This window comes from Lactococcus termiticola (assembly GCF_003116835.1).
GTDB lineage: Bacteria > Bacillota > Bacilli > Lactobacillales > Streptococcaceae > Lactococcus > Lactococcus termiticola.
Map to the genome: position 1 here is coordinate 1 of NZ_BFFO01000001.1, position 56977 is coordinate 56977.

Sequence of the window (56977 nt, forward strand, 5' to 3'; positions counted from 1 at the left end):
GGTGTTTTGGTATATTGAGAGCTTCTATAATCAAAATCGGATTCATCAAGGGCTCAATTATTTAACGCCCAATGAATTTGAACATAAACAACAAAAATTAGCCGCATAGGCAGAAAGGTAATTTACCTATTTTGGTGTCTAGTTTCTTGACTTAATGTCATACAGAATTTCATTTTTGTAACTGAATGAATAAAGGAGTGTATAGGCCTGATCCAGTATCTTTTTTTCTAAAGTAACAGGAGTATTGTAGTTATCATTTGCAGCATATACTCCTCCAAACTCATTATCCCAAAAATTATCTTTCAGAATTTTTTCTGTTGTTTCAATAATTTCTTTGCTACTATGCATTTTTTGTCTCCTTTAGTTTTATAGTAATAAGCACAGCTATGATTAATCCTATTGCTGATCCCACAGCTAAACCGTTAAAGCCAATAGATTGAAAAATTAATCCACCAATTGCTGATCCAAAAGTCAGCCCCAAGTATAAAGCAGAACTGTTAAACGCCATAACAGTTGACCTATTATCAGGAACAATACCAACGATGTATGTTGTCAAAGCAGTGACTCCAAATCCTTGAGCAACTGCTAAGACAATCAAACAAATAATGAGAAGCGTTAAGCTATTTTCGGAAAAACCCATTAAAATTATGAATAATATAGATATTATTCCGTTTACGATTACGCTTGTTTTATGCCCAATTTTATTCATCAAATTTCCGCCAAAAAAACTAGCTACGAAATTTGAAAGACCATAAGTTACAAAAATATAACCTATGGCTACTAAATTTAAATGAAACTTTTCATTTACAAAAGAGCCAAGAAAGGTATATATGCTATAAAAACCAAACATCCAAAATAGAGTAATAAGCAAGGCTGGGATTGCATTTTTAGTTTTAGCAACTGTTATGAAATTTGCAACATATCCTTTGTTCGTAGCTCCAGAGGGTTTTGTGCTGGGTAAAATAGTTAGCAGAATGATGAAAGCTAAAACAGCAATTCCTGCTGAAGCAAAGAAAGCCATATGCCAGTCACTAAGCTGAGAAAGAAATGTTCCTAAAGGAACTCCAACAGCAATGGATAAAGAAAGCGCCGACATAACAATACCCATCACTTTATTTAATTGTTTTCCTTCAAAGTATCCTCCAATAAAAGCCCAAACGTTGGGAAGAAATAATGCTGCACCAATTCCAGCAACCGCACGGAAAATATAAAAAGCAACCAATGAATTTGCAAAAGCACATAGCAAAGTCCCTATTAAGAATATACTAAGACCAGAGAGGAGTAATTTTCGGCGATTATACCGATCTCCTAAAGGTCCAAATATAGGAGCACCAAAAGCATAGCAAAGCGCATAAATTGTTACTCCTAAAGCCGTTTGACTGATTGAGCTCCCAAACTCACGTGCAATTTCAGGAAGTAGTGGAGAGATGATGAAGGAATCAGCTCCTGAAGTAAAGACAGCGATGAATAATCCAGCTATAATGATTGTTTTTTTAAATGTCATCATCGGCACCTCTTAGTTTTTCAATTATATTTTCCGCAGCACGTTCGGCACCATTTACCCATGGAGCGATTTTCGAATATACTTTTAATGCTTCTTTTTTATAGTTTTCATTGTCAATAAATGGTGCAATCTCTTTCTTTAACTCAGCAATGTTGAGACCAATGTTGGTTTTGAATCCCAATGCTTTTAATTTTTCTAACTCTTCCCATTCATGATATTCTTTTTTTGAACTCAAAACGAATATTGCGGGCACTTTTAAGGCGCATAATTCTGTTACACTAATCCATCCAGGATGTGATAACATTAAATTACTTCGCGTCAATAAGCCATACCAATCAGGTAAATAATCAAGGCAAACCATTCCTTCTGGAACTTCGAATTTTTCTCGTGCCAACAAAACCATTTTTATTGCTGAATTGCATTTATGCAATTCTTTAAAGAGTTCAACATATGCGTCTTGCATTGCATATTTATTTTCTACAAACATAGACGTGCCACCTATTGCTGCAACGATGAGAAAATCAGATTTTTTTATTCCTTCTTTTTCTAAAAAGGAGGTCATATCCATGATTTCATTTGTTGGGCGAATCATCGGACCAATAAATTTTGCTTTTCCAGTTGATAAAAAATTAGAAAAGACGGGTGAATTATCTATGCCTTCAACGTAAGGACAGTCTGTTAAGATTTCATCTGCTTCCGTAATAGCCCAATTATAAATAATATTATTTATATATTTTATTGACTCCAATTCCTTTGATTCAAACTCAAAACCTGCTTCTACAAATTGATCTTCAGTCATAGAAGCGAATGGCATATTAAATCTCTCTGTTACAAATACTGATGGAATTTTTCGTATTTTAGCTGCAAATATTCCACTAGCATCTAAATCTGAAACAACAAGATTGATTTTATTGTTTTCAAATTCCTTGAGCAAAAGCAGTACTTTATTACTATTGAAAAATGACTTCCCGAGAAAATTAGGAATTGTTGACTCCCATGTAAGTTTCCCTCCTAACGCTGAATGCTTAGAGTAATCATCCACTTTATTCGGTTTAAGATTTATTACTGTAGCTCCAATGCCCTCAAATAATTGTTGGAAGGTATCTTGCACTGATTCTAAATATACGTAAATATTGATATTTGGATTTTTAGCATATATCGCTTGTGCCACAGCAAACATTCGCATACTATGCCCTGTCCCTGTCCCTGTCGGGACTAATGCAATATTATTTTTCATTTATAACACACTTTCTATTATCTTATCTTTTAATACAATGGAGTCCTCTGGAATAATAGTTCCATCCCGAATCCTCGCTCCTAAAAGAATTAAAGAATTTTTACCGACTTTTACATTATTTCCAATATGAATACTGTCAACAATTGTAGGAAGTGATAGTTTTTTATAATCATGACTAATTGAAACCAAAGTTACCTTGTCTGCGATTAAAGAATTGTTTCCAATATTAATTCCTCCCGAACTCTCAAAAACACAATTATTCCCAATATATGACATGTCGCCAAGCTTTATTCCTGCATTCGGGAAAGCTGAGGATCTTTTGCCTTGGAGTATGGTATCGTTTCCTATTTGACTATCATCAAATTTTTGAGTTGTCAAATTCAGATACTTTTTTGTATAATCAGGACGATGGTTTGAATAATCTGCTTTGACTTTTGAAAGAAACTCTTGAAATACTGGGAATTTATCTATAATTGAATTTCTTACTTTCAAAATTTTTGCTGGATTTCCAATGACTATTGTATAGTCTGCAACATTATCTCTTACAAAACTTCCAGCACCTATAATGCAACCTTCTCCAATCTTAATGCCTTGCTGAATCGTTGCTTTTGCACCCACCCAAGAAAATTTATTGATACGTACAGGATGATCCCTAGTTCCTAGAATTTTTACTCCAGTAGCAATTTCTACTGATTGATTAATCTGAGCATTTTGAATTTGGCATTTAAACCCTATAAATACATTTTCAAGTATGATAGAATTCGTTATAACTGAACCATATCTAATCCAAACCCCATTGTCAGCTATTGCTGTTTCTGATATTTCTACTCCACTTTCGACGAAATTTAATGTTGATGTGTTAAAAGTCATATTTCCACCTCTTTTTACCTTAATTGTAAATGGATAATTTTTTCTTATCAAGTGAAGTAAAGCATACCAGTAACAAGGTTTATACTGCTTTTATCCTCTCTATATTTTTAGATACATGGTATAATATTTGTATCATGAAAAACGAATATATTTCGAGTGCCACGACTCACTTTGAAGTTTGCCCACTTGACACAACGATAAAAATTTTGTCTGGGCGTTGGAAATCAATAATCATTTGCAGATTAATGCAAGAAAATTTGCATTTTAATGAGCTCAGTCGACGTATTCCTGATTGTACGAGAAGAATGCTTGCATTGCAATTGAAAGAGTTAATTGAGGCTGGTATAGTGTATAAAAATAAAACTTCTGAGCTGACAACTTTTAATATTGAATATTCTCTTACTGATATTGGAAACAGTCTACTTCCAGTTATTTCAGAAATGAATGAATGGGGAAGCAAATATTTACTAGCAAACGAAGAGTTGACAGAATCAGAATAACTTGCCCAAACTCATCAAATGGATTGATTTTGGATTTGGACGACTGATTATCTCAGAAAACAGATTTTGCTCCAACAAATCTTGTCAAAGCGTAAATAAAAAAGCCGTCAAATCTGACGACTTTCCCATGTTTTTCAACTCATTTTATCGATTTACCACCACAAAGTTGACAAAGACATTATCATTTATTTCCTCAAAAATAGAATTGAGATATCCCCATCTCAATTCTTGTTCTATACGTTCTAAAAGTCCAACTTTTAAGGGTTGGTTCATTTCGTGAATTTTTTTGTGAACTTTTTGTTTGTTTTTTGATTTTATTGTTTTCTAGCCCACAGTTGAGCTATTCATGCCTTATTTGCTGATATTATATCAAAAAAAACTGGTCAGCAAAATGCTCAACCAGAAATTTATCTTTTTTATTTAATAATGTTCGTCTTTACTTCCAGCCCAACTCAGGTGCAATCTCTTTCACTACTCCTTCGAGAAGGTGGAGATTATAGTCTACACCAAGACTGTTAGGAATGGCAAGAAGAAGCGTATCTGCTTCTTGGATTGCCGTGTCTTCCTTCAGCTCTTTGACGAGTGTCTCCACATCGCCTACATAGTCACGACCAAAGATGGTTGGATTGCTGTAGTTTTCAAAGTAGCCGACAGAATCCTCACCATTGCGGCGGCCGCCGAAATGGTAGAGATCCTTGTCATTTCGGATTGGAATGATTGAGCGCGTCACCAAGGTTCTTGGCTCAAAGTCATGACCAGCCTCGGCCCAAGCCTGCTTATATAGACGGAGCTGCTTAGCCTGCTGAACATGGAAAGGGTCTTCACTTTCATGGTCAACCAGAGTCGAGCTCATCAAGTTCATACCGTGCTCAGCCGCCCAAAGCGCCGTCTTCTGAGAGCCAGCACCCCACCAGATTCGCTGGCGGAACTTAGGAACATAAGGTTCTAGTCTCAAGAGACCTGGCTTTTGTGGAAACATTGGACGAGGATTAGGCTCAGCAAAAGGCTTACCACGGAGAAGATCAAGAAACTCTAAGCCACGCTCACGCGCGATGTTTTCCATCTCCTTCTCAGTATAATCATAGCCAAAGTGTTGCCAACCATCAATCACTTGTTCAGGTGAACCACGGCCGATACCGAGCTGTATTCGACCACCAGCCATGATGTCAGCAACAGAGGCATTTTCAGCCATCATCGCTGGATTTTCATAGCGGAGATCGACCAGGCCGGTCCCGATTTCCAATGTCTTGGTCCTTGCCCCAATCGCCGAGAGCAGGGGATAAGGACTTGCAATCTGCTGGGCAAAGTGATGGACCCGGAACCAGGCCCCATCGAGGCCGATTTGCTCAGCTCCGACAGCCAGCTCCAGCGACTGCTGGTAGGCCTCTGTTGCCGATGAAACCGGCCCAGGACCGTCATGCCAAAATCCAAAACTCAAGAATCCAATTTTTTTCATGAAAGACTCCTTTATGTTTGTTTACGTTTGTAAACTTATTTTAACCCATCTTTCTATTGAAGTCAAAAAATCAGCTTGCAAAGACAATCCGGTTGATAGTGTTCGTAATGCAGGTCTGGAGGACAATGCGTTCTCCGCCACCAGCACCAGTGATTTGGTCCCAGTAGTCGACCTTATCATTGACACCAATGGCGTGGTCGTCTACATCCACTGTCCCGTTCACGGTATAGTTACGGGATTGTCCGTTGCTATCGACCACCGTGATAACCTGGCCCGCCGAAAGACTCAGCACCGGTGCAAAGGCACCGTACTCGTGGCCGATAAAGTGGGTTGAGAGGCCGTCAGCAACGTTACCGCTAGCTTCTCCCCCCCAGGTTGAGGCCTGGCCAGGATTGCTGTCGATGGCTGCCTGACCGCCAGCACGGCCTCCCATGGCGTAATGGTAGCTAGCACCTAGGAAGCTGATGGTCTGGCTGACGACTGCTGGGGCGGGAGCTGGAGCGACTTCTGGAGCAGGAGTAGGGGCAGGACTGGGAGCTTCTACGATGGCTTCGGCTTCAGCGGCGGGCTCTGGGGCTGGTTCTGGCTCTGGAGCCGGAGCGACCTCTTCTACAGGCTCTGGTGCAGGCTCTTCTACTACAGCTTCGGGAGCAGGAGCTTCTACTGCTGGCTCAGAGGGGGCTGGGGCAGATTCCTCGGTCTTTTGCGAGCTTGATTTTGGCGGGGCTTGGCTGGATTGCTGCTCGGTCTTGACTTCTGGTTGAGAAGCGACCTGATCATTTCTCGTAAAGGCAAAGGCGAGGAAGCCTGAGGAGAGGACGGCGAGCGTGCTCAGTGTAACTAGGATTTTTTTGTTGATCATAGGACTTCCTTTCTTTATTTTCTGAATCATCTATCCTAATTCCATTATAGACGCTGTTTTCGATATTGTGAAACCATATACATGAAATAAAGATTTGAATTAAATTAGAAAACTCTAATTTATGAAATATGTTAAAATAGGGACATGGATAAAATCATTAAATCAATTTCAGAAAACGGCCACTTCCGTGCCTTCGCCCTCGATAGCACCGAGACCGTCCGTAAAGCACAAGAACGTCATGACAGCATGCCGACTTCGACCGTCGCCATGGGCCGAACCCTGATTGCCGGCCAGATTTTGGCGGCCAATGAAAAGGGCGACGCAAAGATTACCGTCAAAGTCTTGGGCGACGGGGCCATGGGAGCCATCATCGCTGTAGCCACACCAGACGGTAAGGTCAAGGGCTACGTGCAAAACACAGATTTAGACTACAAAAAAGCCTCTACGGGAGAGGTCTTGGTGGCACCTTTTGTCGGCAATGGCTTCTTTGTCGTCATCAAGGACATGGGCCTGAAACAGCCTTATACCGGCCAGGTTGACCTGATTACCGGCGAGATTGCTGAAGACCTGGCCTGGTATTTCCTCAGCTCTGAGCAGACGCCTGCCTCTGTCGGGATGAGTGTCCTGCTCGATGAAGGCAAGGACAGCGTCAAGATTGCCGGTGGCTTCATGCTCCAGGCCCTGCCTGGTGCGACCGATGCAGAAATCAGTCAGATGGAGGCCAATATCAAGGCCATGCCTGCAATTTCTCAGCTTTTGGAGAAAGAAAAACCTCTGGAGAGTATCTTGGCCAGCATCTACGGCGAAATTCCCTATAAAATTTTAGATGAGTCTGGCCTCAGCTTTGACTGCGATTGCTCAAAGGCAAGATTTGCTGAGGGCATCAAGTCTATCGGTGCCGCTGAAATTACGGCCATGATCGAAGAAGACCATGGGGCTGAGGTGGTCTGCCAGTTCTGTAATCGGAAGTATCATTACTCTGAAGAGGACTTAAACGACCTCATTTTAGATGGAAAATAAGTTCATTTCCTTAGAAAACAAAAAATAGCCAAATCGGCTATTTTTTTCATAATTAAGCATTTTCAACCGCAGTCTTGATGAAGTCTGTATAGAGCTCTTCAGGACGGTTCGGACGAGATTGGAGTTCTGGGTGGTACTGGCAGGCCACAAAGAATTTGTGATCTGTCAACTCAACGATTTCAACCAGGCGGTTGTCTGGTGAAACACCTGAGAAAGTGAAGCCTGCAGCTTCAAAGTCTTCACGGTATTTATTGTTAAATTCATAACGGTGACGGTGGCGTTTTTGGACCACTTCTGCATTGCCATAAGCCTTCGCTGCCCGTGATTCTGGCTTAAGCTTAGCTGGATAGAGACCGAGGCGGAGGGTGCCGCCCATGTCTTCGACATCAATCTGGTCACGCATGATGTCGATGACGGGGTAGGCTGTCTCAGGGTTCAGTTCTGCTGAGTTGGCGCCGTCCATGCCGAGGACATTACGGGCAAATTCGACACAGGTCAGCTGCATGCCAAGACAGATTCCCAGCATTGGGACGTCATTTTCACGGGCGTATTGGATGGCTGCGATTTTTCCTTCTGTCCCGCGCTGCCCAAAGCCACCAGGGACGATGATTCCGGCTGCATCGCCAAGGCGCTCAGCAACGTTTTCAACGGTAACGTCGTTTGAGTTGACCCAATCCAGATCAATCTCAGCGTCCGAAGCATAACCAGCGTGCTTGAGGGCTTCAACAACTGAAAGATAGGCATCAGGCAGTTCGACATATTTACCGACCAGGGCAATCTTAACCTTCTTCTTAAGGTTCATGACATGATCAACCATGGCTGACCAGTCAGTCATGTCGGCTGGAGCGGCATCAAGCTTGAGATGGTCGCAGACAATCTGGTCCATGCCTTGAGCCTGAAGATTGAGCGGGATTTGATAGAGGTGATCGACGTCGAGCGATTCGATGACAGCTTCTGCTGGCACATCACAGGTGCTGGCAATTTTATTTCGGATGTTCTGGGTAATCGGTACTTCCGTCCGCAAGACCAGCATATTAGCCTGGATACCGTATTCACGCAAAGTCTTAGTCGCATTTTGTGCAATCTTAGTCTTAAGTTCTCCAGCTGCCTTCAAGTGAAGGATTGGAACAGTGTGGATATACATGACATTTTCTGAACCCACTTCAGACTTCATCTGACGAAGGGCTTCAATAAATGGCAATGACTCCATGTCGCCGACCGTCCCACCGACCTCAGTAATGATAACATCCGCATCTGTCGTCGTTGCTGCCCGCTTGATTTTTTCCTTGAGCATGTCGGTCACGTGAGGAACCATTTGAACGGTTGCCCCAAGATACTCACCACGGCGTTCCTTGCGAAGAATTTCTGAATAGACCTTCCCAGAAGTGACATTAGAAAACTTATTGAGGTTGATATCGATGAAACGCTCGTAGTGACCGAGGTCAAGGTCGGTTTCGGCCCCGTCATCTGTAACAAAGACTTCGCCGTGCTGGTAAGGACTCATCGTGCCTGGGTCGATGTTCAGGTATGGGTCAAATTTTTGGACCGTGATCTTAAGACCGCGGTTTTTGAGCAGACGTCCAAGTGACGCTGCGACGATCCCTTTACCCATTGAAGATGTTCCACCACCAGTGACGAAAATGTATTTAGTTGCCATCAATTCTCCTTTTTTCTTTGCAATGTTCTGGGAAAATAAAAATAAGCTCCCTCGATAGGGAGCTCCTGTTACCGCAAAAGCGGTGCCCGAACATTATTATATCAAATTTTTGAATTCTGTCAAATGGGGATGGAACTACTATGCCACTTCGGGAAATCGGGCTGATAGCTTCGTTAATTAGAATCCATGTTTTTTTGATAAAGACGATTTTTCCCATCTTTCTGCTGGAGAAAATTTAAATAGACATATTTCCCCTTGAAGTCTGCATTTTCATAAACAAACTGTGCCTCTAAGCTATCCACAAATTGAAAATCGGGACCATCTATAGATTGCATCCCCAAGTCAATACTGGCAGGATAACCATATTTTTCAAAGACTGTATCTAGCGTGACACCACCTGCACCCGTCTTGCTATCACCTACTTTAAGACGTTTATAATCACCTGCTGTCAAAGGATTTTTAAGACCAGCAATATCCGTATTTTTATTGCCTAGATTATACTCCTCGGCAAACTTCAAACGATAAGAACCATCTGTCTGCTTTGCAAAAGTCAGTTCAACCTGTCTTATATTTTGTGAGTTATTCTCATCTCGGACAGTATACGTGATGTCTTTATTTCCTGAATCAACTGGAGTTACCTGCTGAGGCTGGCCATATTTTCGGATAATCTCATCATAGCTTGTGCCACCAGCTGATGTATCAGAATTTCCTATTTTTAGTGCCTCAAAGTCACGAATGGTCCAATTAAAGGCCGGTCCTTTGGAGACTTGATAACGAGGATGACCTGCTAGAAGTGCTGTTTTTCGACCTCCAGGTATTAGAAAAATGATCAAAAGTACCGCTACAAGACCAACAGCTGTAATTCCTAAAACAACATATTTAGCTTTAGAAGTCTTTGCTTCACTCTGAATAATCCCTGATTCAGCAAATTCTGTATTTTTGGACATTTTGTAATCTTTCACTTATAAACCGCCCGCTCACCACCAATCAGCTTGGGCCGGCTCTTCAAAGCCGTCACATGAGCCCCGCCGAGCTCATGAATCAGAGGTCGCAGCGGGATTTGGACATGCTTGACATGCTGGCCAATGGCCGTGTCGCCGATGTCTAGGCCAGCGACAGCAGTAATCTGCTCGACTTCTACAGGCTCATTAAAGAGCTTGTAGGCCGCAACTTGTCCCGCACCTCCTGCATGAAGTTGAGGGATGACTGAAACCTCTTCATAGGCAAACTTTTTAGCTGCTTCCCGCTCAAGGAGGAGGGCCCGGTTGATGTGTTCACAGCCCTGGACGGCCAAGTAGATGTCTCGTTTTTTCAAGGTCTCATAAATCACGCCCACGACAGCCTCGCCGATTTCAGCTGAGCTAGCCTTGCCAATCAGTCCGCCGTTGACCTCAGAGCTCGATAGACCGAGAACAAAGAGCTGGCCTGCTTTGATACCAGAGCGGTCGATGATGTCTTCAATTATAATTTTTGTATCGTCTTTAATTTTTTGCAAGTCCATGAAGGAGACCTGTTCTTTCTAAAATATTGGCAAGGATGAGACCAACGAGATAGCCGACCGTCGTCTGAATCATATTGGGGATATTGGTCAGCGGATTAATCGCCGCCGCAAAGCCAAAGAGGACCCAGCTCGCCAGGAAATAACCCCCCACCATAATGACGCCGGAAATCAGCCAGTTAAGCCAGCGTGAGCGGGTCAGTGCCCCCGTATAACCCTGGAGGCCATGGATGACCAGCGAGAAAAACATCCACTGGGGAAAGCCACTGGTCAGGTCAGTCAGAAAGGCCGCCAGGCCACCAACAATGGCTCCCTCCTTCTTACCAAAGCTAAGAGCTACGGTGAAAATCCCTGCATCAAGCAGGGTCACATAGCCATTGACCGCAGGGATTGGGATCTGTACAAAGCGACCGACAACAAAGGTCACAGCAGCTAAAAGGCCAAGGATGGCAATCTGCCGGGTAGTGTATTTCATTTTTTATTTTCCTCTAGCGGCGAGGACCTGCTCAAAGTCGACGCCGTATTTCTTATCTGCTTCTTCTGGTGTTGCTTCGATGCTGGCCAGTACAAAGTCCACAGCAGACTCAGCCGAGGCCTCAAGGCTTTTGCCATTGACCAGCTCTGCCGTCAGGACTGAGCCAAAGATATCGCCCGTCCCGTGATAGTGGCCGGGGATTTCCTTGGCAAAATAGGTCTGGAGGTCGCCCTCGCCTTCGCTGGTCGCCACACCAATCTTGCCGGCTTCATACTGGACACCAGTCAGGACGATTTGCTTGGCCCCTTGACGGCGAAGTTTGCCAATAAGCTCTTGGACAAATTCTTCAGTCTGCAGACCTTCTGGATAAGGCGTGTCAGTTAAGAAGCAGGCCTCTGTGATATTGGGCATCAGGACATCAGCAAAATCAATGACCTCCTTCATCTTTTCAACAAAGGCCTGGTCAAAGACAGAGTAGAGCTCGCCATTATCTGCCATAACAGGGTCAATGACGACGAGATTATTTGCTTTCTTATAAATGCTGGCAATCTCACGCAACAGGTCAATCTGCTCAGCCGAGGCCATAAAGCCTGAATAAATGGCATTAAAATCAAGCTCCAGCGGTTCCCATGCCTTGAGGATGTTTTTCATTTCATCCGTCAAATCCAGATAGGTAAAGCCTGTGAAACCGCCCGTGTGAGTGGACAAGAGGGCTGTCGGCAAGAGGCGGGTTTCCACGCCATAGGCCGACATGATAGGCAGAGCAACAGTGAGTGAGCAGCGACCGACGCATGAAATGTCGTGGACGGCGAGTACGTTTTTATTTGTCATAAATGACCTCCCTTAAATAAAGCCCTTCTGCTGCTGCAGTCGGGCCAGCTAAATCCCTGTTTTTACTTTCTAAAATCTTGTCAATTTGTTCAACCGGCATCCGGCCATTCCCGATTTTTAAGACCGTGCCAACCATGTTTCTGACCTGCTTGTAGAGAAAGCCATTGCCCCGAAAAATGAACTTGTAGCTGTCCTCTCCCGTCTTGATGAGCTCAGCCCTCGTAATGGTCCGGACCTTGTCGTCAACCGATGAACCCGAAGCCGTAAAACCTGTAAAGTCATGGGTCCCAATGAGCCTGGCCATGGCCTCCTGCATCGGCTTTTCATCCAGCCGATAGCGGAAAAAGGCTTGATAATGACGTTTGAAAGGGCTCCGTACCCGACCGTTTTCCAGCAGGTACTCGTAGATTTTCTCGTGGGGCTCGAATCGAGCATGCCAGTCGTCAGCGACCTGCTCGACGCTATGGACAGCGATGTCCTCCGGCGTCTGCGTGTCCAGTGCAAAGCGGAGTCGCTCCAGGTCACGTGCCACGCCCTTGAGGTCAAAGTGGATGACCTGGGCCAGGGCATGAACCCCACTATCCGTGCGACCAGAACCCTGGAGGATGACCGGCTCATGCGAGTTCAGCCGGGTCAGCACCTTTTCAATTTCAGCTTGGACGGTCCGCTGGTTTTCCTGGCTCTGAAAGCCCGCAAAATCCTTGCCGTCATACGCGATGATTGCCTTGTATCTCATGGCTTTAATTATACCACATTGGAAGGGCTTTAATTTATGTCAGATTCTTTCTTTGTAGTTAATTTTTTGGAATGTTTTAGAGGGAGAAGCTTTGCTTGAGGGCTTTCTCTATGGGACTGTTATAGCCAGAAAAAATTGATGCCCCTGACTTTTTCATAGAGGCTGTGATTTTAGGAAAGTAAAAGCCCAAATCTAAGATTTGGGACTTCTATATCTGGTGATTATCTTGCAATTAAATAGCCTTGAAGCGTTTTAATGCCAAAATAATCAGTGGAACTAAAATAAGAATGATGATAATCCCTGGTAAGGCGGTGACAAAGGAAGCTGTCAACCAGATTTGCATAGAATAGTGTCCTACTGCAAAAAACAGTGCATTAACTAGCCCTGAAACTACACGGCCAACAATCATTGCAATAATCAATGAAACATAAAGTTTTACCGTAGCATTTTTAATGTTCAAGTACTTCATGCAAAGTGACGCAACCAGTCCATAAGCCGCAAGTTCAAAAAGCATTGCAGGCAGGAAGAGGACAGGAGGCATTCCTGTCAAAAGGCTTGATAGAAGCGGGGTCAAAACACCCGCTAAAAAGCCATAGAGAGGACTAACAATTAGTCCACACATCAAAACGGGGATGTGCATAGGTAGAAAGGCCTGCCCACCGTCTGGCAGTGCATGAAAGGCAATAGGCAAAACAATCCCTATTGCAATAAAAATTGCTGTTATGGTTATTTTTTTTGTATTAGTCATAAAGACTCCTTTTTTGATGCATCGAGTATAAAATCAGACATTGATTTTGTCTTAAATTTTTCAAAATAGCTTGCTTCCATCGGTAGCCACTCATCTACAAACCTTGGATAAAGCCTTGCATTGCGTTGCATCAAACGTCGTTTCTGCTCAGTCGAAGAGCAGGAAAGAAAGATTTTTAGGTCAGAATAATTGCCAAAATAAGGATGCATACTGTAGACCCCTTCAACGATAATCAGCTTCGACTGCCTCAGGCCTCGAGGCTCACTCAGTTGCTCTGAGACACAGTCATAAGGACGATAGCTAAAGCTTGTTCCAAGATGATTAACAACCTCTTCCTTAAAACGTTCGTAATCAATGTTACCGCCAACTTCTGACAATCTCTCAGCTGTTCGTTGTTCAGGGCGGAGAAAGAAATCATCCATATGAATAACTTCAGCCCCATACTTTGACTTCAGCAGGTCAGCAAGACTTGTCTTCCCAGAAGCCGCACCGCCTTCAATCGTGAGAATAGTGGGCTTTGAAGCTACCGATAGAAGCGCTTCAATTTTTTGAAAAATTTCGTTCATTAGAAAAGATGCAAGTAATATTTAACAAAGAGTGCTGCAAGAATCGCTCCAACAAATGGTGCAGTCCCAGGAACCAGCAGTCCATATTGCCAGTCATTATTTGCTTTATTTTTAATAGGCAAGATTTGATAGGCGAGACGAGGACCGAGGTCACGAGCCTGGTTCATGGCGAAACCAGTTGTACCACCAAGCCCCATACCGATTGCCCAGACAAGGAGACCAACGCCGAGTGGCAACCAAGCATCTCCTCCATGCTTAGAAATTGCAAGAATAGAGGTCAGGAAAATCATCGTCAAGAAACATTCGACAAACCAGTTACGAGGAAGGTTACGCATGTTAGGGTTGGTTGAGAAGATATTACGGACAGCAATAGGGTCAACTTCTTGCTCAGAAGCCTTGAAGTGATCGGCATGCATGAACCAAACGATGATCGCACCAACAAATGCACCCAGCATTTCAGCAATCACGTAAGGAACGAATGAAGACCATGGAATGAGTCCAAGAATAGATTGAGCCAAGGCCATGGCAGGGTTGATACAAACACCACCGAAAATCCAGAGGACAATGGAGATACCAAAGGCCCAAGTGGAGATAGCAAAGAGGTGGCCAGAATGACGGTATTTAGTGTTGACGAGAACTTCGTCAGAGTGAACACCGACACCGAAGAGGATCATCAGCATCGTACCTAAGAATTCGTTGATTAAGTGTGTTAAAAGCAAAGTATAATAGCTCCTTATATAATATATTTTTTGTTTTTCGTTAATGTACGGTAACCGCAAGTCCGTCAGGAATCACAGTAACCTTTGCATCTTCACCCTCGATTTCAATCGCACGCTTGTAGGCAGAATCAAAATCGTGGAAGCTTTCCATGTGGAAGTCTTCAATCAGCTTGTCATCAGCTTCTGAGACATAGAGCACATGGTGATGCATCAGAATCCTAGCAAAAATTTGTGCTGTCCACTGGTCTGCAATGGTCTCTAGGCGAGGTGTATTTGCTGCTTGTTCATAGAAGTCCTTTGGATCTTCAACATCAGCAAGATTCCGGTAGAAGCCTTCTCCACCGTGCCCATCACGCGTACCAGCAACCATGATAATGACATGGCCTTCTTTATTCGTAGCTTCAGCAGCAGTCATCCCCTTGACAGCCTGATAGACGTTCTGGTCAAGCGGATAGCCTGCATTAGTAGAAATGGCAATATCAGAAGGAATGGCATCAACTACGGCTAAATCTCTGACAAAGTCACAACCTTTTTCATGAGCTGCTTCCATATCTCCGGCAAATGAGGCAATGATTTTTTTATCTCCATCAAGAACGACATTCAAGATAAAGGCTAATCCAGCTGTACGGGCTGCATAGACCATGTCCTGATGAATGAGATTGCCCTTAATAGATCCAGCACGAGAATGTTCATCAGCGATGAATTCACCTGAGTGGTTGGCCATGATGGTCTTGTATGAAGCAACACCAGGCAATACTGCCTTACGCCCTCCAGAAAATCCCGCAAAGAAATGACACTCGATAAAGCCTTCAGAAATAAGCAAGTCTGCTTCAACCGCATGCTTGTTGATAATGCAGTCACCACCAGAAGGAAGCTTACCAATATTGACAAACTGTGAATCATCTGTAGAAACTGACATCACAATCTTTTCGTTATTAACGATTTCTTCGCCATACTTGTCGACTAATTCTTCACGTGTTGACTCTCTGTGGAAGCCAAGTGCTACGAGAATCGTAATGTCTGCATCAGGTTCTACTTCACGGATACGGCGTAGGAGAATCGGTGTGATAATTTTTGAAGGAACAGGCCGTGTATGGTCAGAAGAGATAATTGTAATCTTCTTCTTTCCTTTAACGAGTTCCTCAAGCTTTGGACTTCCGATAGGATTGTCTAAAGACTTTTCGACAGTCTCTTCTTGACTGAGCGGATTATTAAAGCTTTCCGCTTTTGAGACCAGCTCTCCGGCAAAGTTCTTGTCAGGAATGTTGGCTGTGATGGTCTTTGTGTCATAAGGTAGTTTAATCTCTACCATTTTCTTCTCCTTTATACTAGATTCTCTTTACAATTAAAATTCCATGTTGACTCTTTTAGCAATGAAATTTAATTTTTTGTACTTTATTATGATACTCCTCTAGAATTTTTTCACAAAGTACATTTAATGTATAATTTTTTTGTTTAGAATTAAAGTCTACATTTGTTGACGAGAAGGAGACAGAGCCGTCTCTACACAGCTTTTGACTTCCTATAAAGTCGGGCCTCCTCACGGCCTTCCCGGAATTCTCAGCTCACACTTAATCGTCAGCTTTTCGTTTCACGCTCACCATTGTCTGGACACTTTCTATTTTTGCTCTTATTATTTGTTTGTGCTCCTTTTTTAGCAATCATAAAGTAAAATAAACCTCTTCTCGCTAGTTTTCTAAAATTCAAAACCAGCCCTAAAAGGACTGGTCTTGATTTGTGATGATTTACTTGAGAATCCCCTACTCACTCGGAAAGCCCCAGCTTCCACAAAAAAAGCAGGAGCCTCAAGCCCCTGCCTCTTATCGATTAAACTGCTTCAACTGCCTTGCAATATCCCGGTTCTGCTCCTTACGACGGATGCTTTCCCGCTTGTCATACTCCTTCTTGCCTCTAGCAAGGCCCATGAGAACCTTGGCAAAGCCATTTTTCAGATAAACCTTGAGGGGAATGAAGGTAACACCGCTTCCTGTAAGCTCTCGCTCAATCTTTTGGATTTCACGTTGCTTTAGTAAAAGCTTACGAGTCCGCATTTCATCGACATTGAAGATATTGCCCTGTTCAAAAGGAGCAATATGGACATTAGAAAGCCAGACTTCCCCATTTCTTACCCGGGCAAAGCCATCTCTGAGCTGGATTCTAGCCTGGCGAACTGACTTGATTTCAGTCCCCGTCAGCACAATGCCAGCCTCAAAGGTCTCAAAGACCTCATAGTCATGCCTGGCCTTCTTGTTTTGGGCCAGGGGCTTGTCTTCTATATTTTTTTGCATGCTTATCCTTTAGTTTGGGGCACCGGTATTATTTTCTACCACCTGATTATTCGTCTGACTCGCAGTATAAAACTTGCTCATCAAGTCAGCCTTAGACAACTTTTCTTTAAGCGTCCAGTTGATGTTATTCCAATCCCCATCAAAGCTTGAGCCAGTACCTGGAGCATACATTTCGATGCTGTCTCCATTAACAAGGACTTTGACGGTGTTTCTTTGTTTGACAAGTGACAGGCCTGCATAACTATCGCCAGTCTTTTGGCCATTAGTATAAAGGCGGGCACCATTTGGCCCTTCATTGATGATATAAAAGGCTCCTCCTCCTTGATTAAAGAAGACAAACTGGCCTTCTGGATTTTGCAACCATGCGGCATAGAGTTTTGCTTGAGCTGTTACATCCAATGCGTCAAAACTTAGCTCTGCCTGTTTTTCTGAAGATGAGCTTGATGATGAGGCTACTGTTGACGAGCTTGATACTGTTTCTGAGCTTGAAGCAACAGGCTTCTGCTCAGCAGTCTTGCTCATGCTTGATGAACTCTTTTTAGCTGATGAAGATGAAGCTGCTGATTTATCTGAATGGCCCCCTCCACAAGCGGCAAGTGTGAACATCGTAAGAGTGGCGAGTGAAAGCATTGCGATTTTTTTCATTTCTTATCCCTCAATTTCTAAATAGTTCTCTACATATATTATAGCATGATTCAAAAAAAGCCGCATCCACTGTGCGACTTTTTCATTTATCCAAGTTTGCTGGCCACATTATCAAGCAATTCCTGGATTCCTCCAGAATTTGAACCACCTGCCATGGCCATGTCTGGCTTACCGCCACCACGACCATCGATGAATGGAGCGAGTTCTTTAATCAGGTTGCCTGCCTTGATATCAGCAGACTTGCTGGCTACGAGAAGGCTAACCTTTTCGCCAATCTTAGCAACGAGGACAAGGACATCTGAGAGCTCTTTTTGCTTCCAGAGGTCAGCAAGGCTCCGGAGGCCGTTGGCATCAGAGACGCTAACCTGGCTGGCAATAAAGCTTGTGCCTGCTGCTGTCTGCACATTCTTGAAGACTTCTTCAGACTGTGAAGCGGCGAGCTTGGCAGCCATGCTTTCATTTTCCTTTTGAAGGCCTTTGAGCTCTTCTTGGAGGCTGTTGACCTTGGCCAGGACTTGAGCGGCTTGTGGTGCTTTGACCGCTGTTGCCACTTCATTCAAGACAGCTTCAGAGTCCTTGAAGGCCTCATAGGCCTTTTGGCCAGTAACGGCGATGATTCGGCGAACACCTGAGCCAATCCCTTCTTCTTTGACAATTTTGAAGAGGCCAATCTCAGAAGTCGTCGCTGTGTGGGTACCACCACAGAGCTCGACAGAGTAGTCGCCGATTTTAACAACACGCACGACCTTACCATATTTTTCGCCGAAGAGGGCCATGGCACCCATTGATTTCGCGGTTTCGACATCAGTCTCGATGGTTTCGACCGCCAGTGACTGCCAGATGACTTCATTGACTTGACGTTCGATCGCTTCGAGCTCTTCTTTGGTCACCTGAGCAAAGTGGGTAAAGTCAAAGCGGAGGAAGTCGACTTCATTGAGGGATCCTGCCTGAAGGGCATGGTCGCCGACGGTATTGTGAAGGGCAGCGTGAAGCAAGTGAGTCGCCGTGTGGTTCTTGACCACACCGTTGCGACGTTCTTGATCAATTTCAAGCGTGTAGCTGTCACCGACCTTGAGCGTTGACAGGATTTCTACAGCATGGAGGTTTTGGCCGTGTGGGGCATGCTGGACGTCAGTGACATTGGCCACGACCTTGCCAGCAGCGTTTTTAATCACGCCATGGTCAGCCACCTGGCCACCCATTTCAGCGTAAAATGGTGTTTGGTCAAAGACGAGCTGAGCCTCACCTGTCGCAGTGTCGACCAGTTCATCGCCCTTGACAGCGACGAGGAGCCTGGCTTCAACTGATTTAGGAGCCTCGTAGAGGAAGCGTGATGCGACCTCAATCGATTGGAGAGTCTCATTTTGAACCCCCATAGAGCCACCTTTGACAACAGCGGCACGGGCCCGCTCTTGTTGGGCCTTCATTTCAGCCTCAAAGCCAGCGTGGTCAATCTTGAAGCCTTCGTCTTCAGCCAATTCTTCGGTCAATTCAACCGGGAAGCCGTAGGTATCGTAAAGGCGGAAGATGTCCTTGCCTTCAATGGTCGTCTTACCTTCAGCCTTGAGCTTTTCAAGGAGCTCATCAATCAGCTTTTGACCAGCATCAATCGTACGGTTAAAGGTCTCTTCTTCCCGGTCGATGATTTGCATGATAAAGTCTTGCTTTTCAGCGACTTCAGGATAATAAGATTGCATAATCTTTGCCACAGTTGGGACGAGGCTTGCCAAGAATTTCCCTTGGATACCGAGTTTTTTTCCGTGCATGACCGCCCGACGAAGCAAACGGCGGAGGACGTAGCCACGGCCTTCGTTACCAGGCAGGGCACCATCGCCAATGGCAAATGAAAGGGAACGGATATGGTCAGCAATGACCTTGAAGCTCATATTTTCAGCATCTGGGCTGTAGGTCTTGCCTGAAAGCTTTTCAATTTCACGGATGATAGGGAGGAAGAGGTCGGTATCAAAGTTGGTCTTACCGCCTTGGATAATGCAGACCATCCGCTCCAGGCCCATGCCTGTATCAATGTTTTTCTGTGGGAGCTCAGGGTATTCTGAGCGGGGGATGTCAGGATTGGCGTTAAATTGAGAAAGGACGATGTTCCAAATTTCGATATAACGGTCATTTTCGATGTCTTCAGCCAAAAGCTTGAGGCCAACATGCTCAGGGTCATACTCTTCGCCCCGGTCAAAGAAGATTTCTGTGTCAGGTCCTGAAGGGCCAGCACCGATTTCCCAGAAATTGTCTTCGATAGGGACCAGGTGACTCGCATCCACACCAACTTCTACCCAGCGGTTGAAGGTGTCTTTATCATCTGGATAGTAGGTAATGTAGAGCTTATCAGCAGGGAAGTCAAACCATTCAGGGCTTGTCAGCATTTCCCAGCCGTAGGCAATGGCTTCTTCACGGAAGTAGTCGCCGATAGAAAAGTTCCCCAGCATCTCAAACATGGTATGGTGGCGGGCGGTCTTACCGACATTTTCAATGTCATTGGTCCGGATGGCCTTTTGGGCATTGGTCAGGCGGGGATTTTCAGGGATGACCGAGCCGTCAAAATACTTTTTGAGGGTGGCGACACCAGAGTTGATCCAGAGCAGGGTCGGGTCATTGACAGGGACCAGGCTCTGCGATGGCTCAATCTTATGGCCTTTAGACTTGAAAAAGTCCAGGAACATTTGTCTTACTTCAGATGAAGTCATGTTTTTCATAGGGTAATTCTCTCCTTTTATTGCCTATATTTTATCATATTCTTATAAAAAAAGAAAAAACGCCCGTAAACAGGGGCACGCCGTCACGTGGTACCAGCCCCTTTTACGAGGAAGTTTTTTCTTCTCGTTTCTCATCTTGCCTTGATAGGGCGGAGGCACCGCCTTATAATACGCACATTTAAGCTATCGGCTCGCAGTCCCGCCGACTCTCTTGGAGCTTAATTATTTAGAGGTTGAAGATGAAGACGAAGTTCCTGTGTAGTTAGAGAAAATGTTTTGGAAGGCTTGGTCTTTCACCGTCACATTGTATTGCTTGAGGTATTTGCCAATCACTGACATCGTATAGCTGCTGTCAGCAAGCTTTTGTGTTTGGATGATATTTTCAAGTTCTTTCTTGTACTTGTTCATATCTTTACCTTTTTCTGAAGTCTTAATCATTTTTACAACATAGTATTCAGAAGCACCTGTTGAGGTGTTTGTTGCTGTAATCACGTCAGACATTTTTCCATTTGCAAGGCTGAAGGTCTTAGCCAACACCTCTGCTGGAACCTTATCAGTACCTGAGTCAAAGGTCATTTTAGACTTAGCATTATCAGAATCAAACTTAGAGGCATTCGCTTTATTCGCATCAATGGCCTTTTGGGCATCATCCTTGCTGGTCTTGCTCAAGACAATCGCTTCAACTTCTGGATGATAAGTAGCCCAAACTGACTTCAGGTTAGCATCGGTATATTGTGTCTTTTTAATATCATCTTTAATAGCGGCCTGTGCAAGAAGTTGAGTCTTTTCAAAGTCTTTGAAGTTCTCGGTTGTCAGATTTGATTGTTGCAAGACTGAAGCAAATTGATCGCCATATTGCTTTTTATATTTATCAACTTCAGCTTGAACCGTTTTATCTGTTACTTCTTTTCCAAATTCTTTTTCAAAAATCTTAGTAAAAGTGAGGTTAGTCAAAACTTGTTGGCTAGTTTGTGCTGGGAATTCTTTTGCTTCATTGTAGAAGTCTGTTACAGTGATGGTATCCCCTTTGAGCGTCACGATGTCTTTGTTAGCACTGTTTGATGAACATGCTGAAAGCCCACCAAGTGAGATGACAGCTGCGGCTGTAGCAAGTGCGATTGTAAGTTTTTTATTTTTCAAAATAGCCTCCTTCTTAAATTGACTAATATTATTATAGCATAATCGCTTCTATTTCCCATAGCGCTATGCAAACTGTTGCTAAAGCCCCTGAGGATGCAATACTAGCAAGGCTTGCATTGAATGCATCAGTTCCTAAAACGCTCCAATCAGAACGCATATTAGTCATTATAACAGGCCAAACTCTACTCGACCTTATCTGCCTTCTTAATCATCAAAAGGCCATCGCCAAGTGGCAGGAGGCTGGTCTGCAGGTCAGCCCGCTCAAAGACCTCGTCAAAGAGCCGTCTGAGGCCACGTTCAAGTGCCCGCTGGCCCCGCTTGATTTCCATGATTGGAATCAGGATTTCGCCCGCCTGGAAGACATCATCCATCAGGATGACCCCATTGTCTGAGAGGATTTCCAGGGCTCTTGGTAAAAACTCCACATATTTGGACTTGGCCGAGTCCATAAAGACCAGGTCAAAAGGCCCTTCAACCTTGTCCAACAAATCCGCCGCATCGCCCTCTAATAATTGAATCTGATGCCGCTTGTCGTACTTGCCCAGAAATTCCTTGGCCAGGGCAATCATCTCAGGATTCCGGTCAATGGTCACGATTTCGGCCTCAGGCCTGGCATCTGCCATCATCAGGCTTGAAAAGCCAATGGCCGTCCCGATTTCAAGGATACGGTCTGCCTGCATCAGCGGCAAAAGCATCTGAAAATAAAGGACGGTCTCATGGGGAATAATCGGGATGTTATGCTCTTTGGCGAAGGCTTCGAGCTCGGCCAAGTCACCTGTCAACTGCTTCTGCCTTGTCCGCATAAAATCAACGATTTCCTCCTTGACCACCGGCCGGTGCATCATAGGATTACTTGTTTTTGTATAGGTATTAACCACGCCCGTAGACTCCTTTCTTTACCAGGGCTTCAAAGCGGTCCAAGCGCTTTTCAAAGAGCTCAAAGGCAGACTCTAAATAGCTAGATGAGGTCATATCGACGCCAGCTGCTGCCATGACTTCCAGAGGATAGGCCGACGAGCCTGCCTTGAGGTAGGCCAGATAGGCCTCGAGGTCTGTGGCATCTCCGTAGAGGAGTTTCTCAGCCAGTGCTGTGGCTGCCGCAAAGCCTGTCGCATATTGGAAGACATAAAAATTATAGTAGAAATGCGGGATTCTCGCCCATTCATACTGGATTTCTGGGTTATCGCTCGCTGAAAGGCCATAGTACTTTTCATTGAGCTTGGCATAGGCCTGGTTCATAAAGTCACTGGTAAGGACTTCGCCCTCCCAGTCAGCCTCATGGATGATTTGCTCAAACTCTGCAAATTGTGTCTGTCGGTAGACCGTCCCTCTGAAGCTGTCCAGCCAGTGGTTGAGCAGGGCAAATTCCTTGTCCTCATCGCCCTCTGCCCTTGCTTCTGCCAGCAATTTTTCCGTCAATAAATTTTCATTGGTCGTCGAGGCAATCTCAGCCAAAAAAATCGGGTAATCGCCATAGACATAGGGCTGGCTCTCCCGGCTATAGGCCGAATGCATGGAATGGCCCATCTCATGGACCAGCGTAAAGAGGTCGTCCAAGGTCTCCTGCCAGTTAAGCAGGATAAAGGCATTGGTATCATAGCTCCCGCCAGAGTAGGCTCCAGAGCGTTTACCGGCATTTTCTTCGACGTCAATCCAGCGGTCAGCAAAGGCCCGTTTGACCTTGGCCAGATAGTCTTCGCCCAGCTGAGCCAGGACTTCCTCGGCCTTTTCGACCCCCTCTTGATAGTTAAATTTATAGTCTGTTTCCGTTAATGGAACATAGATGTCATACATCCTGAGGTCATCCAGGCCTAAAATCTCTTTTCTCAGGCCAATATAGCGATGAAGGAGGCCCAGCTTGTCATTGACGACCTCCAGTAAGACATCATAGACCTGCTCGGGGATGAAATTACCAGACAGAGAAGCTCTTCTTGCCGAGCTATAATGCCGGGACTTAGCCTTGAAATTTTGGACTTTGACATTTCCTTCAAGGGTCTTGGCATAGGTGTGCTGATACTGTTGATAGTTGGAGTAGAGGGCCTCGTAGGCCTGCTTGCGGACCTTCCTGTCCTTGCTCTCCATCAGTGAAATATAGTTGCCATGGCTCAGCTGGAGCTTTTCTCCTGCCTCATTTTCCACTTCTGGAAGTTTAATGTCGGCATTGTCAAAAACTTCAAAAGTGCTTGAAGACTGCTCAAAAATCTCGCTGGCAGTAGCCAGAAGCTCTTCTTCTTTTTGGCTCAGGACATGGGCCTTCTTGGTAAAAAGCCGTTCAAAGTAGTGTTCATAGAGCTTTAAGCCGGTTTCATCCGTCAGGAAGTCCTCAAAAAGCCCATCTGGAAAGGCCAGGAGCTCTGGCTCAAAATAGGCCGTCGCTGTGGCAAAGTCAGCATAGAGGCTGGTCGCCTTGGACTGGTACTCCTGGTATTTGGCAAGGCGGGTGTCTTCGTCGTTTTTCATTGAGGCGTAGACATAGATTTTCTCAATTTCCTGTGAGAGCTCCATTTCAAGCTCTGTGGCAGAAAGGAGCATAGACCCAGACTCTGACAGTCTTCCTTGAAAGGCCTGAAGTTCTGGCAGGCGTTTTTTTACAGCTTCTAAGGCCGCCTCAAAATCCTGGTCCTCTTTAAAAATACTGGTCAAATCCCATTTTAAGCTCTCGTCAATTTCAGCTCTGGCCTTTGGCATCACTAGTCCTCTTCTCTCTTTAATTTCCTATTAATTATAGCATAGTAAGCCGGAGGGTAAAGAAAGTCGGCCTTTTCTTGATGAAAAAACTGGCTGAAATTTTCATAATAAGCTGTCAAGTCCTGCTCTAGCTGGATAAATTCCCTGCGCTCAGCTCCAGCGTCGAGTGCTAACAAATTGAGGCCTGGCGGGGCTAGGTAAGCTCTTGAAAAATCCTGCTCGAGGAGGTGCTTGCCCTGCAGGTAGTAGGCTTCTTGCAGCTCCATCCAGGCCTTCGAGCGATAATAAAGGGCCCTTTCCAGATAGGCCTTCTGGTCGCTTATTTCCGGAATTGGAAGTTTCTGCAACTTCTGCCTAATATAAGGAATTCTCAAGACTTCCAAAAAGTCCCGACTGCCAAAGGAAAATTCCTCTGTCAAATGATAAAGGCGACCTTGCAAATCCTGATAAATCAGTGATTTCAGCCTCAGACAGGCCCTCGCCAGGTCCAGCTCCCAGCAGTAAAATCCACGTTGCTCTGAAAAATAAAGAAACTGCTCCTGAAGCCGGCTCAACCTGTCTTTCAGCCAAAGTCGCTCGCCTAGAAGCCAGACAACAGGAATCTCCGCCTCTCTATAGTGGAGGGTCCGCTCTCTGAGACGGCTGATAGAAAGGCTAGAACACTGGATTTCAATCGCTATTCGCTCTCCAATCAAGAGGTCAGCAGTCTGCTGAATTTCAGGCAGGTAAACCTCGAGTTCACTATCAGCTACCCAGTCGTAGAGGGCCAACTTGAGTCCCAAATGCTCCGGCCCTTCAGCTTCCGCCGTCCCTTCACAGTGCTCAGTCAGGGAGCGATGGGCAAAGTGTGCCTGCTTAATCAAGCCCTGCTTTAAGATGAGCTCCTGCTTGCAGGCTGGACAAAAGAAGCTAGTCCTTCCATCCAGCAGACCCTCTAAAATATTGATTCTCCTACCATTTTTATCAATCGCAATAAACATAAGCCTTATCCGCAAAAAAAGCCCCGTTGTCAAACTGGACTTTTTTATTTTACAGTCTTGTGTTGCATGATAAAGACAATGATTGAAAAGAGGAGGAGGAAGCCGACAATCAAGCCGATGATAATCAGATGCTTCTTTCGATAATAATTTAAGACAGCAATAAACTCACGGATAAAGGCCGGGACCCGGTAATAAATAGCCGTCTTGCCACCAGGCCCACCCTGGGCATCGAGGCCGAGCCTAGCTGCAAAGAGGGCGGCTCGGAAGACATGGTAGTCAGACGAGAAGAACATGAAACGGCGGGCTTCCTTGGCTTCTTCTTTGGCCTCAATCAGCTGAGATGAATAGACCAGGTTTTCGTAGGTCGTCGTCGACTGGTCTTCTAGGAGAATCCGTTCACTAGGAAAGCCGAGCTCATCAATAGCGTAAGAGCGCATGGCTTCGGCTTCAGAGAGATTCTCATCTGAGCCCTTACCACCAGACATGATAATCATGGTCGAGTCGCCTGCAACATTGACAGCGGCCTTGATCCGATTGGCAAGGAGGCGACCGACAGTCTGGCCGTTAATCAGGCCCGCCCCGTGGACTACGAAGTACTGGGCCCTTGTCTTTCTCATCCGCCGGCCGTAGACCCAGCTTGAGAGAAAGAAGACCAGAAACTGCCAGCCCATATAAACAGCCAGAATCGGATAGGTCCAGGCCAGGATTTGCAACCAGAGAAAGTTCTGGGAAAGGTGCTGGACAGAGATATAGCTGATGTCGACAATCATAAAAAGCAACATCAAAATCGGCAAAATAAAATTAGCTAAATTCTTAGATTCCCGTCGCCACATCCGGATGCTCAAGACGATAATAGCAATCGGAATCGCAATGCTCAGTAAGAAGGTGATCAGACTGATAAGGGCGACCTCGAGGGCTAAAATCAGACCTCCCAGGCGTTCATTGCCCAGAAAAATAAAGATGATGGTCATGGCAATGCCGTTGATGGCAAAAAAGGCAGACGCCAGCCAGAGGGCTGTCAAACGGCCCAGGCGAAGCGTCCTAATGTCTTTGAGGCGATGAGACTGCCAGAAGAAAAGGACCGTAAGGAGGATAAAGAAGAAGGTTAAGCCGAGGGCGACCGTTAAAATTTCTGTGTTCATAGCCTTATTTTAACATTTTGAAGGGAAAAAATCAGCCTTGTTCGCAGGCCTTAGAAAACAAAAAACGGGAGCCTAAGCCCTCGATTCTTTGATTGTCTTAATCTTTTATCCTTAAAGGACAGCCAGGACGGCGAAGTTCAAGATAAAGAGGAGGGCTACAACCCAAACAATTGGCTTGATATCACGGATTTTGCCAGTGAAGACCTTGACCAGGATAAAGGTAATGAAACCTGCTGCAATCCCGTAAGAGATAGAGTAGGCAAAGCCCATGAATACTGAGGCAAAGAAGCAAGGAATCGCTTCAGCCAAGTCACGCCAGTTGATTTCCTTAAATGAACCGAGCATCATCATCCCGACGATAATCAGGATAGGAGCGGTCGCCTGGGTCGGCACGAGGGCCAAGAGTGGCAGGAAGAGGCTAGAAATGGCAAAGAGGACAGCGACCACGATAGATGTCAGACCAGTCCGACCTCCGGCCCCAATCCCAGCAGCAGACTCGACATAAACGGTCGTGTTTGATGTCCCAAAGATAGCACCAATCGGTGTTGCAATCATATCTGCAAAGAGGGCCTTGTCCATCTTAGAAGAGAAACCACGAGAGTTTTCCATGTCTTTGAAATCCTGGTCGGTAAAGATACCAGTAGAGCGACCAGTACCGATAAAGGTCCCAATCGGGTCAAAGATAGAGGTCAATGAGAAGGCCAGAATCGTCATCAGGACTTCAAAAATCTTATTAGAATCTGCAAAGAGGGTCCCGAAGCCTTTAGGACCAAAGGCTGCACCAAAGGTTTGCCCCATCTGGTTGAAGGCTGTGCCCAGGTTGTTTTGCTGGAAGAGGTGGGCAAAGTCTGGGGCAAAGCCAGCCACCTTGCCACCTGCAAGGACGACGATGATGGCAACGACTGTGGTCACCAGGATAGAGAGGATGATGCCCGCCTTCCATTTGCGAAGAACAAAGAAGATGGTCACAGCAAGGCCAAGGAGTGCAATCAGAACGCCTGGATTATTGAAGGCCACGAGCTCAGGCACGATAGATGAGTTGGCTGTGATGGTCCCGCCAGCATTTTGATAGGTCCCTGGGTCAGCGATAAATTGTAAAATGCCTGCATTTTTAATCCCGATGTAGGCAATGAAAATCCCGATACCGCCACCGATCGCATGTTGAAGGCTTTGAGGAATGCCGAGGATAATCATCTTACGAACGCTGGTAAAGGTAATGATGATATTGACAATCCCACAGATGAAGACCATGGCCAGGGCCTCCTGCCAGGTATAGCCCAAAGACAGGACGACCGTGTAGGCAAAGAAGGCGTTGAGTCCCATCCCTGGTGCCAGTGCGTAAGGGACGTTGGCAATCAGGCCGATGGCGACAGTCCCTACGATAGAGGCCAGGATGGTCGCCAAGAATACTGCCTGAACCGGCATACCTGTTGAGCTCAAGACCTGCGGGTTGACAAATAAAATATAGCTCATGGCAAAGAAGGTCGTCAGCCCTGCCATGATTTCACGGCTGACCGTAGTGCCGTTTTCTTCAAGTTTGAATAACTTGTTCACGAATAATCTCCTTATTAAAAAATGATATACTTTCATTTTAGTGCGATTTTAGGAAGCTTACAAGTCTGACTCTTTTATCTTCTCTTTTATCCTTCAAATGTTCGGAAATAGTTGATGTTTCTTGTGAAATCGCTTCCTTCGTTTCCTTATTTTATAAAAATAATGTGCTATAATATTAGTCATGAAAGATGGAAAGAAATTGATTGCAATCGACCTAGACGGGACGACCCTGCAGTCAGACGGCTCAATCAGTCGCTATACCAAATATATCTTTGAGCAGGTGGAGGCCCAGGGCCATACCATCTGCATCACGACCGGCCGGCCCTACCGGATGTCCATCGACATCTACCATGAGCTGGGCCTGACCAGCCCCATGATTAACTTCAATGGTGGCCTGACCTCACTGCCTGCCAATGCCGACTGGGAGTTTGCCAAGAAGCACCACATCGACCGGGGCTTTGTCTTTGACCTCCTCCGCCACCAGCAAAACTTTGACTTAGAGTTCTTTGCGGTCGAATACCGGCGGAAGTTCTTCCTAAATACCTTCAAGGACGTCGACCCTCAGATTTTTGGTGTCGATGAGTTTAAGGCCTACAACCGCCTGAGGGCTGACCGGATTGTCGATGACCCCCACGCCCTTCTCCTGTCTACCCGCCTCAAGGACAAGTTCCGCCTGGCCAGCGAGATCCAGGAACACTATAACAACAAGATTACCGTCTCTGCCTGGGGTGGCCCCAACGGCATTCTCGAAATCGTGCCAAAGGGTGTCTCTAAGGGCTCTGCCCTCAAACGCCTCCTTAAAAAGCTCGAGGTCCCCGCTGAAAATCTCATCGCCTTTGGTGACGAATTTAACGACGTCGAAATGTTCCAACTGGCCAAGTCATCTGGCGGTCATGCCTATGCCATGAAAAACGCCTCTGAGCGACTCATTCCTCACGCGACAGAAATCCTTCCTAAGACCAATGATGAGGATGGAGTCGCCCATCAGCTTGAAAAACTCTTCTTGAATTAAAATAAGAAATAGCAAGGTCACTTGACCCTGCTTTTCTTATTATGGCTTAGGGTAGAGCTTTGGATCCTGTTGCGAGATGAGAAAAAGTGTCCACTGGACACTGGCGTTGAATAACCCTTTGATTGTGCTGCTTGTTTTAGCTATGGGCTCGAAGACTTTGCTTTGGTTTAGCTTGTGCTGCTTTAGAAAGACTTTACTAACAGCATTCTGTGAGAGAAGAAAAAGTGTCCACTGGACACTTTTTTAATTAGCCGCATACCAGGCAATGCCTTCATAGGTCCAGCCTTGATGCTTAACCAATTGATCGCGTTCATAACTGCTGAGGGTCTCAAAGTGAGCCCCTACACCTGCTTTAGCATTAAAGAGCCGATAAACTGGACGACCTGATTTGTCCATTGAATGAAAAGCAATACCCTCACTCTTCCAGCCAAATTGGTGGGTTAACACAGAGACTTCATTGGTTGATTCTGTATAGAGGTGCTCTCCAGATTGAGGTTGATAAACCCGATAAACATTGTCACCAGAGGCTGGTGCATTCCAGGCAAGACCTTCCTTGATCCAGTTTGCGTCCAGCTTTGGTGCCTGCTGGTATTCATAAGCGCTAGCTGTGAAAAGATGGGCCAGACTTACCTTGTTATAGAGGCGATAGACCGGAATGGTCGCAACAGCTTTCCATTTAGCGTAAAGCGTCTTGTCCGCATTGACCGGACTTGAGAAGTCATAAGCCTTGGTCAGGCCACTATCGCTATACCAACCCACAAAGCGATAACCCGCCCTGGAAGGATTCACTGGTTTTGAAATCTTAGCCCCAGGCAGCACATTTTTTGCGCTCACACTTGAGCCTCCATTACTGTTAAAGCTGACCTTATAGCCCTTAGCCAGCCTAGTATGGGCATCGATATAGAGGTTTTGGCCATCCGCTACTGTTGAAGAATATAAGGGAATGACTTGGCCATTATAAATCATGCTTGAAGCCTTGCTGGTCAATACAGGCCGTGTTGCCGATGAGGCTGTGGCCAGATTTTGAACGGGAAGTGTGAAATCCTTAAAGCTTGTCATATTGCTAACCTGGAGGGCCACACTAAAGCTTGTATTATTAGGGATACTGACATCAGAAAAGGGGATGGTCTGATAACCCGCATCTGTGAAACTATAACTTCCCAGTGTCCTAAAATCTGACAGCTTCGTATTGCTGGTCACCCCACCTAGCTTATAGAGCACATTGACCTTGACACCTGCTTCTTCAACATCAGCCGAGATAGAGTCCAAAATTTCTGAGCCGCTGGCTGAGCTCGTGCCTGTTTTGTAGCTATTGATAAAGAGGTTGTTATTCGTCGTCGCTAACGATGCATTGCTTCCAAAATCCAAATAGTAGCTGCTCGCTTCTGCTGAGGTATTGGTTGCCGTATAGTTTTTAGTCGCCACTGTCTTTGTGACCGTGTCTGCAATCACCTCAGAACTTTGCAAGAAAAGATCCGCATAAGAAAGGTAGAAATAGCCTGAGTTTCCCCAACCGCTTCCCCAGGAATTCTTGACCAAAAAGGCCCCATTCATCCCTGGATTTTGCTTGAAATTACTGGCTGCATAGCTGTCATTCCATCCTACGATTTCTACTTCATGGTCTGTCAAGACATATTGCTGTCCGTTGGAACTATAGGTCAATGGAGTAGGATTAGCTTTGCTGTATGTCGTTGAACCCACTGCACTATATGGTGTATATGAGGTCAAATCCCCATTAGCCGCCTTCTGTTCGGACAAGCCACCATAGTTAAAGTCCGACTTCCCATCAAAGCTATATTCTGCCGAAATACCAATCTGGGCCGTCCCATATTGATAGACCAGCTGCTTAATTTGGGCAAGGCGAGCAGCCAAAGCAGTGCCTGTAGGTAGACTGCTGACACTGTTCCCCACAAGTTTGTAACTGTTGCTTACATGAAGGCCTGAGGCTTTGAGTGCATTAAAAGTCGCCTTTTTAATGGGGACGTCATTAGCCTGCCACATATTCTGTGTGAGGCTAGCTGAGGTCAGTCTTGGGTCATAGCCCAAGACGCTCATGCTCGGCACATAGTCAAGCGTATTCCCATCTCCAAGCTTTCTAAAATCGCCCGCTGAATACATGATGGCTAAAGGATTCGACGCATCACTAAACGCATTATCAGCCGCCAGATAATCATAGTAGGCAGGGAGAAGATTGGTCACATTTAAGTCCAATGTTTTCTTCGCCCCAATTTGTATGCTATCAATCCCCGCGTAATCCCAACAAATGCCCAAATCATTTTGATTTAAGACCGGTGTGCTAGGAGATTTATAGCTGGCTGGAAGGGTGGAAGCCGTCAAAATAGCAGATGAATGTTGCTGCTCTGTGATCCCTGATGCCCCTAGGCTGCTGTCAGCTGCCTGACTTTGACTTTGAAGCTTGTTTGAGGAGGCATCCTCATTTGGAAAGTTGCTAGGAATTAAATCCCCCGACAAATTGCCCTGGCTGGTGACCCTAGCTGGGCGAATAAGCTTTGGTGCAACTTTGACATCCGCAGTCAGCGCAAAGCTTTTTGTCTGGCCAAGGCTTGCACCAAGGACGAGAGCCGCTGTTAAAAATAAATATGATTTTTTCTGCATGAATTAATTTTCCTCTTGTCCTCTATTATTAAAATCAAGTATAATTTAATTTAACTAGTAAGTCAAGTTTTTCTGAAAGGGCTTTCTCTGTTACGAAATCGCTTATTCTACGCCCGCTTCAAAAGCCGTCTTTATCACCCTCAAGACCGCCTGTCAAAGACCTTTGACAGGCCTTTCCCTTTAACTTCCTGGCTCATCGGAGTAAAATTAAAATGTAAACGGTCAACAGTTAAAAAGATTACAAGGAGAATAAAAATGAAAGTATCCATATTTTCAACTTGTGTCATGGACATGCTCTTTCCAAAAGTCGGCATTGCTGTGGTAGAAGTTTTAGAACGTTTAGGCATTGAAACAGATTTCCCAGAAGACCAGGTCTGCTGCGGACAGCCTACATATAATTCAGGTCTTGTAAAAGAATCTATGGCAACCATCAAGCACCAGATTGATGCTTTTGAAAAATCTGACTATGTCGTTGGGCTTGCAGGTTCTTGTAGCGGGATGTTCGTCGAATATCCTCATATGTTTGAAGAAAGCGACCCTTACCACCAAAAAGCACTGGATTTGGTTGAGAAATCTTACGAATTCACACAATTTATTTATCACGTGCTTGGCTTAAAAGATGTCGGTGCTACATTTGACGGTGAAAAAGCGACTTATCACCGTTCTTGCCATATGACACGTATTTTGGGTGAACGTGAAGCACCATTTATCCTTTTGGACAATGTTAAAGGTTTGGAAATGGTCCCACTGGGTCACCTCGAAAACTGCTGTGGTTTCGGTGGAACCTTCTCTGTGAAATCACCAGAAATTTCTGAAATGATGGTCACTGAAAAAATGAATGACATCGTGGCTACTGATGCAGAAATCCTCATTTCTGCAGACCTCGGTTGCTTGATGAACATCGCAGGGAAATTCAACCGTGAAGGTAAGAGCATCAAAGTCATGCACATCGCTGAAGTCCTCAACCATAATGTTGACCTTGAACGCATGGAAATGACGACCAATCCAGTATTTGCAAAGGCAGGTAACTAAATATGGGATTATCAACAAGTACAAAAACATTTGCAGAACGTGTCGAAGATTCTAAAAAAGACGAATTTGCACGAAAAGCCGTTGCCAAAGCTCAAGATGCACAATGGGACAAACGTGAAACTGCCCGTGAAGAACTCGGCAACTGGCAAGAATGGCGTGATATCGCTGAATCAATCCGTCAACATACGCTGACCCACCTGCCTCACTATCTCGAAGAATTCTCTGATAATGTTGCAAAACGTGGGGGACACGTCTTCTTTGCTCAAACCGCTGAAGAAGCAAAAAACTATGTCCGTGATGTCATTGTCGAAAAGAATGCTAAAAATGTCGTAAAATCTAAGTCAATGGTCACCACCGAAGTGGACATCGACCCAATGCTGGTAGAACTCGGTGACATCGACGTCCTCGAAACTGACTTGGCAGAATTTATCCTCCAAGTTGCCGACTGGGACGAACCAAGTCACATCGTCTTCCCAGCCCTTCACAAAAATCGCGACCAAATCCGTGACATCTTCGCTGCTAAGCTCGGTTACGACGGAGACAACGACCCTAAAAACCTGGCACGTTGCGCCCGCGATACCATGCGTAAGCTCTTCCTCAAATCAGAAGTCGGCATCACAGGTTGTAACTTCGCCATCGCTGATACTGGTCAAATCAATCTTTCTACCAATGAAGGAAATGCGGATTTGACCATCTCTATCCCTAAAACACAAATCGTACTCATGGGGATGGAGCGTATCGTACCTTCTATCAAAGAAGCGGAAATTCTTGATAATATGCTTGCTAGAAGTGCCGTTGGTCAAAAACTCACCACCTACGTGACTTTTGCTGGTCAAAAAGCCGAAGACGAATCCGATGGCCCTGAAGACTTCCACGTGGTCATCGTCGATAACGGCCGTTCTAACGCCATCGGTACGGCCTTTGAGTCTGTCCTTCAATGTATCCGTTGTGGTGCCTGCCTGAACGTCTGCCCTGTTTATCGCCAAATCGGTGGCCATGCTTACGGTTCTATCTATCCTGGCCCTATCGGTTCTGTCCTCTCCCCAGTCCTTGGTGGTTACGAAGACTACGGTGACCTGCCTTACGCTTCTACCCTCTGTGGGGCTTGTACAGATACCTGTCCGGTCAAAATTCCATTGCACGAGCTCTTAATCGAACACCGTAAGGTCATGGAAGATGATCTCAAAATGCACCATGACGGCGCCTTTGTGAATTTTGAAATGCAAACCGTCGGTCAAGGGACTGGCCATAAATGGATGTTCAATGCTGCCCTTAACCTTGGACACACAGGGATGGCCATGCTCCCTAAAAACAAAGAAGTGACCGTCGAAGGTAGCCTCTTTGAAAATGGGGCCATCAAGAAGGCCCCAGCCCTTGCCAAGGGCTGGACCGACGTCCGTGACTTACCAGTCGCACCAAAACACAAAGACCAATTCCGTCAATGGTATAAAAAACACCAAGCAGAGAAAGGAGAGAAATAATGGCTGGAACAATTCAAAATCGTGATGCTTTCTTAAAAGTGCTGAAAGATAAACGAGGCAACCAAGAAATGCCTTTTGAGCCTTATAAGCCTATCTCTGACCTCCCTGAGACTCACTTGGCAGATAAGACCAAGGAAGAACTCATCGCCATCGCCCGCGAACAAGCCGACTTTGTTTCAGCCAATATGGTTGAAACCACTTCAAGCGAGCTCAATCAAGTCATCGCAGACTTGATCAAATCTTCTGGCGAAGGACAAGTCATGATTCCTTCCACGCCAGAGTTTGATGAATTTGGCGTGAAACTGCCTGAAGATGCCAAAGTCGTCCAATGGCAAGTCGGCGCTGACCACCGCGAAGAGAACATCATGAACGCCCAAAACTCAAACGTTGCGGTCGCATTCGCTAAGTTCTTCCTCGCAGAATCAGCCACAGTCGTTGTCGAATCAAACGCTGGACAAGGTCGTTCACTCCACTTCCTACCAACGCACTATATCTCAATTATTCCATTGAGTCGCGTATTGCCACGTTCAACACAAGCAGCAGCCTACTTTGCGGAACATCAAAAGGAAGGCTCAACCCTCCACTTTATCTCAGGTCCCTCAAACTCAGGTGACATCGAGATGGAACTGGTCGTCGGCCTTCATGGTCCGCTTGAAATCAACTATGTGCTCGTGAACGACCTTTAATCCTTGTAAAATTTATCAGGTAGCTGTTAAACACAGCGCTCTATAGCCCTTAAAGGCGAAGCTAAAGCTTCGCCTTTTCTTATCGCTTAGCTATTTTCAAAATCATTCATTTTTTGTGACAGTCTTTGAAGCTGTCTTTTTTGATACATATCTTGAGCCTTTTCCGACATTTTTTAGTAAAATAAAACTTTGAAGAGAAACAAAATGAAAATAACTAAAAAATTAAACCGAACCCTCTTAATCTTGATAAGCCTTGCCATCCTTATGGCCAGCTTTCTTTTTATCTTCCGCCTCAATCAGCTTTCAGGCTATGTGGCTGACGACTACCTCTACCATTTCGTCTACAGGGGTGAATGGCCGACCGCCCAGACCCATGCTTATCACAATCCCTGGGACTTCATTCAAGGCATTGCAACCCATATGAGCATCTGGAATGCTCGCTTTATCTCGATTGTCTTTGAAATCTCTGCTATGCAGTTCTCTAAGATGACTTTTGATGTCGGCTCAAGCCTCATTTATGTCGGCCTCGGCCTATTGATGAACGTCTTTATCTCTGGGAGAAAAGTGCTATACCGTCCTCATCATCTGGCCCTGATCTTTCTTTTACTCTGGTTCTTCATCCCAGGCTTTGGGACAACGATCCTCTGGGTATCTGGAGCCGCAAATTACCTTTGGCCCAGCTTGATTTCTCTGGCCTTTATACTGCCCTATTACTTTAACTACCAGCCAAAGTACCCTAGGCTCTTCACCGTTGTCATTCTGATTTTAGCAATCTGTTCTGCCATGTCCAACGAAGTCGCTGGAGCTATCAGTAGCCTTGCTGTTCTCCTCTTTATGTTGACCAATAAGCCAGCTGAACTTTTTGGTTGGCGGCTGACTGGCTTTGTTGCCTCTAGTGCTGCCTTCTTGACCATGATTCATCTGTCGGGAAATTCTGCTGAAACTGCAAATTATGGCGACAAACTCAGTATTTTTCAAAAGCTCCTTTCACTCTCAAACGGTATTAGCCAGTATTCTGGCTGGCTCCTTTTCATCGCCACCGTCATGCTACTGACCTTTACCTTTGTGGCCAAGCTTAAACATCAAACTGAAGCCAACTTTTTCTTCTATTTTCTTGGCGATCCAGACGTCAAGCTTTCAGCCATCCTCCTCTTTTCAGGCCTTGCAGGTTGTATCGCCATGCTAGCCTCCCCCATCCTACCAGCCAGACTTTGGTTTCTACCAAATATCTTCTTTATCATTGCCCTGGTCAAGCTCCTTGACCGCCTCGAAGCTCACTTCCCTTGGAGCCTTGCCCTGCCTATCGTAGCCAGTCTTTCCCTTGGTATTATCGGTCTGGGAAGTTATGAATATGCCAGCCAAGACCTCAAGATCTCTGATAATATTTTTTATACCAATCAGATTATCGCTGAAAAAGCACATCGTGCGGGCAAGTCATCCGCCAGTCTTTTAGGAATGCCTGCAACAGCAAGCTCCTACAATCCCTATAATGGGGAAGCTTACATCTCGGCAGGCGATAGCCATAAAATTTGGACCAACACCTGGATCGCTCGTTTTTACGGACTTGATCGGGTCGACCTCTATAATGACCAAGCCATCATGCAGGATCCGAGTCAAGCCCCTAGCCTGGTCTCTTGGTCTATTCAGCAGTACGATCACTATTTGAAAGCTTGGATTCCTATCAATTTTGCCTTTTTCAAACCCAATCAGGCAATTAAGGTCAGCATCAAAAACCAACATCCAAAGATATCAAACAGTAATATCCCAGCAAGCAAGCCCTGGCTGAGAAATGCCCTCATCCGCTACATCGATATCGATACTGGCTTGCTCGTTGGTACTGAGCGGATTACCTCACCCCTAAATGATGACTATAACATCAGCAATGCCGGAATCCCTGGTTATCAGACCCTAGATAGCAATCCTAAAAATTATCATTTCACTGATAAAAATGACCAGGAAATCAACCTCTACGTCCAGCCTGAAAAGCAAAAGCTGACCGTCTATCTTAATGCTTCAAAAGAAGATACCGTTGCTTCTTTTGAAGTCACTGCAAAGACTGGCCAGCTCATCAGTATCAAGGCTCCAAAAAACTATAGCTTCAATGGTAAAACAGAAACTGAACTGGTCATGCCAGCAAAGATTGATGGCGTTAAAATCATCAACATCAAAGAAAAACTCAATCTTTACTTCATTGCCATCAGCATCATCTTCCTTCTAGCCTTTTTCCTCCTCTACCGACGCTTCAAAAACAATGAAGCTGAGGGATAAGCTCCTATTTCATTTCTCTATCTCTAAGCATTTCGTTATAATTAGATTATAACAACATGAGAAAGAAAAATGAAAGGAGCTTTTTATTATGATGAATTTCCTCAGGCAGAGTCGGACTGCCTCTCTTATTTTAACCCTGATCAGGGTCTTCTTGGGCGTCCAGTGGCTAGAGGCAGGACTGGGCAAACTCTTAGCTGAAGAGGGCTTCTCAGCTAGCGGTATCATCTCTGGAGCCCTCAACGGCAACGCTAATCCCGCCTATCCCTGGTTTACTAGCTTCCTTTCCTTCACGACCAATGCGGGCGAGAACACCTTCCTCTTTGACAGCCTGATCCCCTGGGGACAAGTCCTGGTTGGCCTCGCCCTCATCTTTGGAGCCTTCACACTGCTCGCCGGCTGGGCCGGCCTCTTGATGAACAGTTCCTTTCTTCTGGCTGGCATCATCTCTGAGAATCCAACCTTTATCTACCTGCAAATCATTATCCTAATTGCCGGCTTCAATTCAGCAAGGGTCGGCCTAGACTACTGGATCACACCCATGCTCAGACGGAAATTCCCCTTCCTCCACAACGACATCAGCACGATTCGCTCATAAAAGTAAAAAAATCGCTTCATGATTATGAAGCGATTTTTTTAGTTTCTATTGCCACCAGCAATTCCAAAGATGCGAAGGAGCATCAAGAAGAGGTTGAGGAAGTCCAGATAAAGCGAGAAGGCCATAGAAATTGCCCAACCATCAGTTCCTCCAGTTTGATTGTAAACCTGCTCAATCTTTTGATTGTCATAGGCAATCAAACCAGAGAAGATGATGACACCAATCACTGAAGCAAAAAGCATCAGGGGCGTGCTCTGGATAAAGAAATTGGCAAGGCCAATCACAATCAAACCAATCACACCTGCCACAAGGGCTTTATGCATGCCTGAAAGGTTACGCTTGGTTGTCCGACCATAAATTGATAGGGCAATAAACATGACAGTTGCTGTCCCGAATGCCAGTGTGATTGTCGTTGCCGTGTAAAGCAGGAGGGTAAAGGCAATCAAGAAGCCCATGAAGGCTGAATAAAAGATAAAGAGAGGCAAGGCCATCTTAGAGTTTTTCATTGCTGCCACTTGCATTGGAACCACAGCAAAAAGTGGAATCAACCAGAGCAAGAGGAAAATGAAACGATTGGCCTGCATAAGAGCAATCATGTTAGGTAAGAAAAAATTGATTGAGATGAAGCTGACAAGTGCTGAAACGAGCACTCCTACTCCCATCAAGCCATAGACCTTACTAAAGAAAGCATTTAGTCCTTCACGCTTTTGGTCAAAGATAACATTATTATTATTTTCCATGGAACCTCCATTTTTTTGAATTCTATAAACCTATTTTAACAGATTATCCTCAAATCTCCTAGGGCTTTTGGCTGATTTTCAGGGGATTTGAGAGGATTTAAGAAATTAAAAAGACGCTAAAATTAGAGCCTTCTTTTGTTCGTTTAATTTAAGATACTGGCCAGACGCTGTCTCAGGCGTTTGCGATTGGCCCACTTGAAACGTGCGGTTTGAGCCCCTTCTTTCATGGCAACATAGTCGTCCACAAAGGTTAAGAGCCAGCTTTCCTTATAGCGAGGCGGGTTAAGCGTTGCCCCCCACATGTGCTTGATAATCATGTCTTTTTCAAGCTCTGAAAGGCTTGTGAGCTTGCTGGCATTGCGGTAGGCAATCCGGGGATGGATATAGGCATGGCTCTTTTCAAACTTGGTGTCCCGCCAGTCATAATAGAACATGTCGTGGAAGAGGCCGGCACGGGCGGCTGCCTTCTGATTCCAGCCCAGTCGCTTGGCCAACTTGTAGCTGATATAGCTGACCCAGAGGCTGTGCACCATCCGGGTGGAGGTATAATGATGCGGGATGGCATCTAACTTTTTGACCTCTGGCATCTCCATGAAGTGGCCCACATAGGACATAAACTCTGCATCGTTCAACCAAGGCTGATTTTCTAATCTCATAAGCTCGATTATAACACTAAATTTCACGAAGTCAATACGATATACAAGCTTAAAATTTTTCAATATTTAGTGGTTTACAAAGCTCAAGTTTTCCTGTATAATTGTAAGGTACTAAAAAATTTGGAGGAAAAAATGGCTAATATTAAATCTGCAATCAAACGTGCCGAATTGAATACTAAAGCAAACGAACGCAACTCAGCTCAAAAAGCTGCGATGCGTACTGCTATCAAGAAATTTGATGCTGCACCTAGCGAAGAGCTTTACCGTGAAGCTAGCTCAGCAATCGACCGTGCCGCTTCAAAAGGCTTGATCAAAGCTAACAAAGCATCACGCGATAAGTCTCGTCTTGCTGCTAAACTTGCTTAAAAAAATGCTCAGTGAGCATTTTTTATTTTCTCGCAGAACCCTCATCCTGCTACAATGATTTAAGCTCTGAGCTCTGAACATCCTTTAATAAACTATGAAAACAACCAAATTCCTATTTATTTTCTCCACCTACTTAACATTTATACTCGGTAGCCTAACCATCTACTTCTCATCTCAGACGGTCGCCCTACATAAGACCTTAGTTCTTCCCATCATAATTGGACAAGTTTTATTCTCGCGGGTTGGGCTATCGTCGTATTCACACTAGGCGGAGCCTTAATCATCTTCCCGTTTTTCATTGCTGTCACAATTTTTGCCTTACTTTATTGCTATTGTAGCATTCTGGCGACTTCAATCCCCATTATCGTAGAGATGTGGAAATCAGAAAATAAATTTATCAGTTATTCAAAATTTCCTCTTTTCTTTCTTGATATTGTTGTAGTTTTTCTACTTTTCTTTGGAAAAGTTCAGCTACTCATAGCAGAACTTTTATCCAACCATCAGTCATCTTATTTTGAGACTTTTATTTTTCTAGGACTGTTTGTCCTATTGGCTTTAGCAAACTTCTTCATTATAAAAAAACAAGCTTCTACTTTAAGAATCTTGTACACTTTGAGCTTATTACTTTTTGTAACAGATATTTTCACAGCACCCTTTGTAGTCAAAGCTATCCAAAAACAAACTAAAATTTCAGAAAAGAACCCTACTTAAATATCGCCAAATCCACCTCTGTAATCCCAATCATCGGATCAAAATCGCCAGAATCAATCATCTGAGGGCTGAGTATCGGCTCTCTTTCTTCTTGGACTTCTTCCATTTCTAGAGATAAATCAGTCGATACTGCAGGCTCCACAGAAATTTCCATCTCTGGAAAACGCTCCAAGAGATAAGTCTTTCGATTGGCTCCTTCTTTCTGGACAGCCTGTCTGAAGGCAGTTTCTTCTCCGATGAGAATCAGCGACTGCTTGGCCCGGGTAATCCCTGTGTAGAGCAGGTTTCGCTCAAGCATTCTCGAATAGCTCGACACCATGGGGATGATCACGCTTGAAAACTCCGAGCCCTGAGCCTTGTGGATGCTCATAGCATAGGCCAGCGTGATCTTATACCACTCAGCCCGTGGATAGACGACCTCTTCGCCGTCAAAATCCATGACAATCTCATCCTGTTTGGACTCGCTGTGCTTGGCTGGAATCAGCTCTTTAATCTGGCCTAAATCTCCATTAAAGACATTAGAGACCGCATCATTGACCAGGTGGAGGACCTTATCCCCCAGCCGGTAGTTCTTATCGCGATAGACAAACTCGAGGGCGTCATCATCCTTAGGATTAAAGAGCTCTTGGAGGAGCTTATTGAGGGCGTCAATCCCAGCATTGCCCTTATACATCGGGGCGAGGAGCTGGAGCTCAAAAGGATCATTGCCCCGGCGAATCCAGGCAGAGGCAATCTGCTCAACCAGCTTGGCAACCTGAGGGCCACGGGCCTCAAAGTAAGAGCGATCTGGCTTTCGCTTCTTAAAGTCAGCTGGAAGCTGGCCCTCCTTAATACTGTGGGCCAAATCAACAATCGTCGAATCATCCCCCTGTCTGAAAATCTTATCCAGCCTGACAGCAGGAATTTTTGGGATTTTTAATAAATCCGCAAAGACCTGACCAGGCCCGACAGAAGGGAGCTGGTCGCTATCACCGACCAGGAGGACCTTCATCGAGGGAGCAATGGCCTGAAAGAGCTTGTTGGCCAGCCAGGTATCGACCATAGAAAACTCATCAACAATCAAAAGGGAGCCGGACAGGTCATTGCTGAAGTCATCGCCTGGCTCATCCTCCTGGGTCAGGCCCAGATGGCGATGGAGGGTCGCCGCTGACAGGCCGGTCATCTCATTCATCCGCCGACTGGCCCGGCCAGTAGGAGCCGCCAGCAATATCGGAAAGAGGTCGTCCGTATAATGGCTCTCGTCTAGGTCAACCTTATAAAGCTTGGCATAGACCTCGATAAAGCCCCGAATAATCGTTGTCTTCCCGGTCCCAGGCCCACCTGTCAAAATCGAAAACTGCGACTGAATCGCCTGGACAATGGCGGCCTTCTGCTGGTCGGCATAGCTCATGTCAAAGTCAGCCTCGACTTCTTCGATGGCTTCCAAAATCTCGGCCTCGCTAAAGTCGTCGCCCTTGCGGTCGAGCATCTTCATCAGTGAGTTGGCAATGCCGGATTCAGCAAAATAAAGGCTGTTTTCAAAAATTTTTCGGCCTTCCTGCTGGACAAGGCCATCATCAATCAAGCCCTTGAGCTCTGTCGCCAGGGCATCTGGAGCGACCTGGCTTTGCCGGGCTTCCAGTAAAAGCTGGATAGCCTTTTCAAGCAGTTCCTTGGCTTCGATATAGGTGTCGCCGGTCTCTGCACTCTGGCTTTCTACGACGTGCAGGAGGGCCGCCCGAAAGCGTTCTGGGCTATCGCTTGCAATGCCCAGTTCTTCTGCGATTTTATCGGCCGTCTTAAAGCCGATGCCCTTGATATCTTCGACCAATTGGTAGGGATTACTCCGGACCTTCTCCAGGCTCTCTTCCTTGTAGAGCTCATAGATTTCAAAGGTCAGCCTGCTAGAGATGCCAAATTCAGCCAGACTGCTAAAAATCTTTTCCATACCATGATTTTCCTTGAGGACCTTCATGAAGCTCTTAGCCTTGGCTGGCGTCATGATGGATTCTAGACTTTCCGGGTGATCAAGGAGCTGGTCGACCGTGTCGACAGGATAGAGCTCGACGATTTTTTGAGCCGTCTTTGCCCCAACACCTGAAAATTTATCGCTTGAAAAATACTTGATCAAGCCTCCTGCAGAGGTCGGCACGGCCTTTTCATAGCTTTCGACCGCCAGCTGCTCGCCGTATTTGGCATGGGTCGTGAGTCTGCCCTTAAAGCTGTAGCTCTCGCCCTCAGTGACCTCAGCAATCGTGCCGGTCACGACAATCTCGCTATCTCCATAATCCGTGTCTGTGTCCTCGATTTCAAGAAGGAGGACCTTATAGAAATTGCTCGGATTACTAAAAAAGATAGCCTCTATCCTGCCTGTAAAGGAAACCTGTTCTGGATTCATAGGCTCTCGTTCCATTTCTGGAGCTTAAATTGCTCGCCTTCTAGTCTTAAGATACTGACGGTGTTATTGGCCAGACCGCCTGCTGACCGGAGTTCTGCTAGGGGAAAACCTGCCAGGTGGCGGATACCTGCTGTCCCGCTGGCTCCGTGGCCGACGAGTAGGATGTTCTCTGCCTGGCTGTTCTTGAGCTCGTCAGCCAGGTCGTCAAAGCGATTCAAGACCGATTCTACTGACTCCGCCCCAAACTTTGAGCCGTCAAAATGAGGCAGGTACTCTCTTGAGGCCTGCATTTCTTCAGGGTATTTGGCGACAGAGTCGACGATTAGCTGGCCTTCGAGCTCTCCAAAATTCCATTCGGAGAGTCTAGCGTCAGCTTCTGGGTCTTGATTTGTCAGGAGCTTCGCTGTCGTCATGGCCCGCTTTTGAGGGCTGGACTTGACCAGGTCGAAGTGGACGTCTGAGAGGCTTTCGGCCAAATGTTTGATGGCCTCATAAGACTCCGGCAGGAGCTCAGAGTCGCCATGCTGGCCCTGGAGGCGTTTTTCTAAATTCCATTCCGTCTTTCCGTGGCGGACAAAGTAGATGTTCATGTGTTTCCTTTTATAATGTTAATGTCCGAGGACTTCTCTTAGGGCCTGGAGACTCTCGTCTGGCGTTTTTTGGCTGACGTCGATGGTCTGGCTGGCCACTGCCTCATAGAGCTTAGCCCGCCGTTCAAAAAGTTCTTTGAGTCCCACCTTGCCTTGCAGGGTCAGCGGTCTCGACGGGTCATCCTTGATTCGCTCATAGAGGTCCTCAAAGTCAGACTTAAGATAAATCGTCTGGGGATTTTTTTCCAAAATTGGAAGATTAGGGGCATATTCGACAATACCGCCACCGGTCGCAATCAGACCTTTATGCTCGGCATAGCTCGCGAGGAGCTCATGCTCGATCTTGCGAAATTCAGCCTCTCCAAAACGCTCAAAAAACTGGGCAATCGGTCGCTTGATTTTCCGCTCAATTGCCCGGTCCAAATCGATGTAATTCGGGTCGAGCCGATAGGCTAGACTGGTCTTTCCCACGCCCATAAATCCGATCAGTATGACTGGCATAAGGCCTCCAAATCATCGAAAAAGCTGGGATAGCTGGTCCGGATGGCCTCAGCTCCAGCAAGCTCGACCTCGCCTTCTTGCACAAGCAGGCTTGCAATCGCCACCATCATCCCAATCCGGTGATCACCATGGCTGTCAAGCTGGGCTCCATGCAGGCGGCTCTTGCCCTGGATTCTCATACCGTCGTCAGTCGCTGTAATCGTCGCCCCCATCTTTTTCAGGCTATCTGCCACAACAGCAATCCGGTCAGTCTCCTTAACCCTCAACTCTTCAGCATCTGCAATGACCGTCTCACCTTCGGCCTGTGTGGCCAAAAGGGCGATAATCGGGAGCTCATCAATCAGGCGAGGAATCAATGCCCCTTCAATACGTGTTGCTTTTAGCTCAGAGCTCCGGACAGTGAGGGTCGCTGACTTGGCCTTCGCGTCAAACTCAGAGATTTCAAGCTCGCCCCCCATAGCCTTGATAACGTCAAGAATACCTGTCCTCGTTTCATTGACGCCAACATTTTTAAGGACAATTTCCATATTTGGAAGAATAAGTCCGGCCACCAGCCAGAAGGAGGCAGAGGAAATGTCGCCGGGAACCGTCAGCTCTTGACCCGTCAGCTTTTGTCCGCCCTCAATAAAGATTTCCTTACCCTGGACCTCGAGATGACCGCCAAATTGGACCAGCATGTCCTCAGTGTGATTACGGGTCTTTTCTTTTTCGATAATCCGAGACTTTCCATCAGCTTGGAGAGCTGCAAAAATCAAGGCCGACTTGACCTGGGCAGAGGCAACCGGCAGTCTATAGTCGATGGCTTTGAGCCCTTTTCGACCCTTGATTTTCAGCGGTGGCAGGACCCGCTCGCCCTGGCCATCGACCTCAGCCCCCATCATCCGCAAAGGGACAGCTATCCGGTCCATCGGCCGCTTTGATAGGGAGGCATCGCCAAAAAGCTCTGTCTCAAAGGCTTGACCTGCTAGAATACCTGAAATCAGGCGGGTCGTCGTGCCAGAATTGCCCATATCAAGGGGCTGGCTGGCTGGCTTGAGGCCGTCGAAGCCCCGTCCTTCAATCGTCAGGACTTCTCCATTTTCGGAAAAATGAATATCGACGCCCATGGCCCGAAAGGCCTCGATGGTCGCTAGGACATCCTCAGCCTGAAGGAGGCCGTCAACCGTCGTCCTGCCCTGGCTCAGAGCCCCAAACATGACCGCCCGGTGTGAGATGGACTTGTCGCCTGGGACGGTCAAGACAGCCCTGCTGCCCTGAAGTTTGCTTTTAAGCTTCATTTCTACCAGCTTTCTTATCAGTTTATATTTCTTAATTATAGCAAAATTTCAAGAACATTTATAGCAAGGAAAAAGGCCAGCCGGCCTTTATATTATCTGTCTTTTCAGCTCATTTTTCGGATGACAATTTCTGTCCCCTTGCCTACTTCTGAATTGACCTCTGCCTTAAAGCCCAGCTTGTCAAAAATCAGCTTGGTCAAGTAAAGACCCAGCCCCGTTGACTTCTGCTGGTTGAGGTGGCCGTTGTAGCCTGTAAACCCATGCTCAAAGAGGCGGGGGACATCTTCAGGAAGAATGCCGCGACCTGTGTCAATCAGGCGGATTTCGCCTTCACTGATACGGACAATAAGGCCCCCTTTATCCGTGTACTTGACTGCATTGTTGACCAACTGCTCAAGGGCAATCGTCAGCCAACGCCGGTCGGTCGTCAACTGCCAGTCGCCATCAATCTCAACCGACAGGTCTTTTTGAATAAAGAAATTGGCATACTTCTTAATAATTGAGCGAACCAGGTCAGCAAGCGAAACTTCTTCAAAGCGAAAATCCGTCGATAAATTCTTAATCCGAACGCTCTCCAGCAACATGTTCAGGTAGTTGTCCAGGGCAAAAAGCTGTCTTTCTAAGTCCCGGCTGGATATGGTCTCCGAGGTCTGCAACATCAGGTCCATAGCCGCTATCGGCACCTTCATCTGGTGGGACCAAATCCGCATCAGGTCCCGCTGTTCCTTGTCTGCCAGCTCAATTTCACTGACCTTTTTGGTCAATTCATCCAGCCTGCATTCCAGCTCAAAACGCTCCTTGACTTCTTTTCTAAAACGGAGATAGTTAAAAAAGGAATAGACAAAGATCATCACGATGACCAGGGCCGTCGCATTGATGAGGGCGAATAAGGGCAGGTGCCAGAGGACAAAGGTCAGCAGGTAGACCGCCAGGCTCAAAAAGAAAAGCAGGAACTCGGCCCTTTTTGTCTTAAAATAGTCAGATAAGTCCATAACCCTTGCCCCGCTTCGTTGTAATATGCTCGTCAAAGCCGATTTCTGCGACCTTCTTGCGGAGTCGCGTCATCTTGACATTAAAAGTATTGCTGTCAATAAATTCATCGGTCTGCCAGAGGGCCTGAAGGAGGGCCTCCTTGCTGACCAGCTCGCCTTCGGCCTTAAAAAGCAGGCTCAGAACCTTGTTTTCTGAAGCTGTTAATTCAATTTGAGCATCGTCCTTCATTAAGAAGCCATCCAATAATTCATAGCCTGCAAAGGTCAGCTTACTGCTTTCAAAACGCCGTAAAACAGCCTTTATCTTAGCCTTCAGAATTTCTAATGAAAAAGGCTTGGTCACAAAATCATCCGCCCCCTGATTCATGGCAGAGACCTGATTCATCTCATCTGAGCTCGATGAAATAAAGATAATCGGCATCTTGCTCAGCTTTCTGAGCTCTGTCGTCCAGTAAAAGCCTGAGAAAAAGGGCAAGCCGATGTCCATGAGGACCAGATCCGCCTCAAACTCTAGAATCTCTTGCTTTACTGCTCGAAAATCCGTCACGCTCTTGACCTGATAGTCCTCCTTGAGGACATTTTTTAGGCTGTCTACAATCGTCTTATCGTCTTCCACAATAAAAATCTTGTTCATTGGCTCTCCTTTTCTAATTATTATAGCAAAAATTCAGACTTATTTTTATCACAGCCTTGCCCATTTTTGCTAGCGAAAAAAATCCTGTTTCTCGTGCCAGTTTCCTTGCTATTGTCCCGAGATGCTGATATACTGTGTGTGTCAAATATGTGATTGCTTGCACAATCACAAAGAAAGTGTACTTTTATGATTCAATTTTTACGTCAAAACAAAATCGCCATGTGGCTGATGACGCTCATCCGTATCTATATCGGCTACCTCTGGATGATGGACGGCTGGGAAAAACTGACGACCAAGGGCGGCTTCCATGCTGAAGGCCTGATTACGGGTGCCCTGCATCAGGGGACTGCGGTAAAGCCTTATTCTTATCCCTGGTTTGCCCACTTCCTCAATGCGACAACCAACGGCGGACATGATGCCAGCTTCTTTAACTTCCTGGTCCCTTGGGGCGAATTTTTAGTCGGTCTGGGTCTGATTTTCGGGACACTGACTCTGGCGGCTGCCTTCTTTGGAATCCTGATGAACTTTACCTACCTGCTCTCAGGCGTGGTTTCTGTCAATCCGACCTACATTGTTCTCCAATTCCTGATTTTGATGGCCGGCTTCAATGCTGCTAAAATCGGGCTAGACTACTGGGTAACTCCATTCCTCCGCAAAATCATTCCCTTCCTCAATAATGATATTGAGACAAGAAAGCTTGCTGAATAAGCTTAGCAAATAAAAAAGTCCAGCAGATTTAACTGCTGGGCTTTTCTCATATTCATTAAGTCAGGTGGACACCCTTATCAACATAGACGATATCTCCGATAACACCTGCAGCGAGCGGGCTCACGAGGAAGGCAGCGGTCTGGCCGACTTCTTCGATGGTCACACCGACACCGTCAGCTGTACGGCTGTCTGACTCTTTAATCAAGTCCTTGTAGCCTGAAACGCCTGATACGGCAAGGGTTTTAATGGCTCCGGCAGAAATCCCGTTGACATGGACACCGATGTGGGCCATCTCAGCTGCCAGGTAGCGGACGCTGGCTTCCAGTGAAGCCTTGGCGATTCCCATCACGTTGTAGTTAGGGATGGCACGAACTGAGCCCATGTAGGTCAGGGTCACGATACCAGCACCCTCATTAAGGAGAGGTTTCGCAGCCTTGGCAACAGCAAGGAGACTGTAGGCTGAAACGTCTTGAGCCAATGCAAAGCCGTCACGAGAGATGTCTGAGACGTTGCCCCCCAGCTCTTCTTTTTTAGAGTAGGCAATGGCGTGCACAAGGCCGTCGATCTTGCCAACTTTTGATTCGATTTCAGCAAAGGCTGACGCGATAGACTCGTCAGAAACCACGTCACATTCGATGAGGATGTCATCAGCTTCAGCGAGCTTGGCCAGCTGTTTTTCCATCCGTTCATTTTGATAAGTATAGATCAGGGTTGCTCCCTGGTCTTTCATAGCTTTTGCACAACCCCAAGCGATGGATTTGTTATTGGCAACGCCCATAATCACAATCTTCTTGCCTTCTAAAAACATAAAAAAATAATTCCTTCCAAGATAATAAAAAATTGACAACGACTGCATTTATTGATAAACTTATGCTTATAATAGTTTGCCTTGTCTAAATACTTTATAGGTAAAATTGTAAATCAAATTCTCTTAAAAGTCAAGGATTTGTTTTATAATACAAATTAAAGCGTCAGAAAGTGAGAAATCATGCCAGAAAATATTGCAATGACTGCGACTGAAGTCATGGAAGTTATCCCAAACCGCTATCCTATCATGTTCATCGACTATGTGGATGAATTGACCGAAGATAAAATTGTAGCAACAAAGAACGTGACCATCAATGAAGAGGTCTTCAATGGCCACTTCCCAGGCAATCCTACCTTCCCGGGTGTCCTCATCCTTGAAAGCCTGGCCCAGGCAGGTTCTATCCTGATTCTTAAAAAGAAAGAATTCCAAGGAAAGATGGCCTACATCGGCGGTATTGACAAGGCAAAATTCCGTCAAAAGGTAACACCGGGCGACGTGATGAAGCTTGAATTTGAAATCACCAAATTCCGTGGCAAGGTCGGTACAGCCGATGCGACGGCCTACGTTGATGGCAAGAAGGTCACTACAGCACAATTTACCTTTATCGTTGACGAGGCGGCTGAACAGACGAAATAATTGGAAGAGTCCAGATGGGCTCTTTTCTTTTGAGCAGTGCTTGTCGATGTAGAATTTTAGTAGAGCAGAAAAAAGAAGGCTACAGATTTAGCCTTCTTTTTTGGTTTGTGCCTGGAATTCGCTTTACTCCGCTCAAGGTGGAACTCATCGGTGGAACATGGCCTTTGTTCTAATTTGCCGATGATTTCCACACGCTAGTTTTCGCTCGCTTGGTAGTGCTAAGCTTTAGGCGGTCTGCTTTGCAGACTCAGCCTACTTTGCCTGGGACAAACTGTAATTATGATCAATCGACTTTTCCAGCTCTCCAGAAGCTTTCATTTGCTTGATGACCTCATCGACTTCTTTTTTAAGATTGCCAGAATCCTTAGACATGGCGACGGCATAGCTAGCATCTTCTGTCTTGAGCTTGACGCTGTCTACAATGGCCAGGTCTGGGTTTTGGGCGACATAGGACTTGGCAATGAGGTTTTCGATGACAGCCCCTTGGACCAGGCCTGCCTTGACTTCATTGATTTCGTCATTGACGGCAGACAGCGATACCAGGTTGGCTGATTTGAGCTGTTCTTTGACGATTTTTTCTTGAACCGAGCCCTTTTGAGCAGAGATGGTCTTGCCCTTTAGGTCGTCGATCGATTGATATTTATTCAAGTCTGACTTTTTAACCAACAAGTAATTATCCGCCGTATAGTAAGGCTCTGAGAAATCAAAGGCCTTTTCACGCTCTTTGGTCGCTGTAATTCCTGAGATTCCCAGGTCAATCTTGCCGGCCTGGAGGCTGGACAGGACATTGTTGAAGGACATGTTGACAATCTCTAGCTTCACGCCCAGCTTCTTGCTGATGGCATTGGCCAAATCAATGTCTGAGCCGACGATTTGGTTCTTACCATTTTGAAGGCTCTGAAACTCGAAAGGCGGATAGTCAGCCTGGAGGCCGACCTTCAAGACCTTGGCTTCCTTGATTTTATTGACTTGGGCATTTGAGTCTGAGCCCTTGCTCGAGCAGGCGCTTAGGCTGACTGTAGCGATAAGTGCCAGTAAACTTGTGAGGATAACTTTTATTTTCATCTTTTCTCCAATGCGTATATTTATTTTGTGATTATGTATTATTATACATTTATTCTGGAGGTTGTCAAGAATAAATGTATAAATAATCAAAAAAAGACGACAGCTCAAACTGCTATCGTCTTTTTTATAAAGTTCTTCTTTTTAATAACCATCTGGATGTGAGCTATGCCACTTCCAGGCGTTCTCAATAATGTGTTCCAGGCCGTTTTGGACATGCCAGCCAAGGATTTCTCCAGCCTTGGTCGAATCAGCGACCAGCTCATCTGGGTCACCAGGACGGCGTTCGCCCATCTTACTTGGAATTTCCTTTCCAGTGACCTTGCGGGCGGTCTCAAGGACTTCCAAATTAGAATAACCCTTTGAGCTACCAAGGTTGAACTGGTCTGATTTTCCGCCGGCCTTGAGGTATTCGAGAGCCTTGATATGGGCATCAATCAGATCTTCCATATCGATGTAGTCCCGCACACAGGTCCCGTCGGCTGTTTTGTAGTCATCGCCGTAGATGGTAATAAAATCACGCTTGCCGAGGGCGGTCTGGAGGATGATTGGAATCAAGTGGGTCTCATTCTTATGGGCCTCACCGATAGAACCGTCGCCCTTGGCACCAGCGACATTAAAGTAACGCAGGGCCACATAGGTCATGTCGGTCGCTTCAGACTGCCACTTCATCATCTGTTCCATGATAAGCTTAGATTCGCCATAAGGGTTGATTGGCTTCTGTGGTGTTTTTTCCGAAATTGGAGATGACTCTGGAATCCCGAAAGTTGCTGCTGTACTTGAGAAGACGATGTGCTTAACGTCAAATTCCTGCATGACTTCCAAGATAGAAATGCAACCGCCGACATTATTGTCAAAATACATGGCAGGTTTTTCCATCGACTCGCCGACCAGGCTGTAAGCACAGAAGTGCATCAGGCCTTCGATATTTTTTTCCTGCTCAAAGACCTTTGAGAGGGCGTCCTTGTCACGGACGTCCACTTCATAAAAGCGAACGCCTGCAGGGACGGCTTCACGGTGGCCTGTAACCAGATTGTCCACCACAGCTACCTCGTAGCCTCGGCTCAAAAGGATATCCACAGCGTGTGAGCCGACATAGCCAGCCCCACCAAGTACTAATACTGTCATTCGTAAAATTCCTCTTTTCTATTTTTCCTTATGCGTCCCAAAGCCCATTTTATAAGGGATTTAAGCACTTTGTTAGTTTTCGAGTTTCCTCATATTTCCCAATATTTATGCCTAAAATTGTGACTTTTGTTATGCCTGTTTTTTTACCCTCAAGCAAGTAATTTCAAGTCATTCAACTTCCAAACTACTTCATCTTTTTGTGATTTTAGCACATGAGTATAGATGTCGCTTGTCGTCCTAGGATTTGAATGCCCCACACGATCCATAATGACTTTTTGCGGAATATCCAACATTACAAGAAGTGTGATATGACTATGGCGTAACATATGTGCCGAAAAATCAGAAGCTATTTTCCCTGATATTTCAGCTTTTACTCCAACTTTTTTCATAAAAGCGTTAAGATTAGGATTACTAAAAGGTTTCACTCCAGTTGTGATAAAGATAAATTCAGACTCACGCACACGCCTTTTCATCTCTTCTAAAATTTCAACCGCCCGCTCGTTAAGTGAAACATGACGGATAGATTGAACATTTTTAGTCGGTCCTAAAGCATGTAAATCTGCTGACCAAGAATGACAAATGAAAATATCTCGTTTGAGAATATCAACATTTTCCCAGAGCAGCCCGGTCGCCTCGCCAAATCGCAATCCTGTCCAGAACAGGAACTCAACAAGCAAAAGTTTTCTTTCTGCCGTTTCACGCTGATAATTTGTGTGAAGATCAGCAATGTATAGCTTTGCCCCCTCTACAAATTCCCTAAATTCCTCAATCGTAAAGAATTTATTTTCTCGTTTTTGAATGGCCTCAAAAGTTACTTTTTGCCTTGGCAGTCGAATTCTAGCCGCTTCATTAACATCAATATAACGCATTTGAAAAGCGAAATCAAAAAATTGAACAAGTAGCCTTTTATACGTTTTTTGAGTCGTAGTAGAGCTGAAAAAAGAAACAAAGTTTTGAAGTTCTACACTCTCAATTCTCTTTATTCGCTTATTTTCAAATTCAAAATCATCAAAGAATGTTTTGAAATTGTTTTTTTCTTGTTGCGCGGATGTAGCTGCGATTTCCTTTTCACGTATTAACCAATATTTCTCAAACACTTGCCTACAAGTTGCATTATGCAACAAATCATCCGCATTTTTTTCCTCAGATAATTTTTGAGCTATTTTCAGTTCAATCCGTTTTCTTGCCTCCCGATGAGACTGGCTACTTGATGTATTCATTGTAACCGAAACCTGACGCCGCTTGCCTTTCAATGTCAAATAAGTGTCATAAAATTTTACCTTCCCATTTTGAAGTTTTTTGTAAAACATTTGATTTTTCCTCCCTACACATTCAGTAGGTAGAAATAGGTCTCTGACACTCTAATACCGAGAAATTCTCACAAATCTGAAAACAGGATTTCTCAAAGATGTCCACTGTATTATACCATTTTTTGCCTATTTTTACCACTGCTCCCCCATTTCTTGCTATATTTATGCCCATATATTCATACTTTTTTCACAGGAATTTTTACGCTAAACGCAAAACAAAGCTTTTACTACTATTCTTTCATCTCAGCTTAGTAATCAGAAACCTGACTGGCTGATTTATATTTCAAAAATGCTTCATAACCTTCCACAGAAATATAAACCCGTTTATGCCCCACATTCAAAATTTTACTTTCAAACTGAGGGAGTCGTCTCATTTCTGTCAAATCATTACTCAAAGTATATGGAGTAAAATTTTTTTACTCCATGTTTTTTGTTCTAAACGCGTTCGTGAATTTTTTTGTGAATTTTTATTTTTGTTTTGAAATTATCAACCATGAAGTGTATGGTTGACCCTTTGATTTGATTGCTTTATTTTTTATAGCAAAATTTCCAAACTGTAAGTGTTCTCTGAAAATATGAAAAAAATTTTTGACAACTCTGTCAAAAAATTTTCTCAGTCTCTTTAGTATTCTGGCACATCAACTTCTTCTTTCAGCACGGAAATCATCGCATCTGACAGGGGTAATTCTTTCATCAATACAGCAAGCACGAAACTTACCAGCATCAGAGGGACAAGCCAGCTATACAGTCGTCCAAATGCTGCTACTGCTGTCAAATGCTTCATACCAGCATTGAGCAAGGTTCCCATGATTGCCGCAGCAAAAGCGCCACCAAGACTTTTAAAGAAATTCAACGCGCCTGTTGCCGCCCCCAAATCTTGATAAGGTGCCGCATTTTGTCCAGCAAGCAAAGCAACTTGAATCATCAGCCCTTGTCCAATTCCAGAAAGCACCAACAGCGCAATCAACTCCAGCAAAGACGTCCGCACCGTCAACATTCCCAAAAATAAACTGGAAATTCCCATCAAAAAGCTCCCAATAATCGGATAAATTTTGTATTTTCCCGTTTTCGTGATAATCGGCCCTGTTACCGCCGAACCAACGACCAGCCCCAACATCATCGGAATAATCACTAGCCCCGCACGACTTGCACTAAAACCGCGCACCGTCTGCAAATACATCGGTGTAAACAACATCAGCACAAATAAAACGAAGCTCGCCAAGGCAAATTGCAAACTAGAAATCGCAAAAACTGACTTTTTGAACAATCCCAAAGGCAATATCGCCTGCTTTCTACGTCTTTCCACGAAGATAAAGCCAAGCACACTCAGCACCGCCAACACAATCAACCCAATAATCAATGGCGAAATCCAAGCCACAGTATTCCCGCCCCAAGTCGTCATCAGCAAGAGCGCCGTGGTAAATAGCGTTGCCAAAAGTCCGCCCAGAAAATCTACCTGCCCAACTTTTCGTACTTTTGGCAAGTGCAATAAAGCCCCCAGCAGCACAAAAGCCAGCACACCAACCGGAACATTGATATAAAAAATCCAACGCCAGCTCACCATCTGAGCAATGAAACCACCAAGAAATGGCCCAGCAATCACTGCCAATGACGGTACAATCCCTAAAAGTGCCTGATAAGCGCCACGTTCACGCGCTGGCACCAAATCACCGACCGTTGCCTGAACCAGCGCCGTCAAACCGCCACCGCCTATTCCCTGAAAAGCGCGCATGACAATCAAGAACAGCATCGTCGGTGCTAAGCCAGCAAGGGCTGAGCCGAGTAGGAAAATCACAAGCGACACTTGCAGCACAATTTTCCGTCCCAGCTGATCGCCCAAACGTCCAAATAACAAAGTTGTCACCGAACTTGTCAGCAAATAAGCCGTCGTTGTCCACGCCACATATTGCGGCTGCGCCAGCGACTTCGCGATACTCGGTAAAGCTGTTGCGACAATCGTCTGGTCAAGTGACGAAACAAATAAAATCAGCATTAACGGAACCATTATCAACAAGAGTGAACTCGTTTTTTTCATGATAAATCCTCTTTCCTCAAAAGTGTAACTAAGTTACTTTTTTACAAAATTCATTATACACATTCTCATCTACTTTGTCAAAAATAAAGTAATCAAGTTACATTATTCTGTTTTCACTTGCCAAAGATAAGTAACTGAGTTACAATGTAATCATGAACAGAGAAGAAAAAAAACGCGCTAAACGCGAAGAAATTGTCGAAAAAAGTATCGCTCTTTTCAGCGAAAAAGGCTACGATAACACGACAACCGCCGAGATTGCTGCGGCTTGCCAAATTGCCAAAAAAACCCTTTTCCAGTATTTTCCCAGCAAAGAAGACATTATTTTTGAAAATGAGCGCGAACTTCTTGAACAGATTTTAGAGGTCATCAACGACAGCACAAATCCTTGGCAGACTTACCTTGACTGGCTCAAAAGCCTTGAGCAGGAAAACGAAGAAAATCTCTCGCTCCCCGCACTGATTCGCGCCACTCCAGCACTTCACGACCGCCTTTTGCGAATGTGGGCAATGTATGAAAATGAAATCGCCCAAGCATTTGACAATAACCTGAGCGCGACTATTTTAGCAGCAAAGATTGTCCTGCCTTGGCGCCTCGTTTTTGAGCGTGATTACACTATTTCCCAGATTATAAAAGAACTCGCATAACGCGAGTTTTTTTGACAGAACTGTCAAAAAAAGAACATGAAAATTCTCATATTCTTTCTCAAAAAATGTAACAAACTTTTTTGACAGAACTGCCGAAGGGGCTAGGTACTTCAGCACCTAGACTTCTCGGACAGGTTGAACTGATAGCAACACTGTCAGTCTGTCCCCTGTCAAAAACTATTTCTTAACCAAATCAGCAAAAATCATTCGACCAGCGCTGGTCTGCAAGACTTTCGCCACTTCCACGCGCACCGTCTTATCAATCATTTTCGCTGTATCTTCGATAACAATCATCGTGCCATCTGGCAAGTAAGCCACACCTTGCTGGCGCTCAGAACCCGCGCGAATAATCGTCACATCAATCGTTTCTCCAACGACTGGACTAATGTCAAATAATTAGACACGAAAATGGAAATTAATTTTTAAAATAATCCATTTCTTTCTGATTAGGAGTTAATCCAAAATAATAGAAAGTTGAAGTAATGAATAAACTTGAAAAATTTAAGACTGTTCGTGATTTAAAAAGTGCCCTGCTTGATGAAGCAGGGATTTATGATTACGACAGTAGAGATGTTGTCAGTTTTGGAGAACGAACCGCTGAAAAAATGGCGGAGGATTATTTTGGAACCATTCCCTCCAATCATTCGCCCGCTTACAAGAAGCTTTTAGAAAAGTTTCGGGAAAGTGTTGAAGACTACGATTATAGGAGAGATTGATGAAACAAAGAAAATGGGGATTGCTTATGCTAAGTGGCGTGGTCTTATTGAGCCTTTCTGCGTGTGGTCGTTCAGGTTTGAATGTGTCACAGCCCTCTGTGTCGTCTCAAACGACGCAAAATTCAAAGGAAAGCGTGACGGCTCAAAGTCAGGCGAAGCCTCCCGCAACTTCCTTTAGCATCAGTCAAGAATTGGATTTTGTGCAAAAATTTCTAACGGCTTATACGACCTATACGTCCCTTAATGCGCAAAAGTCAGCTATAAAGCCTTTCTTGACATCAAGTATGCAAAAGCAACTGGCAGTGGGAACACCTGCGTCGCGAGAAACGAATCAGGTCATGTCTGTGGGTCAAAACCTTTCGGTTTGGCAGAATGACAAGGGAGAATGGCTGGGCTTAGTGACGGTTAAAATCAATGATCAAACGAGTAGTGTGCAGGTCTTTTTGGTGGGACTGGAAATAAAAAATCAAAAATTACTGGTGAGTCAGTTGAGTTCGCCAACCCAAGAATAGTGAGAGGGGATGAAATGAATAAAGCAAATCAAGCACGGCAGGCGCATATTGCTGCGATTCTATGGGAGCGACTCGTTGTCGCTTTTAATGAGGAAGCAAAAACCTATGATCCAGAGGCATACAATAGTCCTTTGGGTTCGATAGGCGAGGTTTATTGTCGAGAAGTTTGTCGGCCAAATTGGTGGAAGGCGCTAGGCGGTGAGGCACTCATTGGAAGTAAAAGTGAGAATCGAGGAGTCATCACTTTAGGGAAAGGAAAGCAAGAAGGGTTTGATGATTACTGGGAAATCACGCATCTGATTGAAGAGGCGCACCACGGTGAACATTTGGAGACAGGGATCATTTACTTTGGAAGTTGAGAGGGATGGGATTGAAAAAATATTCGCAGTTTGAATTAGAAAACTTGAAGCTGTCCCAAAAGATTGCGCAGCGTCGCAGAAAAACCTGAACCGACAAAAGCTACCGCAATGAAATACTCTGCCAATAGCGCCCAGCCGGCAACCCAGCCAAAGCCTTCACCAAATAGGACCGAAATCCAAGAATAAGCCGATCCGGCAAAAGGCATCACCGTTGACATTTCAGCATAAGCAAAAGCTACAAGCCCAGCTACCACCGCTGCAATCAAATAAGAGAAAACAACAGCCGGCCCGGCATATTCAGCAGCAACGATCCCCGGCAAAGTGAAAATTGATGTCGAAATAATCGTTCCAACACCCAAGGCCAGAAAATCTCTTGTACCAAGCACTTGCTCTAACTTTTTATCCTTTTGATGATACGTATCAAAACTCGCGCGTCTCGTAAAATTCATTTAATCCCTCCAAAAATTTCCGAATAAATTTAAAAATAATCACAAAAAAACGAATTAACCTCAGCCATTCTGTTTCATTAGCTCTCGCTAATTTTCCACCCTGAAAACGTTCTTCACATTTCATAAAATCGCACTTTTATCCTGCTTTCATTCTTGAAAAATCTCGCGCTCAAAAATTTCATAAGATGTTTCACTTTTTTTAATCTTATGAACCTGACTTCCTGACTCCTTTCTTGAAAACTATTTTCCATT

The 56977-nt window shown here is 45.2% G+C and carries 56 protein-coding genes and 3 pseudogenes; 17 read left to right on the forward strand and 42 right to left on the reverse strand.

The features are described 5' to 3' along the window. Position 1: 1 nt before the first annotated feature. Positions 2-109 carry an IS3 family transposase gene (locus tag NtB2_RS08820; RefSeq protein WP_439956790.1) on the forward strand — a complete coding sequence of 36 codons (108 nt, stop codon included), beginning with the start codon at positions 2-4 and terminating at the stop codon, positions 107-109. Positions 110-138: 29 nt separating this feature from the next. Here the strand turns inward: NtB2_RS08820 and NtB2_RS00010 are convergent, their stop codons facing one another. Genes NtB2_RS00010 through NtB2_RS00025 form a run of 4 tightly spaced genes read right to left on the reverse strand, consistent with a single transcriptional unit; the run spans position 139 to position 3611 of the window. Beyond that, positions 139-348 carry a hypothetical protein gene (locus tag NtB2_RS00010; protein WP_109244901.1) on the reverse strand — a complete coding sequence of 70 codons (210 nt, stop codon included), beginning with the start codon at positions 346-348 and terminating at the stop codon, positions 139-141. Beyond that, a complete protein-coding gene (locus tag NtB2_RS00015; RefSeq protein ID WP_225867020.1) occupies positions 341-1507 on the reverse strand; it encodes an MFS transporter in 1167 nt (388 codons plus the stop codon). The genes NtB2_RS00010 and NtB2_RS00015 overlap by 8 nt, the downstream gene beginning before the upstream one ends. Next, complete coding sequence (locus NtB2_RS00020; protein ID WP_109244902.1) at positions 1494-2741, reverse strand: glycosyltransferase; 1248 nt, start codon at positions 2739-2741, stop codon at positions 1494-1496. The genes NtB2_RS00015 and NtB2_RS00020 overlap by 14 nt, the downstream gene beginning before the upstream one ends. Beyond that, on the reverse strand, positions 2742-3611 hold the full coding sequence (locus NtB2_RS00025; RefSeq protein WP_109244903.1) for a DapH/DapD/GlmU-related protein: 870 nt from the start codon (positions 3609-3611) through the stop codon (positions 2742-2744). Between the two features lie 134 nt (positions 3612-3745). On the opposite strand from NtB2_RS00025, the gene NtB2_RS00030 reads away from it, so the two are divergent. Continuing rightward, on the forward strand, positions 3746-4111 hold the full coding sequence (locus tag NtB2_RS00030) for a winged helix-turn-helix transcriptional regulator (protein WP_109245146.1): 366 nt from the start codon (positions 3746-3748) through the stop codon (positions 4109-4111). Positions 4112-4547: 436 nt separating this feature from the next. On the opposite strand, the gene NtB2_RS00035 is transcribed toward NtB2_RS00030, so the two are convergent. Beyond that, positions 4548-5567 carry an LLM class flavin-dependent oxidoreductase gene (locus NtB2_RS00035; RefSeq protein WP_109244904.1) on the reverse strand — a complete coding sequence of 340 codons (1020 nt, stop codon included), beginning with the start codon at positions 5565-5567 and terminating at the stop codon, positions 4548-4550. A 70-nt stretch (positions 5568-5637) separates the two neighbouring features. Next, the gene (locus NtB2_RS00040; RefSeq protein ID WP_109244905.1) at positions 5638-6429 is read right to left on the reverse strand and encodes a sortase family protein; all 792 of its coding nucleotides are present in this window, start codon (positions 6427-6429) and stop codon (positions 5638-5640) included. A 144-nt stretch (positions 6430-6573) separates the two neighbouring features. On the opposite strand from NtB2_RS00040, the gene hslO reads away from it, so the two are divergent. Further along, positions 6574-7449 carry an Hsp33 family molecular chaperone HslO gene (gene hslO, locus NtB2_RS00045; RefSeq protein ID WP_109244906.1) on the forward strand — a complete coding sequence of 292 codons (876 nt, stop codon included), beginning with the start codon at positions 6574-6576 and terminating at the stop codon, positions 7447-7449. 52 nt (positions 7450-7501) lie between these two features. Here the strand turns inward: hslO and pyrG are convergent, their stop codons facing one another. The 19 genes from pyrG to NtB2_RS00140 form a co-directional block, all read right to left on the reverse strand. After that, positions 7502-9106 carry a CTP synthase gene (gene pyrG, locus NtB2_RS00050; RefSeq protein ID WP_109244907.1) on the reverse strand — a complete coding sequence of 535 codons (1605 nt, stop codon included), beginning with the start codon at positions 9104-9106 and terminating at the stop codon, positions 7502-7504. Positions 9107-9279: 173 nt separating this feature from the next. Then, positions 9280-10068 carry a hypothetical protein gene (locus NtB2_RS00055; RefSeq protein WP_125194920.1) on the reverse strand — a complete coding sequence of 263 codons (789 nt, stop codon included), beginning with the start codon at positions 10066-10068 and terminating at the stop codon, positions 9280-9282. Continuing rightward, positions 10065-10607, reverse strand: coding sequence for a TIGR01440 family protein (locus NtB2_RS00060; protein WP_109244909.1), 543 nt, complete (start codon positions 10605-10607; stop codon positions 10065-10067). The genes NtB2_RS00055 and NtB2_RS00060 overlap by 4 nt, the downstream gene beginning before the upstream one ends. Beyond that, positions 10588-11079: an ECF transporter S component gene (locus NtB2_RS00065; protein ID WP_109244910.1), complete on the reverse strand. Its 492-nt coding sequence runs from the start codon at positions 11077-11079 to the stop codon at positions 10588-10590. The genes NtB2_RS00060 and NtB2_RS00065 overlap by 20 nt, the downstream gene beginning before the upstream one ends. A 3-nt stretch (positions 11080-11082) precedes the next feature. Then, positions 11083-11910, reverse strand: a complete 828-nt coding sequence (locus tag NtB2_RS00070; protein ID WP_109244911.1) for a pyridoxamine kinase — start codon at positions 11908-11910, stop codon at positions 11083-11085. Next, on the reverse strand, positions 11900-12646 hold the full coding sequence (gene truA, locus NtB2_RS00075; protein WP_109244912.1) for a tRNA pseudouridine(38-40) synthase TruA: 747 nt from the start codon (positions 12644-12646) through the stop codon (positions 11900-11902). Before truA ends, NtB2_RS00070 begins: the two co-directional genes overlap by 11 nt. 232 nt (positions 12647-12878) lie before the next feature. After that, the gene (locus NtB2_RS00080; protein ID WP_109244913.1) at positions 12879-13394 is read right to left on the reverse strand and encodes an ECF transporter S component; all 516 of its coding nucleotides are present in this window, start codon (positions 13392-13394) and stop codon (positions 12879-12881) included. Continuing rightward, positions 13391-13960, reverse strand: a complete 570-nt coding sequence (locus tag NtB2_RS00085; RefSeq protein ID WP_109244914.1) for a uridine kinase family protein — start codon at positions 13958-13960, stop codon at positions 13391-13393. The genes NtB2_RS00080 and NtB2_RS00085 overlap by 4 nt, the downstream gene beginning before the upstream one ends. Beyond that, positions 13960-14679, reverse strand: coding sequence for a D/L-lactic acid transporter LarD (gene larD / locus NtB2_RS00090; RefSeq protein ID WP_225867021.1), 720 nt, complete (start codon positions 14677-14679; stop codon positions 13960-13962). The genes NtB2_RS00085 and larD overlap by 1 nt, the downstream gene beginning before the upstream one ends. 40 nt (positions 14680-14719) lie before the next feature. Then, positions 14720-15991 carry a nickel-dependent lactate racemase gene (gene larA, locus NtB2_RS00095; RefSeq protein WP_109244915.1) on the reverse strand — a complete coding sequence of 424 codons (1272 nt, stop codon included), beginning with the start codon at positions 15989-15991 and terminating at the stop codon, positions 14720-14722. Positions 15992-16499: 508 nt separating this feature from the next. Next, on the reverse strand, positions 16500-16967 hold the full coding sequence (gene smpB, locus NtB2_RS00100; RefSeq protein WP_109244916.1) for an SsrA-binding protein SmpB: 468 nt from the start codon (positions 16965-16967) through the stop codon (positions 16500-16502). Between the two features lie 9 nt (positions 16968-16976). After that, positions 16977-17612: a hypothetical protein gene (locus tag NtB2_RS00105; protein WP_125194921.1), complete on the reverse strand. Its 636-nt coding sequence runs from the start codon at positions 17610-17612 to the stop codon at positions 16977-16979. 86 nt (positions 17613-17698) lie between these two features. Then, positions 17699-20320: an alanine--tRNA ligase gene (gene alaS / locus NtB2_RS00110; protein WP_109244918.1), complete on the reverse strand. Its 2622-nt coding sequence runs from the start codon at positions 20318-20320 to the stop codon at positions 17699-17701. 222 nt (positions 20321-20542) lie between these two features. Then, positions 20543-21460, reverse strand: a complete 918-nt coding sequence (locus NtB2_RS00115) for a peptidylprolyl isomerase PrsA (RefSeq protein ID WP_109244919.1) — start codon at positions 21458-21460, stop codon at positions 20543-20545. A gap of 182 nt (positions 21461-21642) precedes the next feature. Beyond that, positions 21643-22338, reverse strand: coding sequence for an O-methyltransferase (locus tag NtB2_RS00120; protein WP_109244920.1), 696 nt, complete (start codon positions 22336-22338; stop codon positions 21643-21645). Then, positions 22331-24148: an oligoendopeptidase F gene (gene pepF / locus NtB2_RS00125; protein ID WP_109244921.1), complete on the reverse strand. Its 1818-nt coding sequence runs from the start codon at positions 24146-24148 to the stop codon at positions 22331-22333. Before pepF ends, NtB2_RS00120 begins: the two co-directional genes overlap by 8 nt. A gap of 2 nt (positions 24149-24150) precedes the next feature. Beyond that, a complete protein-coding gene (locus tag NtB2_RS00130; RefSeq protein WP_109244922.1) occupies positions 24151-25128 on the reverse strand; it encodes a competence protein CoiA in 978 nt (325 codons plus the stop codon). A gap of 44 nt (positions 25129-25172) precedes the next feature. Continuing rightward, positions 25173-26270 (reverse strand): YdcF family protein, encoded by a 1098-nt coding sequence (locus NtB2_RS00135; protein WP_109244923.1) that lies wholly within the window; start codon positions 26268-26270, stop codon positions 25173-25175. Positions 26271-26381: 111 nt separating this feature from the next. Further along, positions 26382-27824: an NCS2 family permease gene (locus NtB2_RS00140; RefSeq protein WP_109244924.1), complete on the reverse strand. Its 1443-nt coding sequence runs from the start codon at positions 27822-27824 to the stop codon at positions 26382-26384. 181 nt (positions 27825-28005) lie between these two features. Here NtB2_RS00140 and NtB2_RS00145 point away from each other — a divergent pair, with 181 nt between their 5' ends. Continuing rightward, positions 28006-28836, forward strand: a complete 831-nt coding sequence (locus NtB2_RS00145) for a Cof-type HAD-IIB family hydrolase (protein ID WP_109244925.1) — start codon at positions 28006-28008, stop codon at positions 28834-28836. Between the two features lie 243 nt (positions 28837-29079). Here NtB2_RS00145 and NtB2_RS08680 read toward each other — a convergent pair whose 3' ends face one another. Then, positions 29080-31452, reverse strand: coding sequence for an InlB B-repeat-containing protein (locus NtB2_RS08680; protein WP_109244926.1), 2373 nt, complete (start codon positions 31450-31452; stop codon positions 29080-29082). A gap of 255 nt (positions 31453-31707) precedes the next feature. Here NtB2_RS08680 and NtB2_RS00155 point away from each other — a divergent pair, with 255 nt between their 5' ends. From NtB2_RS00155 to NtB2_RS00175, 5 genes are all read left to right on the forward strand, one after another. Then, the gene (locus NtB2_RS00155) at positions 31708-32484 is read left to right on the forward strand and encodes a (Fe-S)-binding protein (protein ID WP_109244927.1); all 777 of its coding nucleotides are present in this window, start codon (positions 31708-31710) and stop codon (positions 32482-32484) included. Between the two features lie 2 nt (positions 32485-32486). Then, on the forward strand, positions 32487-33965 hold the full coding sequence (locus NtB2_RS00160) for a LutB/LldF family L-lactate oxidation iron-sulfur protein (RefSeq protein WP_109244928.1): 1479 nt from the start codon (positions 32487-32489) through the stop codon (positions 33963-33965). Next, positions 33965-34651: a LutC/YkgG family protein gene (locus NtB2_RS00165; RefSeq protein WP_109244929.1), complete on the forward strand. Its 687-nt coding sequence runs from the start codon at positions 33965-33967 to the stop codon at positions 34649-34651. Before NtB2_RS00160 ends, NtB2_RS00165 begins: the two co-directional genes overlap by 1 nt. A 204-nt stretch (positions 34652-34855) precedes the next feature. Continuing rightward, complete coding sequence (locus NtB2_RS00170; RefSeq protein ID WP_109244930.1) at positions 34856-36919, forward strand: DUF6056 family protein; 2064 nt, start codon at positions 34856-34858, stop codon at positions 36917-36919. 88 nt (positions 36920-37007) lie between these two features. Further along, positions 37008-37514 carry a Crp/Fnr family transcriptional regulator gene (locus NtB2_RS00175; protein WP_109244931.1) on the forward strand — a complete coding sequence of 169 codons (507 nt, stop codon included), beginning with the start codon at positions 37008-37010 and terminating at the stop codon, positions 37512-37514. A 38-nt stretch (positions 37515-37552) separates the two neighbouring features. Here NtB2_RS00175 and NtB2_RS00180 read toward each other — a convergent pair whose 3' ends face one another. Both NtB2_RS00180 and NtB2_RS00185 read right to left on the reverse strand, forming a co-directional pair. Further along, the gene (locus NtB2_RS00180; protein ID WP_109244932.1) at positions 37553-38254 is read right to left on the reverse strand and encodes a Bax inhibitor-1/YccA family protein; all 702 of its coding nucleotides are present in this window, start codon (positions 38252-38254) and stop codon (positions 37553-37555) included. 143 nt (positions 38255-38397) lie between these two features. Then, entirely contained in the window at positions 38398-38910 is a 513-nt protein-coding gene (locus NtB2_RS00185) for an HD domain-containing protein (RefSeq protein ID WP_109245148.1), read from the reverse strand. A 132-nt stretch (positions 38911-39042) separates the two neighbouring features. Between NtB2_RS00185 and rpsT the strand changes: the two genes are divergently transcribed. Continuing rightward, positions 39043-39276, forward strand: a complete 234-nt coding sequence (gene rpsT, locus NtB2_RS00190; protein ID WP_109244933.1) for a 30S ribosomal protein S20 — start codon at positions 39043-39045, stop codon at positions 39274-39276. Between the two features lie 372 nt (positions 39277-39648). Then, positions 39649-39987 carry a hypothetical protein gene (locus NtB2_RS00195; RefSeq protein WP_109244934.1) on the forward strand — a complete coding sequence of 113 codons (339 nt, stop codon included), beginning with the start codon at positions 39649-39651 and terminating at the stop codon, positions 39985-39987. On the opposite strand, the gene recD2 is transcribed toward NtB2_RS00195, so the two are convergent. From recD2 to NtB2_RS00225, 6 genes are all read right to left on the reverse strand, one after another. Next, entirely contained in the window at positions 39980-42364 is a 2385-nt protein-coding gene (gene recD2 / locus NtB2_RS00200) for an SF1B family DNA helicase RecD2 (RefSeq protein WP_109244935.1), read from the reverse strand. The two genes, NtB2_RS00195 and recD2, sit on opposite strands and share 8 nt — an antisense overlap. Next, on the reverse strand, positions 42361-42954 hold the full coding sequence (locus tag NtB2_RS00205) for a histidine phosphatase family protein (RefSeq protein WP_109244936.1): 594 nt from the start codon (positions 42952-42954) through the stop codon (positions 42361-42363). Before NtB2_RS00205 ends, recD2 begins: the two co-directional genes overlap by 4 nt. A gap of 18 nt (positions 42955-42972) precedes the next feature. Further along, positions 42973-43455, reverse strand: a complete 483-nt coding sequence (locus NtB2_RS00210) for a shikimate kinase (RefSeq protein WP_109244937.1) — start codon at positions 43453-43455, stop codon at positions 42973-42975. Further along, complete coding sequence (aroA, locus tag NtB2_RS00215) at positions 43440-44732, reverse strand: 3-phosphoshikimate 1-carboxyvinyltransferase (RefSeq protein WP_109244938.1); 1293 nt, start codon at positions 44730-44732, stop codon at positions 43440-43442. The genes NtB2_RS00210 and aroA overlap by 16 nt, the downstream gene beginning before the upstream one ends. Before the next feature lie 104 nt (positions 44733-44836). Further along, positions 44837-45724, reverse strand: coding sequence for a sensor histidine kinase (locus NtB2_RS00220; RefSeq protein WP_109244939.1), 888 nt, complete (start codon positions 45722-45724; stop codon positions 44837-44839). Then, positions 45711-46358, reverse strand: a complete 648-nt coding sequence (locus NtB2_RS00225; protein ID WP_109244940.1) for a response regulator transcription factor — start codon at positions 46356-46358, stop codon at positions 45711-45713. The genes NtB2_RS00220 and NtB2_RS00225 overlap by 14 nt, the downstream gene beginning before the upstream one ends. Positions 46359-46544: 186 nt before the next feature. On the opposite strand from NtB2_RS00225, the gene NtB2_RS00230 reads away from it, so the two are divergent. After that, positions 46545-47066 carry a DoxX family membrane protein gene (locus NtB2_RS00230; protein ID WP_109244941.1) on the forward strand — a complete coding sequence of 174 codons (522 nt, stop codon included), beginning with the start codon at positions 46545-46547 and terminating at the stop codon, positions 47064-47066. A 55-nt stretch (positions 47067-47121) separates the two neighbouring features. Here the strand turns inward: NtB2_RS00230 and fabI are convergent, their stop codons facing one another. Next, entirely contained in the window at positions 47122-47874 is a 753-nt protein-coding gene (gene fabI / locus NtB2_RS00235; RefSeq protein WP_109244942.1) for an enoyl-ACP reductase FabI, read from the reverse strand. 180 nt (positions 47875-48054) lie between these two features. Here fabI and fabZ point away from each other — a divergent pair, with 180 nt between their 5' ends. Continuing rightward, on the forward strand, positions 48055-48510 hold the full coding sequence (fabZ, locus tag NtB2_RS00240; RefSeq protein ID WP_109244943.1) for a 3-hydroxyacyl-ACP dehydratase FabZ: 456 nt from the start codon (positions 48055-48057) through the stop codon (positions 48508-48510). Between the two features lie 252 nt (positions 48511-48762). Here fabZ and NtB2_RS00245 read toward each other — a convergent pair whose 3' ends face one another. The 5 genes and pseudogenes from NtB2_RS00245 to NtB2_RS00265 form a co-directional block, all read right to left on the reverse strand. After that, positions 48763-49575 (reverse strand): transporter substrate-binding domain-containing protein, encoded by an 813-nt coding sequence (locus NtB2_RS00245; RefSeq protein WP_109244944.1) that lies wholly within the window; start codon positions 49573-49575, stop codon positions 48763-48765. Positions 49576-49716: 141 nt separating this feature from the next. Then, the gene (gene galE / locus NtB2_RS00250; RefSeq protein WP_109244945.1) at positions 49717-50700 is read right to left on the reverse strand and encodes a UDP-glucose 4-epimerase GalE; all 984 of its coding nucleotides are present in this window, start codon (positions 50698-50700) and stop codon (positions 49717-49719) included. Positions 50701-50849: 149 nt separating this feature from the next. Further along, on the reverse strand, positions 50850-52010 hold the full coding sequence (locus tag NtB2_RS00255; RefSeq protein ID WP_109244946.1) for a tyrosine-type recombinase/integrase: 1161 nt from the start codon (positions 52008-52010) through the stop codon (positions 50850-50852). A gap of 248 nt (positions 52011-52258) precedes the next feature. Beyond that, positions 52259-52408 (reverse strand): annotated as a pseudogene (locus NtB2_RS08710) (DNA-binding protein); the annotation flags it as partial. A gap of 224 nt (positions 52409-52632) precedes the next feature. Continuing rightward, positions 52633-54045 carry an MDR family MFS transporter gene (locus NtB2_RS00265; RefSeq protein ID WP_109244947.1) on the reverse strand — a complete coding sequence of 471 codons (1413 nt, stop codon included), beginning with the start codon at positions 54043-54045 and terminating at the stop codon, positions 52633-52635. A gap of 152 nt (positions 54046-54197) precedes the next feature. On the opposite strand from NtB2_RS00265, the gene NtB2_RS00270 reads away from it, so the two are divergent. Further along, positions 54198-54689 (forward strand): TetR/AcrR family transcriptional regulator, encoded by a 492-nt coding sequence (locus tag NtB2_RS00270; RefSeq protein ID WP_109244948.1) that lies wholly within the window; start codon positions 54198-54200, stop codon positions 54687-54689. A 177-nt stretch (positions 54690-54866) separates the two neighbouring features. Here the strand turns inward: NtB2_RS00270 and NtB2_RS00275 are convergent. Then, a pseudogene (locus NtB2_RS00275) lies at positions 54867-55067 on the reverse strand (TRAM domain-containing protein); the annotation flags it as partial. Positions 55068-55171: 104 nt separating this feature from the next. On the opposite strand from NtB2_RS00275, the gene NtB2_RS00280 reads away from it, so the two are divergent. From NtB2_RS00280 to NtB2_RS00290, 3 genes are read left to right on the forward strand one after another with little or no spacing between them, the layout of a single operon-like run. Further along, on the forward strand, positions 55172-55405 hold the full coding sequence (locus NtB2_RS00280; protein ID WP_109244949.1) for a hypothetical protein: 234 nt from the start codon (positions 55172-55174) through the stop codon (positions 55403-55405). Continuing rightward, complete coding sequence (locus NtB2_RS00285; RefSeq protein ID WP_109244950.1) at positions 55405-55917, forward strand: hypothetical protein; 513 nt, start codon at positions 55405-55407, stop codon at positions 55915-55917. Before NtB2_RS00280 ends, NtB2_RS00285 begins: the two co-directional genes overlap by 1 nt. A 14-nt stretch (positions 55918-55931) precedes the next feature. After that, complete coding sequence (locus tag NtB2_RS00290) at positions 55932-56276, forward strand: hypothetical protein (protein ID WP_109244951.1); 345 nt, start codon at positions 55932-55934, stop codon at positions 56274-56276. A 47-nt stretch (positions 56277-56323) separates the two neighbouring features. Here NtB2_RS00290 and bcaP read toward each other — a convergent pair. Beyond that, positions 56324-56725: pseudogene (gene bcaP, locus NtB2_RS00295) on the reverse strand (branched-chain amino acid permease BcaP); the annotation flags it as partial. Positions 56726-56977: the final 252 nt, after the last annotated feature.

Excerpts from the sequence above, each read along its gene's own strand:
- NtB2_RS00010 (WP_109244901.1), bottom strand. The coding sequence starts at position 348 with ATGCATAGTAGCAAAGAAATTATTGAAACAACAGAAAAAATTCTGAAA.
- NtB2_RS00015 (WP_225867020.1), bottom strand. The coding sequence starts at position 1,507 with ATGATGACATTTAAAAAAACAATCATTATAGCTGGATTATTCATCGCT.
- NtB2_RS00020 (WP_109244902.1), bottom strand. The coding sequence starts at position 2,741 with ATGAAAAATAATATTGCATTAGTCCCGACAGGGACAGGGACAGGGCAT.
- NtB2_RS00025 (WP_109244903.1), bottom strand. The coding sequence starts at position 3,611 with ATGACTTTTAACACATCAACATTAAATTTCGTCGAAAGTGGAGTAGAA.
- NtB2_RS00030 (WP_109245146.1), top strand. The coding sequence starts at position 3,746 with ATGAAAAACGAATATATTTCGAGTGCCACGACTCACTTTGAAGTTTGC.
- NtB2_RS00035 (WP_109244904.1), bottom strand. The coding sequence starts at position 5,567 with ATGAAAAAAATTGGATTCTTGAGTTTTGGATTTTGGCATGACGGTCCT.
- NtB2_RS00040 (WP_109244905.1), bottom strand. The coding sequence starts at position 6,429 with ATGATCAACAAAAAAATCCTAGTTACACTGAGCACGCTCGCCGTCCTC.
- hslO (WP_109244906.1), top strand. The coding sequence starts at position 6,574 with ATGGATAAAATCATTAAATCAATTTCAGAAAACGGCCACTTCCGTGCC.
- pyrG (WP_109244907.1), bottom strand. The coding sequence starts at position 9,106 with ATGGCAACTAAATACATTTTCGTCACTGGTGGTGGAACATCTTCAATG.
- NtB2_RS00060 (WP_109244909.1), bottom strand. The coding sequence starts at position 10,607 with ATGGACTTGCAAAAAATTAAAGACGATACAAAAATTATAATTGAAGAC.
- NtB2_RS00065 (WP_109244910.1), bottom strand. The coding sequence starts at position 11,079 with ATGAAATACACTACCCGGCAGATTGCCATCCTTGGCCTTTTAGCTGCT.
- NtB2_RS00070 (WP_109244911.1), bottom strand. The coding sequence starts at position 11,910 with ATGACAAATAAAAACGTACTCGCCGTCCACGACATTTCATGCGTCGGT.
- truA (WP_109244912.1), bottom strand. The coding sequence starts at position 12,646 with ATGAGATACAAGGCAATCATCGCGTATGACGGCAAGGATTTTGCGGGC.
- NtB2_RS00080 (WP_109244913.1), bottom strand. The coding sequence starts at position 13,394 with ATGACTAATACAAAAAAAATAACCATAACAGCAATTTTTATTGCAATA.
- NtB2_RS00085 (WP_109244914.1), bottom strand. The coding sequence starts at position 13,960 with ATGAACGAAATTTTTCAAAAAATTGAAGCGCTTCTATCGGTAGCTTCA.
- larA (WP_109244915.1), bottom strand. The coding sequence starts at position 15,991 with ATGGTAGAGATTAAACTACCTTATGACACAAAGACCATCACAGCCAAC.
- smpB (WP_109244916.1), bottom strand. The coding sequence starts at position 16,967 with ATGCAAAAAAATATAGAAGACAAGCCCCTGGCCCAAAACAAGAAGGCC.
- NtB2_RS00105 (WP_125194921.1), bottom strand. The coding sequence starts at position 17,612 with ATGAAAAAAATCGCAATGCTTTCACTCGCCACTCTTACGATGTTCACA.
- alaS (WP_109244918.1), bottom strand. The coding sequence starts at position 20,320 with ATGAAAAACATGACTTCATCTGAAGTAAGACAAATGTTCCTGGACTTT.
- pepF (WP_109244921.1), bottom strand. The coding sequence starts at position 24,148 with ATGCCAAAGGCCAGAGCTGAAATTGACGAGAGCTTAAAATGGGATTTG.
- NtB2_RS00130 (WP_109244922.1), bottom strand. The coding sequence starts at position 25,128 with ATGTTTATTGCGATTGATAAAAATGGTAGGAGAATCAATATTTTAGAG.
- NtB2_RS00135 (WP_109244923.1), bottom strand. The coding sequence starts at position 26,270 with ATGAACACAGAAATTTTAACGGTCGCCCTCGGCTTAACCTTCTTCTTT.
- NtB2_RS00145 (WP_109244925.1), top strand. The coding sequence starts at position 28,006 with ATGAAAGATGGAAAGAAATTGATTGCAATCGACCTAGACGGGACGACC.
- NtB2_RS08680 (WP_109244926.1), bottom strand. The coding sequence starts at position 31,452 with ATGCAGAAAAAATCATATTTATTTTTAACAGCGGCTCTCGTCCTTGGT.
- NtB2_RS00155 (WP_109244927.1), top strand. The coding sequence starts at position 31,708 with ATGAAAGTATCCATATTTTCAACTTGTGTCATGGACATGCTCTTTCCA.
- NtB2_RS00160 (WP_109244928.1), top strand. The coding sequence starts at position 32,487 with ATGGGATTATCAACAAGTACAAAAACATTTGCAGAACGTGTCGAAGAT.
- NtB2_RS00165 (WP_109244929.1), top strand. The coding sequence starts at position 33,965 with ATGGCTGGAACAATTCAAAATCGTGATGCTTTCTTAAAAGTGCTGAAA.
- NtB2_RS00170 (WP_109244930.1), top strand. The coding sequence starts at position 34,856 with ATGAAAATAACTAAAAAATTAAACCGAACCCTCTTAATCTTGATAAGC.
- NtB2_RS00175 (WP_109244931.1), top strand. The coding sequence starts at position 37,008 with ATGATGAATTTCCTCAGGCAGAGTCGGACTGCCTCTCTTATTTTAACC.
- NtB2_RS00180 (WP_109244932.1), bottom strand. The coding sequence starts at position 38,254 with ATGGAAAATAATAATAATGTTATCTTTGACCAAAAGCGTGAAGGACTA.
- NtB2_RS00185 (WP_109245148.1), bottom strand. The coding sequence starts at position 38,910 with ATGAGATTAGAAAATCAGCCTTGGTTGAACGATGCAGAGTTTATGTCC.
- rpsT (WP_109244933.1), top strand. The coding sequence starts at position 39,043 with ATGGCTAATATTAAATCTGCAATCAAACGTGCCGAATTGAATACTAAA.
- NtB2_RS00195 (WP_109244934.1), top strand. The coding sequence starts at position 39,649 with ATGTGGAAATCAGAAAATAAATTTATCAGTTATTCAAAATTTCCTCTT.
- recD2 (WP_109244935.1), bottom strand. The coding sequence starts at position 42,364 with ATGAATCCAGAACAGGTTTCCTTTACAGGCAGGATAGAGGCTATCTTT.
- NtB2_RS00205 (WP_109244936.1), bottom strand. The coding sequence starts at position 42,954 with ATGAACATCTACTTTGTCCGCCACGGAAAGACGGAATGGAATTTAGAA.
- NtB2_RS00210 (WP_109244937.1), bottom strand. The coding sequence starts at position 43,455 with ATGCCAGTCATACTGATCGGATTTATGGGCGTGGGAAAGACCAGTCTA.
- aroA (WP_109244938.1), bottom strand. The coding sequence starts at position 44,732 with ATGAAGCTTAAAAGCAAACTTCAGGGCAGCAGGGCTGTCTTGACCGTC.
- NtB2_RS00220 (WP_109244939.1), bottom strand. The coding sequence starts at position 45,724 with ATGGACTTATCTGACTATTTTAAGACAAAAAGGGCCGAGTTCCTGCTT.
- NtB2_RS00225 (WP_109244940.1), bottom strand. The coding sequence starts at position 46,358 with ATGAACAAGATTTTTATTGTGGAAGACGATAAGACGATTGTAGACAGC.
- NtB2_RS00230 (WP_109244941.1), top strand. The coding sequence starts at position 46,545 with ATGATTCAATTTTTACGTCAAAACAAAATCGCCATGTGGCTGATGACG.
- fabI (WP_109244942.1), bottom strand. The coding sequence starts at position 47,874 with ATGTTTTTAGAAGGCAAGAAGATTGTGATTATGGGCGTTGCCAATAAC.
- fabZ (WP_109244943.1), top strand. The coding sequence starts at position 48,055 with ATGCCAGAAAATATTGCAATGACTGCGACTGAAGTCATGGAAGTTATC.
- NtB2_RS00245 (WP_109244944.1), bottom strand. The coding sequence starts at position 49,575 with ATGAAAATAAAAGTTATCCTCACAAGTTTACTGGCACTTATCGCTACA.
- galE (WP_109244945.1), bottom strand. The coding sequence starts at position 50,700 with ATGACAGTATTAGTACTTGGTGGGGCTGGCTATGTCGGCTCACACGCT.
- NtB2_RS00255 (WP_109244946.1), bottom strand. The coding sequence starts at position 52,010 with ATGTTTTACAAAAAACTTCAAAATGGGAAGGTAAAATTTTATGACACT.
- NtB2_RS00265 (WP_109244947.1), bottom strand. The coding sequence starts at position 54,045 with ATGAAAAAAACGAGTTCACTCTTGTTGATAATGGTTCCGTTAATGCTG.
- NtB2_RS00270 (WP_109244948.1), top strand. The coding sequence starts at position 54,198 with ATGAACAGAGAAGAAAAAAAACGCGCTAAACGCGAAGAAATTGTCGAA.
- NtB2_RS00280 (WP_109244949.1), top strand. The coding sequence starts at position 55,172 with ATGAATAAACTTGAAAAATTTAAGACTGTTCGTGATTTAAAAAGTGCC.
- NtB2_RS00285 (WP_109244950.1), top strand. The coding sequence starts at position 55,405 with ATGAAACAAAGAAAATGGGGATTGCTTATGCTAAGTGGCGTGGTCTTA.
- NtB2_RS00290 (WP_109244951.1), top strand. The coding sequence starts at position 55,932 with ATGAATAAAGCAAATCAAGCACGGCAGGCGCATATTGCTGCGATTCTA.